A 56257-nucleotide genomic window follows, 5' to 3' on the forward strand; every position below is an offset into this window, starting at 1 on the left:
GCATAGGAGAACAGCACCCGCTTCGGCCGCGCCAGCAGCTTGCGCGTGCTGGTCGCGTAGAAGGCGCTCAGCCGATCGAAGCCGGCGTTGAAGCGCCGCGCGCCGATCGCCGCCATCCGCCGCCAGCCATTGGCCGGCAGATGCTCGTCCTTGGGCTTGAGCAGCCGGGCGGCGAGCGCAGGCGACAGGGTGAGCGACAGCACCAGCGAGATGATCGTCGCCGCCGAGATGGTGACGGCGAACTGGCGATAGAATTCGCCGGTCAGCCCGGTCAGGAACATCGTCGGCACGAACACCGCGCACAGCACCAGCACGATCGCGACCAGCGCGGTCGATACCTCGTCCATAGATCGGAAGCTGGCCTGCATCGGTGACAGGCCATGCTCCAGGTTACGCTCGACATTCTCGACCACGACGATCGCGTCGTCGACGACGATGCCGATGGCGAGGACCAGCCCGAACAGCGACAGGTTGTTGAGGGAATAGCCGAAGCCCGCCAGCACCGCGAAGGTGCCGATCAGTGAGACCGGGATCGCGATCACCGGGATCACCGCCGCGCGCCAGCTCTGCAGGAAGACCAGGATCACCAGCACCACCAGCACCACCGCCTCGAGCAGGGTGTGCTGCACCGCCTTGACCGACTCGCGGACGAACTCGGTGGGGTTGTAGATCACCTTGTAATCCAGCCCGCGCGGGAATTTGGCGGACATCGCTTTCAATTCCGCCTGCACCGCGTCGGCGGTGGCGAGCGCGTTGGAGCCCGGCCGCTGGAAGATCGCGATGCCGAGGGACGGCTGGCCGCTCAGATAGGTGTTGATGCCATAATCCTCGGCGCCCAGCTCGACCCGCGCGACGTCCTTCAGCCGGGTCAGGTGGCCCTGATCGTCGGCCTTGATGACGATATCGGCGAACTGCTGCGGGGTGGTCAGCCGCCCCTGGGTCTCGACGTTGAACTGGAAGGCGCTGCCGGTCGATTGCGGCGGCTGGCCGATGCCGCCGGCCGCGACCTGGACATTCTGGGCACGCAGCGCGGAAACGATCTCGCCCGCCGTCATGTTGCGCGCGGCGGCCAGGCCGGGATCGATCCAGATCCGCATCGCATAGTCGCGCGAACCGAACAGCCGCACCTCGCCGACGCCGTCGATCCGGGCCAGCCGGTCCTTCATCTGGGTCAGCGCATAATTGGAGATATAGCCGCGATCGAGCACATTGCCGGGCGACACCAGATTGGCGACCAGGATGAAGTCGGGGGAGGTCTTGCGGGTGACGACGCCTTGGCGGCGCACCTCCTCGGGCAGGCGCGGCTCGGCCAGCGCGACCCGGTTCTGCACCAGCACCTGTGCCTCGTCCAGGTCGGTGCCCAGCTTGAAGGTGACGGTGATCGTCAGCCGCCCGTCGCTGGTCGCCTGGCTCGACATGTAAAGCATGTCGTCGACCCCGTTGATCTCCTGCTCCAGCGGGGAAGCGACGGTGTCGGCGATCGTCTCGCCCGATGCGCCGGGATAGACCGCGTTCACCGTCACGGTCGGCGGCACCACCTCGGGATATTGCGCGACGGGCAGGCCGAAATAGGCCAGCGCGCCGACGATGGTTATCACCACCGCGATCACCGCGGCGAAGATCGGCCGGCGAATGAAGACATGGCTGAGGCGCATGGGCGTTGTCCCTGTTGAGCGATTTTCGAGGCGGATGGACCCATCCGCCGGCTCGGAAATCGCGGTAAAATCATGGCCGGCGCGAACGGGGCCCATCGCCCTCCCGCTATGGCAAGGGCGTCAGGCCGCCCACGCGGGCGGAAGTTCTCGATTCTCAAACCCTCGCCCTGCGGAGGCAGGGGCGGGGGGAAAAGTCAGTTCAGTTCACCGCGCAGCCGCGAAGGTCGCCTGCGACGCGGCGGGTGCCGATACCGACCGGACGGGGGCCGCGGCCGGCGCCGCCTCGATCCGTCCGGCGATCGTCTGCACCTTGGGCGCGGTGGCGGCGAACTGGACGCCCGATATCACCACCCGGTCCCGCGGCGTCAGCCCCGATCGAATGACGCGCAGGCCGCCGATCAGCGCGCCGGCCTCCACCGGCCGCGCCTCGACCGCGCCGTCCTTGCCCTTGATGACATAGACGATCTTGCGCGCCTGATCGGTCACCACCGCGCCGTCTGGCACCAGCAGCGCGTTGCGCGCGCCGCCGGCGGCAAGCCGCATATTGCCGAACAGGCCAGGGGTCAGGAAATAGTCGGGGTTGCGGATCACCGCGCGGCCCCGGATCGTCCCCGATCCGTCGTTCAGGGCATTGTCGGTGAAGTCCACCTTGCCCTTCCACTTGTAATCGGCTTCGTCCTGCAGGCGGATCTCGACATGGTCGCTGCCCGCCTTCTGGCGCCGCTGCTTCAGGTAAAGCGCCTCCGACCCGTCGAAGGCGAAATAGATCGGGTCGAGCGCGTTGATCGTGGTCAGCACGGTCGCGCTCGCCGCCGAATCGCCGGAGACGAGATTGCCGATATCGGCCCGCCGGTCGGAGACGCGGCCCGTGATCGGCGCGCGGACCTGGGTGAACTCGACATCGAGCCGGCGCGCCTGCACCTGCGCGCGGGCGGCGGCGACCGCCGCCTCGGCGGACTGGACGCGGGCCCTCAGCGAGTCGACCTCCTCCGCGCTCACCGCCTGGTCGGCGATCAGCCGGTTGGCGCGGGCCAGATCGGCGCGCGCCAGCGCCAGCGCCGTCACCGCGCTGGCGGCACGCGCGCGGGCCTCGGCAAGGGAGGCGGCGAAGGGGCGGGGGTCGATGGTGAACAGCAGCTGGCCCTTGTGGACGATCTGCCCGTCCTTGAAATGGATCGCGGTCAGCGCGCCCGAGACGCGCGGCCGAATCTCCACCGCCTGGCTCGCTTCGAACCGGCCGACATAATCGTCCCATTCGACGATCGATTTCTCGATCGGCTGGGCGACGGTCACGGTCGGCAGCGGCTGGGTATCGGCCTGCGCCTTGTCGCCGCCGATCAGGCCATAGGCGCCGAACAGCAGCAGCCCGGCGATGGGCAGCGCCGCATAGGCGGCACGCTTGCGGGTAAAGCGGGGCTGGGCTTCCGGCTGGCCGGAATCGAGCGGCTGAGCGGTATCCGCCTGGAGGTCGGAGAGGTACATGAGCTTATCCCTGCGTCAGCAAAATGTAACAGAACGGTACGTGGCTGACATGCAGGTACCGACCGGTCACATTTTTTGCAAGTGCGAAGCGCGGGGAGGCGATTGCAAAAATAACTATCAGGCTTGTTAGAAATGCAGCCGGAACCAGCTAAGGCATTATATTTACTGGCTAAAAATGCCGTCACCCCGGACTTGATCCGGGGTCCCGCTTCTTTCCCACACATCTGCGAAGAAGCGGGACCCCGGGTCCAGCCCGGGGTGACGATGCCTGAATTGGAGCCCTCCCACACGCGGGGGAGGGGAAACAGGCTATTTCGCCAGTTCGGCCTCGATCGCGCTGGTGATGATCGCGTCGTCGGGCGCGATGTCGGGCGCGAAGCGGCCGGCGACAGTCCCGTCCTTGGCGATCAGGAATTTCTCGAAATTCCAGGTCACCTCGTCCTCGCGGCCGGTGTCGATGCCATAGCCGGCCAGCTTCTTCTTGAAGCTGTCGTCCTTGTAGGTCTTGGTCGGCTTCTCGGCGGTCAGCTTCTGGTAGAGCGGATGCTGGTCGTCGCCCTTCACCGAGATTTTCGAGAACATCGGAAAATCGACGCCGAAATTGGTGGTGCAGAACTCGGTGATCTCGGCATCGCTGCCCGGCTCCTGCGCGCCGAAATTGTTCGCCGGGAAGCCCAGCACGGCGAAGCCCCGATCCTTGTACCGGTTATGCACCGCCTCCAGCGCCGCATATTGGGGCGTCAGCCCGCACTTCGACGCGACGTTGACGGCAAGCAGCACCTTGCCCGCATGATCGCCGAGCGTGGCGTCCTGCCCGGTGATGGTCTTGAGCGGTACGGTCTGGATCGCGGTGGCCATGGTCGACTCTCCTTGGGTGTGACCTGGTTCCTATCCGATCCGGAAGGGGGCTTGGCAAGGGGAGGGTGGCGTCGTGCTTGCCGGTCCTGCGTGAGGGGATGGCTGTTAGGTCGTGAACCCATAAAAGGTTGAGCGGACGCGGGCATCCCATTAGCTCTGAGCGCATGGGCAAGCGTAGCGGCGTCATTGATCATGAGGAAGGTTTGGCCAAGCTGAGCCTGGTCGAACTGGATGCGGAGATCGACCGTTGCCGGACGCGGCTTAAGATCGCGCCGACAAGCCAGCTCCGTAAGTCGTTTGAAAGCCGGATTCACTGGCTTGAGCGGTATCGCGCCAAGCACCATTCTGACTGAGGTGCGCAAATCGCTTTCACTGCCGGTCGAATTACGGTGTCATGTCTGGACGGCGCTCCTCGTCAAGGGTTTTGAAGGGATGCGTTGAACGGGTGCGGTCATGTCTTCGGCCTGTTGAGTGCGGTGGTTGCCGCTGGCCCTGATGATTGTCCGCTGAAGGTGGCGTGCCGCTATCACCGTATCGCGCTCGAAGCGCTGCCAGTTTACCGGGCTGTGCAGCCTTGTTGTCCGCCTGTCACATCACCGCATGGGCACCCTTGAGCGAGCCGGGGAGGTCAGGCGGCGTAGCGCGCCTGCCGGGAGAGCAAGGCGAAGGCGATCCGCGCCAGCTTGTTGGCGATGGCGACCGCGACGAGCTTGAAGGGCTTGGTGGCGAGCAGTTTCCTCGCCCACAGCCGCAGCGGATCTTCGTGCCGGGCATGATGGTGGAGCACGGCATGAGCGCCGACGACGAGCAGCTTCCTGAGATAGACATTACCCATCTTGGTGATCCGGCCAAGCCGCTCCTTGCCCCCCGAGGATCGCTGGCGCGGGACGAGGCCCAGGAAGGCGGCGAACTCGCGGGGACCCGAGAACTGGCCCACGCCATCGGGGCCCAGCGTGGCGACGAACGCATTCGCGGTAAGCGAGCCGATGCCGGGAATGGACATCAGCAACCGTGCATCCGCGCTGCCACGCGCGGCTTCGAGGATCGCCTTGTCAGCTTCGGCGATGGCGGCATCAAGATGGCGGAGCTGCTCTACCAGCGGCAGCAGCGCCTGAACCACACAGGTCGGCACCTCGTCGTCGCCGGCCGCGACGAGCGCCGCGAGGGCGCGGGCGTTGCATGCCCCCTGCGCGGCAATGACGCCGGCCTCGGCGAGATGGCCGCGCAGGGCATTGAGCAATTGGGTCCGTTGGGCGACGATCAACTCGCGCACCTTGTGGCGCATCAGCACTGCCTGGTTCTCGATCGAGCGGACGGTCACGAAGCGCATCGACGGCCGCGTCACCGCCTCGCAGATCGCTTCGGCATCGGCGGCATCGTTCTTCTGGCGCCGGACATAGGGCTTCACATAAGCGGGGGGCATCAGCTTCACGTCGTGCCCCAGCGAAATCAGCGTGCGACCCCAATGATGGGCCGAGCCGCAAGCCTCCATGCCCACCCGGCACGGCGGCAGGCGCCGGAAGAAGTCCGCCACCTCGCGCCGCCTGAGCGAGCGGTTCAGCACCACCCGGCCCTCGGTATCGATGCAGTGAACCTGGAAAACATGCTTGGCCAGATCAAGGCCTACAACCGTGACAGTCGACAAATCGCTTGATAGCTTGCTCATGTGGATGGTGCTCCTTGGTGGACCTTCGACAGTCACACCGTGGAGAATGTCGCTATGCGACTCAAACCTCCCTCAGAGCGCCGTCCACACCATCACCGTAATTCCACCGTAATTCCTAATTGGAATGTTTTGGAATATTTGCGAATATCTTTTATTTCTTAAATAATATGGAAACTACTGCGGCTGTAATGACAGTGTAAAATGCTAAAAATAGGCCTCCTAATATGAAACATATGGTGCTTAAAGACGGGTATCTGTAATCTCGAAAAGTCATGGCAGATATTATAAAAAACCATCCTAAGATGATGCTTATCATTCTTAGTTTTTTATTTTCCTTACAAAGGAATTTTTCAGTATTATTAAGTTCTAACTTAGAAATATCTTTTTTAAAGAAAAACCTAAACCTATAGCTCACAGAATATGCGAGCAAAAATAGCGATATCGTATATAATATTATCGAGGAAGAAATATTCATTTCCAGAATCCGGTAGTGACGCCTAGTGAATTCACCGCACGACCTTGAAAGCCATTATGGCTGCGTCTTGCGCGGAAATTAGGGTGGCAATTTACTAGTCTCTCCCAGCTTGCGGCTTCGCTGCCGTGTCGCAAGTGTCCGGCCCATCCCTGCTTCCATCGCGATGTCACTTCAAGCGCCTGACGGGAGGGCCCCATCGCTTCACCGCGCATCGGGTTTCACGCCGGATGCGCACGGCACGTCGCTCGCGGTCCAGTCGAAATCATAGGTGGCCGGCACGCTCTCTCCGCTGCCCACGCCCGGTTCCTGACCCGTCGGGTCGTAGAATATCCAGCCCATGCTGTTGTCGAACGCCGCGATGCGCGCATTGTCGCGTTGCGCCGCCGCTGCGGAGATTTCCGGCTGCTCCACCCTCGATCCGCGCACCATGCGGATGGCTCCGTCGCGCAGTTCCCACGCCCGGTAATAATTGCGCCCGAACATGCGCGTGTCGAAGCCCGGCTTGGATGACCATTGCCGTGGCTGCGTCGCGCTCGGCAGCCTTACGGTGGTGACGGAGCAGTCATATTCCGGCTTGGCGTAGAAAGGGGCGTCCTTGTCCTGCCCCGGCCCGCGAACCCGGCGTTCCGGAGGATTGAAACCGCCTCCGGGAAGCGCGAAGGACCGGGCGCCATTTCCGTCATCGTCCCAGTTGACCATGCCGGTGCCGGTGATCGTCAGGATGCTCGCCCCGGATGTCTGGTCATAACGCCATGTGACGTCATCGATCGCCTGCCAGAGATCCCCGATCGCGCGCTGGCGGAACACCTCCAGCAGCTGGGCCGGCGTCACCGCGGAGAATTGCTCATGCTGCTGCAACCCTTCGAGGCCGCGCACGATCTTCGTCGATATGATCCGGGCCGGCGCGTCGAAGCCGGCGCGTGCATCGATTTCGAGCAGGCTGAGATCGTCCGGCGCGGTCGGCGGCTGCCACGCCAGCTTCTCGATCGTGCTGCCTCGCGCGGTCAGCGGCAGCACCCAGTTGAAGGGGAAGACCGGCCGGGCACTGGGCGGTGCGACCGGCGGCAGCGTACCATCCAGCCAATAGGTCGCGCCATCGATCCGCGCGCGCACCAGCACATGGTCGAAAAGCTGCGGGATCGGCAGGCGCTGGTCCAGCCCGTCATCATTGCCGCCCGAATTGACCAGCACGGGCTCCGCATCGATCCCCAGTTCGGCGAGCAGGGCCAGCAGCAAGGCGGTTTTCCCCTTGCAGTCGCCATAGCGGCGTTGCCAGCTTTCATCGGCCGAGGCCGGGATGAGGTTGCCGCCGTTGAGGCCGACATAGATGTAGCGCACATCCTGCTGCACCAGCCTGAGCGCGGCCGCCGCGCGGTCGATCGGGCGCGCATGGGCGGCGGCGATCCGCTTCGCCTCGATCTTGACCGGGGACGCGGGCGCGAGTGTCGCGGCTTTCGAATAGAGCGGCGCGAAATGGCGTGAAACGGCCGCCCAGTCCCTGAAATCGCTATATTCGACGACGCGCTGCCATTGATAGCGCATCGGCGCGTCCTTCGGTGGCGACAAAGCACCGGGATTGTCGAACCGGAAGTCGATACGGCGCTCGCCCTTCACCATGGTCGCGGTCATGTCCGGCGTCATCTTGATGTTGGGCTGCTGGCCCTGGTCCCAGCTCAGCCCCAGCCGATACCGCCCCGGCGCGGGCGCCGAAGTGAGCAGGAGAAGGCCGGACTCGTTGCGGCCGAGCGCCGGATCGTTGCCGAAGGTCGTCAGGGCCACTTCCAGTTCGTCGCCCACCCGCAGGTCGGGAACGCGCAGGACGGCCGTCAGGGTGCCGTCGAGCCGCGCGGCTTCCAGCTGGTCCTCGCGCCGCAATATCTCGAACGAGGCATTCTTCAGCACGTCGGTCGCCTGGCCCTCCCGCAGCACCCTAATCTCATGGACGATCGGCGCGCCGGCGGTCGGATTCCAGGCGATCGAGAGGTTGCCCACCTGCAGGGTGTTGGAATGGAGTATCTTGATCCGATAGCCGACATATTGCGCCAACCCCCGGTCGCCGAGGTGAATCTGCAGATCCTGCCGCCGCACGAATAGCGGTCCGCTCAGGGTCTCCGGCATGGCGATCGGTGGAGACGGCGTGACCCATGGCGGGGCGGGGCCGCGCTGGACCTGCGCCGGCTGTGCGCCCGCAGAGGCCGCGATGAGTGCCGACGCCAGAAGCAGTGATGAAATGCGCACGGCCATCCCCCGATCCGGCCATCCTCCGATCCGGCTCTCGCCATTGTGCCAGAAGCGATCCCGCGTTCAAGAGAGCCGGCGCCACCGGGTCGGGCGGACATATCGGTTTTGGACGATTCCCAGCGATGATCCCATGGCACCCTATGTTCCTTATTTGTTCCATCCCGGCGCCGTCCGTGCTACGCTGCCGGGTTGGCAATGAAAACGGGCGGTATGATCAACGAGCTTCTCATTTCACCTGGCACCTGCGGCGGGCGCGGCTGCCATCGGCGGGCATGGTCTTCCGGGCAAAAAAATAAAAAAACGAACATTCAACCCCATGCACCGGGATTATTGCGATTCAATCGCAATTTCGCGCGTGGATCGGGGCACCGTCGCCGCCCGACATTGACGGGACTCGGTCGCGTCTGCCAAGCGGGCGCCATGAAGAAACTGACCGGCCAGGACCGCAGCATCACCACCAAATGGCGGCCCGCCACCCAGGCGGTTCGCGGGGGCACCGCGCGTTCGCAATGGGGGGAGACGAGCGAGGCGATCTTCCTCACCTCGGGTTATGCCTATGATTGTGCGGGCGATGCCGCCGCGCGCTTCGCGGGCGAGCAGAAGGGGATGACCTATTCGCGCCTCCAGAACCCCACCGTGGAGATGCTGGAGGAGCGGATCGCGCTGATCGAGGGCGCCCCCGCCGCGCGCTGCATGGCCACCGGCATGGCGGCGATGACGGCGGCACTGCTCTGCCAGCTGTCCGTGGGCGATCATATCGTCGCGGCCAAGGCGGCGTTCGGGTCGTGCCGCTGGCTGGTGGACAGCCTGCTGCCGCGCTTCGGGATCGAGACGACCGTCGTCGACGGGCGCGACAATGATGCGTGGAAGGCGGCGATCCGCCCCAATACCAAGCTGTTCTTCTTCGAGACCCCGGCCAACCCCACGCTCGACATCGTCGATCTGGAGGCGGTGTGCGCGATCGCGAAGCAGGCGGGGCTGCTGACCGTGGTCGACAACGCCTTCGCCACCCCGGCCTTGCAGCGGCCGATGGAATATGGCGCGGACATCGTCGCCTATTCCGCGACCAAGATGATGGACGGGCAGGGCCGGGTGCTGGCCGGCGCGGTTTGCGGCAGCGAGGATTTCATCAACAACACGCTCCTCTCCTTCACCCGCAACACCGGGCCGACGCTCTCCGCCTTCAATGCCTGGGTGGTGCTGAAGGGGCTGGAGACGATGGACATGCGGGTCAAGCGGCAGAGCGAGAGCGCGCTGCAGGTCGCCCGCTTCCTCGACGGGCGGGTGCCGCGCGCGATCTATCCGGCGCTGCCCAGCCACCCGCAACACGAACTGGCCGTGAAGCAGATGCCCGACGGCGGCGGCACCGTCGTCGCGATCTATCTGGACGGCGGGCGTGCCCAGGCCCATGGTCTGCTCGATGCGCTGGAACTGGTCGACATTTCGAACAATCTGGGCGACTCTCGCTCGCTGATGACGCACCCGGCCTCCACCACCCATGCCGGGCTGACCGCCGAGGTGCGCGCGGATATGGGAGTAGAGGAAGGCATGTTGCGGCTCAGCGTGGGTCTGGAAGACCCGCTCGACCTGATCGAGGATTTCGACCGCGCGCTGAGGGCCGTGGGCCTGTGATCATGAAGGCGCTCTTCCCGCATGTCGCCCAGACGCGCGGCGTCGTAGTGCGGGTCGCGGTGTCCTTCATGCCCGAACAGTCGGAGCCGGCGCGCGGCCGCTGGTTCTGGTCCTATCATATCCGGATCGAGAATGAGGGGCACCAGGCCGTCCAACTGCTCACCCGCCACTGGCTGATCACCGACGGGCGCGGCGTGAAGCACGACGTGCGCGGCGAGGGCGTGGTCGGCGAGCAGCCGGTGGTCGAGCCGGGCCAGAGCTACGATTATGTCTCGGGCTGCCCGCTGCAGACCGCGACCGGATCGATGGAGGGCAGCTACCATATGGTCGCCGAGGACGGATCGACCTTCGAGGCGGCCATCCCGCGCTTCCCGCTGATCGGCCCGGCGGTCGCGATCTGATATGAAGCGGACGCATCTTCCCCTGAACGGCCTGCGCGTGCTCGACGCGGCGGCCCGGCATTTGTCCTTCACCCGCGCGGCGGACGAGCTGGCGGTGACGCCGGCGGCGGTCGGCCAGCAGATCCGCGCGCTGGAGGATACGCTGGGCGTGGTGCTGTTCCGACGCACCGCCAAGGGCCTGGAATTGACGCCCGAGGGCGAGGCGGGGCTCGACGCGCTGCGCGCCGGCTTCCTCCAGTTCGAGGAGGCGGTCCGCGCGATGCAGGCCGGTCAGTCCTCCAAGACGCTGACCATCGCCGCGCCGCGCGACTTCACCGCCAAGTGGCTGGCCCCGCGCCTCGCCGATTTCGGCCGCGACGATCCGGAGCTTCGCTTCGTGCTGCTCTCGTCGGACGAGGGGCTCGATTTCACCCAGGCCAATCTCGATCTCGCCATCTGCTACGCCGATGGCCCCGGCGAGCATGAGGGGGTGAGGCTGGCCGAGGGCGCGATCGTCAGGGTCGGGCTTGCCGATGGCGCGCCGATCGGCTGGCCGGGCGCGCCGGCCACCGACAAGGACGCCGGGCTGATGGTCGCCGATGCCGGGCTCGCGATCGATGCGGCGGCGGCGGGCTTCGGTACCGCGCATGTCCCCGCCCTGCTGGTCGAGCGGGACATAGTGGAGGGGCGGGTGCGCGCCCATGGCGATCCGGTGCCGAGCCCCAAGGCCTATTGGCTGGTCGCGCCGACCCCGCAATGGCGCCAGAAGAAGGTCAAGGCGCTGGTCGCCACATTGACCGCGATCTAGATTTTCCAAAGGGTTATCCCCTTCATCAATGGATAAGAGGCGGGCATGGCGACTTTCCTTCTGGTTCCGGGGGCGTTGCATCCCGCCTGGTGCTGGCATCGGGTGGTGCCGCTGCTGGAGGCGGCGGGCCATGAGGCGATCGCGATCGACCTGCCGGGGACCGGCGAGGACCGCTCGATCGACCCGCGCGACGCGACGCTGGCGATATGGGCGGACCATGTCGCCGGGCAGGTCCGCCGGGCGGCCAGGCCGGTGCTGCTCGTGGGGCATAGCCGGGGCGGGCTGGTGATCAGCGAGGCGGCCGAGCGGGTGCCCGACGCGCTCGCCGGGCTGATCTACGTCACCGCGGTGCTCCCGGTGCCCGGCAAGCCGTTGCGGGAGACGAGCGAGGCCGATCCTGGCATGGTGCCCGACATCGCCGATGGCTGCATGACCTTCGCCGCCGACATCGCCATCCGCCATTTCTACAACCGCTGCTCGGCCGAGGATGCTGCGGCGATGATCGATCGCCTCTTCCCCGAGCCGCTCGGGCCGGTAGGTACCCCATCGGGCATCACTGCCGAGCGGTGGGGGCGGGTGCCGCGCGCCTTCATCGAATGCAGCGACGACAGAGCGCTGAGCCTCGACTATCAGCGGCGCATGCAGGCTGCCGCGCCCTGCGATCCGGTGATCACGCTCGACGCCGATCACTCGCCCTTCCTGTGCGCGCCCGCGGCGCTGGCCGATGCGATGCTGCAAATAGCGGAGCGCCTCGCGCCGGCCTGATTTTTCCGGCTCCAGCTACGTCGACTGAAGGTTTCCTTCCGGCTTTTGGGGTTGCCTTGCGCGCCGCACAGGCAGACGCTCCCGGATCCCCTCAGCCAGACTCATGCGAGTCGACCGAGCAGCAGGAGGAGATCGACATGAAAGGACATGGCAACGGCACCAGAGCCGTCGCGCTCGTCGGACCGGCGGGCGCGGGCAAGACCAGCTTGGCGGAAAGCCTGTTATTCGCGGCCGGCGCGATCCCCCGATTGGGCGCGGTATCGGCCGGCAGCAGCGTCGGCGACGCCAGCCCCGAAGCGCGGGCACGCGGCGGATCGACCGAGCTGAACCTCATGAACTTCGGCTGGATGGGCGATCGCTTCGCGCTGATCGACGCACCCGGCTCGACGGGCTTCGCCGCCGATGCGGAGCGCGCGCTGAGCGTCGCCGATCTCGCCATCGTCGTCGTCGATCCCGATCCGGCGCGCGCGGCGCTGGTCGAACCGACCCTGCGCCAGCTGGAGGCGATGCGCCTGCCGCACGCGCTGTTCGTCAACAAGATCGATCAGGCGCGCGGCCATATCCAGGACCTGCTCGAAGCACTCCAGCCGGAGAGTGAGGCGGCGCTGGTGGCGCGGCAGATACCGATCCGCGCCGGCGAGAAGATCGACGGCTTCGTCGATCTCGCGCTCGAACGCGCCTATCATTACCGGCCGGGCCAGCCGTCCGAACCGATCCCGCTCGCCGCGGATCTGCGTGACGTCGAGGCGTCGGCGCGCTTCCACATGCTCGAGCAGCTTGCCGACCATGACGATGTGCTGCTGGAGCAACTGCTGACCGACGAGGTGCCGAGCCTCGACACCATCTTCGGCGATATCGCGCGCGAGACCGCGGCGGGGCTGATCGTGCCGGTGCTGTTCGGCTCCGCGATCAACGGCTTCGGTGTCAGGCGGCTGCTCAAGATGCTGCGCCACGATACGCCCGATCCGGCGCTCACCGCCGAACGCCTGGGCATCGAGGGGCCGGCTGCGCAGATCTTCAAGGTCTCGCACGGCAGCTCGGTGGGGCGGCTGGCGCTGGCGCGGCTGTTCGGCGGGCCGCTTGCCGAGGGCGCGGACCTGCGCGGCTGCGATGGCCGCGCCACCCGGGCCGGATCGCTGTTCGCGGTGCAGGGCGCCAATACCGCCAAGATCGCGGGTGGCCAGGCCGGCGATATCGTCGGCATCGCCAAGATCGACGCGCTCCAGGCGGGCGATCGGGTCGGCACCAACGGCAAGGCGCCCGCCGCCGCGCCGGCCGCCGACCCGCCGGTCTGCAACTGCGCGGTCGCGATCGGGGTCAGCGACCACAAGGACGAGGTGCGTCTGTCAGGCGCGCTCAACCGGCTGGTCGAGGAGGACCCCGGCCTCCACTGGGGCACCGACGAGGCGACCCGCCAGACCCTGCTGCACGGTCTGAACGACGAGCATCTGAACACCGCTTTGGCGCGCCTCAAGCGGCGTTACGGCGTCGCGGTGTCGGTGCAGAAGCCGTCGGTCGCCTATAAGGAGACGATCCGCAAACCCGTACGCCAGCACGGCCGGCACAAGAAGCAGTCGGGCGGCCACGGCCAGTTCGGCGACGTGATCATCGAGATCCGCCCGCTGGAGCGCGGCGAGGGCTTCCGCTTCGAGGACCGCATCACCGGCGGGGCGATCCCGCGCCAGTGGATACCGGCGGTCGAGGCGGGGGTGCGCGATGCGATGGCGCAGGGCCCGCACGGCTTTCCTGTGGTCGATGTGGCGGTGACGCTGGTCGACGGCTCCTATCACAGCGTCGACAGTTCCGAGCTGGCCTTCCGCACGGCGGGGCGGATCGCGATGGCGGAGGCGCTGGCCGGGGCCGCGCCCTACCTGCTGGAGCCGGTGTCGCACGTCACCATTTGGGCGCCGGGCAGTGCCGTCTCGCGCATCACCTCTGCGGTGTCGAGTCGGCGCGGCCAGATGCTGGGCGTCACCCCGCGCGAGGGCTGGTCGCGCTGGGACGTGATCGAACTGCTGCTGCCCGAAGGCGAACTGCACGGTCTGGAGGCCGAGCTGCGCTCGCTGAGCCAGGGGCTTGCCAGCTATGAGGCGCATTTCGACCATCTTGCCGAGGTGACGGCAAAGCTCGCCGGCACCATCGCGCAGCGCACACCCGAGATGGCCTGACCGCCGAGTGACGCCGGCATTGCGCAAAAGCGATGTTGGCGGCATTCGTCCCCGCATGGCGGGCGGGCAACCGGCCGTTCGTCGCAGTTGGGGAATGGACAGATGGTAGTGCGATCGGCTCTTGCCCGGATGGGGAAGGGCAGGGGCGGTGCGGCGGACATGGAGAGCGGCCGGGCGCTGCAGACGGCGCGGGGCGCGGCCTCACGGCTGCCGCGCGTCGCGTTCCTGTTCAATGCCCAGGCGCACCAGATCCTGCATGGCATCACCACCGCCGAGGCACTGGCCGTGGGCTGGCAGGTACAGGTCGACATCCTTTCCGCCTCGTCGGGCCATCTCGATCTCGCCCGTTCGCTTGTCCTGCTGGAAAACCGTGCCCGGCTGGGCTTCGAGCGGATCGGATCGCCGCTGCTTCACCGCAGCGCGGACCTGCTGCGTAGTGCGGTGCCGCCCAAGCTGCTGACCCTGTTCGCGTCCCGCAAGTGCCTGAACGGCTATGACGCGATCGCACTGCCCGAGCGGACCTCCACCATCATGCGCCGCTTCGGGGTGAAGCACCCCCGCCTGATCCATGTCGATCACGGCGCCGGGGATCGGGCGGCGGGCTTCGACCCGCGCATCGCCCTGTTCGATTTCGCCCTGGTCGCCGGCGAGAAGCAGCGGCGGCGGATGCTGGCCGAAGGACTGATCCGCCCCGGCGCGCACGCCACGGTCGGCTATCCCAAGTTCGAGGCGGCGGATCGGCTGCGCGATCCGGATTGGTATCCCTTCGCGGAACGGCGGCCGGTCGTCCTCTACAATCCCCACTTCTCGCCCAGTCTCGGCTCCTGGCCGCGCGACGGTGTCGCCATCGTCGATGCGATCGCCCGCGACGGCCGGTTCAACCTGATCGTCGCGCCGCACATCCGCATGTGCGACAGCCACCGCAACCGCATGCTCGTCGAGGCGGCGCTGAAGCCCTATGACGGGCTGCCGAATGTCCATATCGACCTGGGCAGCCGCCGTTCGATCGACATGAGCTACACGATGCTCGCCGACATCTATGTGGGCGATGTCAGCAGCCAGGTTTACGAGTTTCTGCGGACGCCTAAGCCCGTGCTGTTCGTGGACAGCCATGCGCGGGCATGGCGGGACGATCCGGATTTCGCGCACTGGCATTTCGGCCCCGTCATCGAGGATGGGACTGGGGTGATTGCGGGCATCGAGGACGCGCTGGCCAGCCATGATCGCTATGCGGAGGTGCAGCGCCGGGCCTTCGCGGACACCTTCGACCTGCGCGAAGGCGAAAGCCATTCGGTCCGCGCCGCCGCCGCCATCGCGGATTTCCTGGGGCTCGAGGCGCGCTGATCGGCCGGCAGGGGCTGCCACGGCGGCAACCCCTGGGCGTCTTCATTATGTCAGTACCGGGTCGCCCAGTCGGCGGGATAGGGCGGAGCCCAGGCCGGGCCGGCGACCCAGGTGGTGCCGCGCGGCGAGAATGTCTCCTCGATCGTGCCGATCCGCTTCATCGCGTCGGCCGTCGCCGCCTGCTGGCATGAGGGGGCGACGCTAGATCCGGTGTCGCTCTCGCCAAGCTTGTCGCACAGGTAGCGGGCGGTCAGCTTGATCCGGTGGCGGATCTCGGCGCGGCCCGCTGCCGTGCTGAGATCGAGGTCGCGATAGCTGATCGACTGGGAGAGGCTCTGGGTGCTGTCGGGCACCTTGCCATAGCGGCCGGTGACGACCAGTTCTTCTTCGACAGGCTGCGCCGACAGAGGGGCGGAGAGCCCGATCAGCGCGGCGCCAGCGGCAAGCCACAAGGCTTTCGGGAAATGTTTCTTCATCATTGTCGCATCCTTCCTGACAGGCCGGCCGACAAAGCATCCCCCCGGCATGGCCGGCGCCCTGAAACGATCCTCGCGGCAAAGCTGTTCCGAAATGCCGATGCCTGTGCTGTCGATCACCCCGTCGCCAGCCGGCCGGGTGGATAATGGCCGAGTCACCATGAGGATGACGGCCATAAAAATCCTGTTGCCAATGTTTTCCGCGCTTCTGTTCGCCGCAGCTCCGGCGACCGGTGCGCGCGCGGTCGATTGCTCGACGGCCACTGGCGGGCTGGAACGCCAGATTTGCGGCGATCCGGTGATGATCGACTATGACCGGCGCATTGCGGCTGCCTATGGCCGCGCGCTCGCCATCTGGGACGGCGCGATCGCGCCCTATGTGCGGCGCGACCAGCAGCGATGGATGGTCGGATTCCAGACGATCGAGCGGCTCGACGGCGCGATCGAGACCCAGTGCGTCCTTAGCGACAATGACTGCGTGCGCGACGAGATGCGCCGCCGGGTCGAGGATGTCGAGAGCGGCGCCTATGTCCATTCGGGCGTCTATCGCTCGCCGAGCGGGATGAAGTTGCTGCTCCATCCGGGCCTCGCCGCAGGCTATCGGGTCCGCGTCTATGATCCGGCGCGCGCGGCGAAGGTGAATCTGCTTACCGCCGCCGACGCGCGCGCGGCGCTCCGGGAGGGCACGGATGAGATGATCTCGGCGATGGGCGACGCCAATGGCCTGCCGCTGCCCGCCACGGACGGCTGCGTGCTGCGCCTGCTGCCGCAGCCCCTGGCGATACGGGTCGTCCAGACCGGTGCCTGTCGGGGCCAGGCCTTCGACGGAGTGTACAGCCGCCTGCTCGACGAGACGCTGCAGAGTTACGAACTGGAGCTGCACTGAGTAGGGAAGGGGGCGGGAGCGAAGCCTATTCGCTCAGCATCCGATCGACGCGGTTGGCGAGGTCCTCGATGGCGAATGGCTTGGTGAGCACCGCCATCCCATGCTCGACATGGCCATGGTTCAATACGGCATTCTCGGCATAGCCGGTGATGAACAATATCTTCAGCCCCGGCCGCAGCTTGCGGGCCGCTTCGGCGACCTGGCGGCCGTTGAGCCCGCCCGGAAGGCCGACATCGGTGATCAGCAGGTCCACCCGATCGGTACTTTCGAGCAGCTTCAGGCCCGCCTTACCGTCCTCGGCTTCCAGGCAGGCATAGCCGAGGTCCCCGAGCGCGTCGGCCACCAGCATCCGCACCGTCGGCTCATCGTCGATCACCAGCACGGTTTCGCCGGCATGGGCCTGGGTGGATGGGCCGGACGGGCGCCCCTCGCGTTCCTCGGCCTCGCCGAAATGGCGTGGCAGGTAGATGCATACCATCGTGCCGTGGCCTACCTCCGAATAGATTCGGACATGGCCGTTGGACTGGCGGGCGAAGCCATAGACCATCGAGAGGCCGAGGCCAGTGCCTTCGCCGATCGGCTTGGTGGTGAAGAAGGGATCGAACACGCGATCGAGGATGTCGCGGTCGATGCCGGTGCCGGTGTCGCTGACGCAGACCGTGACATATTGGCCGGGCTCCAGCCCGCGTTCGCGCGCGGTGCGTTCGTCCATCCATTTGTTGCCCGTCTCAATGGTGATCCGGCCGCCATCAGGCATCGCGTCGCGCGCGTTTATGCACAGGTTGAGGATCGCATTCTCGAGCTGGTTGGCGTCGACCAGGCTGAGCCAGAGCCCGGCCGCGGCGATCGTCTCGACCTGTATCCCGGGTCCCACGGTCCGGCGCACCAGTTCGACGAGATCGGGCAACAGACGATTGATGACGGTCGGCGTCGGCGCCAGCGTCTGCCGCCGGGCAAATGCGAGCAGCCGGTGGGTGAGCGAAGCGGCACGGCGCGCAGCGCCCTGGCCGGCGATCAGATATTTCTCGATCTCGGCGCTGCGGCCTTGCGCCAGCCGCACCCCGATCATCTCATAAGCACCGGAAATACCTGCCAGTAAATTATTGAAATCATGGGCCAGGCCGCCGGTGAGCTGGCCCACGGCCTCCATTTTCTGGGCCTGCCGCAGCGCCTCTTCCGCCTCACGCAGCCTTTCCTGCTCACGCAGCCTTTCGGTCACGTCATAGACGAACTGATAGGCGCCGATCTGACTGCCGTCGGTATTGCGCAGAATGCCGAAGCGCATCTCATAATGGCGCCGCTCACGATCCTCGTCGCCGAACTCGGCGACCTCTACGAACTCCTCCCCGTCGATCGCGCGCTGCCAGACGGCGCGGACCAACGCCTGCGCCCGGGGATTATGGGCGAGCGTCTCGAGCATGTTATCGCCCGCGCGGGGGCGGATGCCGTAGATGCGCTCGAACTCGTCCGCGGAGGCACGGTTCACCGCCAGCCAGTTGAACGCCATGTCCGAGACCTGGATGAAGGCGTTGGTTCCCTCGACGATGTCGGCCAGGATCTTGCGCTCCGCCAGTGCGGCAGCGACGCGCGCCTCCAGCGTGCGGTTGAGCTCGCGCAGCTCGATCTCGGCATTGCGCCGTGCGGTGATATCCTGGAACAGCACCGCGACCTGCCGCCGTTCGGGAGGGTCGAGCCGGAACGCGGCGAGGCTGAGGTAACGGCCGGTTTCGATCAGTTCCTGCTCAAAGCGGATCGGTTCGCCCGTCCGCAGCACCTCGCCGTAGCGCTTCAGCCAGTCCTCGGCCTCTGCGCCGACGAGTTCGCGCAGCCGCTTGCCGACGACATCAGGAATGCCGGCGTTGGCGGTGTAGGCGGCATTGGCCTCGACATGGACATAATCGCTCAGCGGCCCATGCGGCCCGTCGATGAATTCGATGACGCAGAAACCTTCGTCCATCGTATCGAACAGGGTGCGATAATGTCGTTCGCTCTCCTGAGCGGCCTGGCGATGCGCGACCGACTGGGTAACGTCGCGGACGAGGAAGCAGGTCCCGATGATATCGCCTTCGTCGTCGCGCAGGGCCGAAGCGGAAAGGTTGACCCAGCGCTGGGTCCCTTCCCCGTCGGCGGGGAAGAGGATCGGCCGGGCCTCCTTCACCACCGTATCCCCGGCTAGCAGCCGATCGAGCGGCATCTCGCCCGCGATCTCGGGAAAAGCCATATCGATCGGTGTGCCAAGCGCTGCGGGATGGCGCGGGCCGAGCATCTGGCGGGCATGTTCGTTATAGACGACCGATCGCTCGGGCCCCCAGGCGATCAGCACGCCCAGCGGCATGCCGAGCGCCATTGAGACATGGGCGCGCAGCGCAGCCGGCCAGTTCGCGGGTGGGCCGAGCGGGGAAGCGGACCAATCGGCGGTGGTGATCGCATCGGCCATGGCACCGCCGCCCCGCAGGAAGCCGATGGCGTCCCCGGTTGAGCCTGCCTTCACGCCCTGTTCCATTCCCGCCATTCCATCCCCTGAACAGGCGCGCAACGCACGACGACCAATTTGGATCAATATTTCGGTCGCGTCCCCGAATTTCTTCCCGGGCGGCGACGGGCGTGCTTTCGACGAACGCCATGCCGCATCGACGATCACCATATCCGCCGGTTGAGCCAGGCTGGCTGCCGGTCCACCATCGCGCAACTCATACGGGGATAAGGGAGGAAAGACCGATGCGCTTCAGCAGGATATTGTTCTCGGCACTGGCCGGGACGGCGCTGTTCAGCGTGACGATGCCGGCGATGGCCGGGGGCGGCTGGCTGAGCAAGGCGGTGTCGGCGCCCGGCCGCCCCGCCGATGCGGCCAGGCTCGATGCCGGGCGCAAGCCGGTCGAGGTGCTCGGCTTCCTGGGCCTCAAGCCCGGCATGGCCGCCGCCGATATCATGACCGGATCGGGCTATTGGGCCGAGATCCTGGCCAATGCGGTGGGGGCCAAGGGCAAGGTCACCGCGTTCGAGCCCGCGCAATTCTACAACGATCCCGAAGAGCAGAAAGTGTGGAAGGCGCTGACCGAACGCCGCCCAGACATCGATTTCGTGCGCTATCCGTTCGAAGGCTGGTCGGCCGGCGGGCGTCACTTCGATTTCGCGATCATCAACCTCAACTATCACGACCTCTATTGGGAATCGGCCAAATATGGCATTCCGCGCAGCGATCCGCAGGCTTTCCTGAAAGAGCTGCATACGGCGATGAAGCCGGGCGGCGTAGTCGGTATCATCGATCATGTCGCCAATCCCGGCGGCGATACCCGCGCGGTGGTGGATAAGCTCCATCGGATCGATCCGGCGGTGATCAAGGCCGACTTCAAGGCCGCCGGCTTCACGCTGGAGGCGGAAAGCCCGCTGCTCGCCAATCCGGCCGACGATCACAGCAAGCTGGTGTTCGCCCCGGACATCCGCGGCAAGACTGACCGTGTCCTCTACCGCTTCCGCAAGGTGAAATAAGCGTCGGCGGGCGGTTGGCTCCCCGGATCGGACAGGGCAAGATGCCCTTCCGAAACCGGGGAGCACCGCATGTCGATCTCGCTTTATCACGCAACCGTTCCAACCTTCCTGCAGATCACGGGGGCGGTCTCTGGCCTGCTCGACAGGGCCGAGGCCTTCTGTGCCGAAAAGGGCCTCGATCCGTCCGAGCTGATCGAGGCGCGGCTGGCGCCCGACATGCGTCCCTTTGCCTTTCAGGTGCGCTGGGTGGCGATGCACGGCTTCGGCGCGATCGAGAGCGTCCGCAACGGCGGCTTCGTGCCCGACATGACGCCGCCGCCATCCGACTTTGCTGGGCTGCGCGCCAGGCTGGCCGATGCAATCAGGGGGTTGGAGACAGTCGGCTACAGCGAACTGGACGCCTATATCGGCAAGCCGGTGACTATCACCCTGCGCGACGGCGCCCTGACCTTCGATGCCGAGGATTATCTCCTGTCCTTCGCCCAGCCCAATTTCTTTTTCCACGCGACGACGGTCTACGACATCCTGCGCTGGAAAGGGCTGGAGATCGGCAAGCGCAATTTCCTCGGCAAGCTGCGCTTTGCCGAGGATTGACGGACCGGCTGCCGCAACCGGGCTGCGCGCGGCGGCGTAACTTGGACATCGGCGTATCAGGGAGGCGCGCATGGGGATTTGGATCGCGATCGGCGTTGTGGCGCTGCTGCTGGTTTGGCTGATCGCCATCTATAACCGGCTGGTGCGGCTGCGCGCGCTAGTGCGCGAAGGGTGGAGCGGGATCACCGTCCAGCTGCGTCGCCGGGCCGACCTGATTCCGAATCTGGTCTCGACCGTCGAAGGCTATGCCGCGCATGAGCGCGGGCTGCTCGAGGCGGTGACGCAGGCGCGCGGCGCCGCCTCCGCCGCCAAGGGCGTCGACGCGACGGCGCAGGCCGACGCGCAGATGAGCGGGATGATCGGCCGGCTGTTCGCGGTGGCGGAGGGCTATCCCGAACTGAAGGCCGACGCCAATTTCCGCCAGCTGCAGGACGAGCTTTCGGGCATCGAGGGCGAGCTGGCGGGCGCGCGGCGCTATTACAATGCCACCGTCCGCGACCTCAACAGTTCGATTCAGTCCTTCCCCAATATCCTCGTCGCCGGCCCGATGGGATTCCGCGAGGAGGAAAGCTATGCCGACGATGTCGCCGCGCTCCAGGCCGCGCCCAAAGTGAGCTTCGGCGGCGGGCGCTGATCATGCGCGTCCTGTTCGCCTGCTGGCTCGCGCTCGTCGCCTGGGCGCTGCCGGCACATGCGCAGGCGATCGAAGACCCGGCGGCGGTGGCGGCAGCCTATGAGAAAGCGCGGGGGCAGGAGCGCATCCTGGCTTATTCGAGCGACGTCCATGTCGCGCGGGACGGCGAACTCGACGTCACCGAGACGATCCGGCTCGTTTCCCTGGCGGACCAGATCAAGCGAGGCATCTATCGCGATTTCCCGACCAGCTACGACAATCGCTACGGTCAGCGGACACGCGTGAGCTTCGATCTCGTCTCGGTCAGCCGAGACGGCAAGCCGGAGCCCTATGCGCTTGAAGACCTCAGCAACGGCGTACGAATCCGGATCGGCGATGCCGACACGCTGCTGCCGCCCGGCGAGCATGTCTATGCGATCCGCTACCGGACGCGGCGCCAGATCGTCTATCTCGCGGACAAGGACGAGGTGTACTGGAACGCGACCGGCACCGGCTGGGCCTTCCCGATCGACATGGCCGAGGCGCGGATCACGCTGCCCGGCGCGACGAGCTTCGGCGATCGCGCGGTCTATACCGGCCCGCAAGGATCGACCGCCGGAAATGCCGCGGTTGTTGAGGAACGGCCCGGCTTCATCCATTTCCGTACCACCGCGCCCCTCGATGCCTATAGCGGCCTCACCGTCGCCGCCGCCTTCCCTAAGGGTGTGCTCGAGCCGCCGACCCAGGCGCAGAAGCTGACATGGTGGCTGCAGGATTGGGGACCGTTCGCGGCCGGCGTGGCGCTGCTGGGTCTGCTGCTACTCTATTTCTTCTACGCCTGGCTGAGGGTGGGGCGGGGGCCGCGCCCGGGAACGCTGGTGCCGGCTTTCTCGCCGCCGGACAATCTCTCACCCGCCGCCTGCCGCTATATCGACCGGATGGGCGCCGACAATCGCGGCTTCACCGCCGCGATCGTCGACCTGGCGGTGCGCGGCCATATCGGCATCACCAAGAGTGGTGGCGGCTGGCTTTCGAGCGGGACCACGGTGCTCGACCGGCGCGAGGGCGGCAAGCCGATCCCGGCGCCCGAGCTGGCGATGCGCGATACGCTGCTGCCCGGTGTCGGCTCCCGCATCGAGCTGAAGCAGGACAATCACGCTACCTTGCAGAGTGCCAGTTCGAAGCTGAACAAGGGACTTGCGGCGGCCTATCAGGCCGCGATGTTCCGCACCAACAGGAGCTGGGCCGCCTTCGGCCTGCTCGGCATTCCGGCGGCGGTGCTGGCGGTCGTGGTGGTGACGTTCCTCGTCCATGCCGGGCACATGGCCGAGGAGGTCATGATCGTGCCGCTGATCGGGCTCGGCGCGGTGGTGCTCGCTTTCCTGCTGCATCGGCTGACCCTGGGCTCGGGCTGTCTGAAAGTGCTCGCCTGGGTCGGCATCGCGCTTTGCATCGTCGCGATCCTGTTCAGCGGCTTCATCGCACTGGCGCTGGCGATCGAGCAGGGGGCCTGGTCGCCGCTGCTGCCGCTGCTGGCCTTGCCCTTCGCGATCACCGCCTTCCGCTGGATCGCCGCGCCGACCATCGAGGGACGCCGGATGATGGACCGGATCGATGGATTCAAACATTATCTCGGCATCACCGAGGAGGATCGGCTGGACGCGCTCCACCCGCCCGAAAAGACTCCCGTACTGTTCGAGCGCTATCTGCCTTACGCCATCGCGCTCGACGTCGAGAATCGCTGGGCGGACAAATTCGCAGGCGTACTGGCGGCGGCGGTGGCGGCGGGCACGGCGGCGCACACCGCCAGCTGGTATTCGGGCGACGGCAACTGGTGGGACGATCCCGGCGGTTTCACGAAAAGCGTCGGCTCCTCGCTCGCCAGTACGGTGGCCTCGGCATCGTCCTCGCCGAGCAGCAGCAGCGGCGGATCGTCGGGTGGTGGTTCCTCCGGCGGCGGGGGAGGCGGCGGCGGGGGCGGCGGCTGGTGATGCGAAAAGGGCGCCGGTTTCCCGACGCCCTTTCGTTCATTCAGCGGCGATCCCAGCGATCGTGATCGTGGTTCCGGTGGCGCTTATACCAGCCCTTGTGCCGGCCGCGATCCCAGTGGCGGCGATCGTAGCGGTCATGGCGGTCATAGCGATACGGATAGCCATAGCGGCCATAGTCGTAGCTATAGCCATAGGGGCTGCCATAATAGCCACGCCCGCTGGAAATGCTGATGCCGAAGCTGGTCTGGGCCGAGGCGACGGCCGGGACGGCGGTGGCGGCGAGGGCCGCGACGCCGATAAGCACGGTCTTGATACGCATCTTACTCTCCTATGCCAGTTCTGGCGTTGTCGCCTTTCCTAGCAAGGAGGGGCTGAGGCGGGCCTGAACGCCCCTGTAAGCTGGGGTTCAGGGCCTGCCGACGGACATATATTCGAAGCCTGCGGCGCGCATTTGCTCGGGCCGGTAGATGTTGCGCAGGTCGACGATCGTGGGGGATTTGAGGAGGCGCCTGACGCGGTCGAGGTCGAGGGCGCGGAACTCGTTCCATTCGGTGACGAGGACGAGGGCGTCGGCGCCGTCCATCGCGGCATAGGCATCCTCGGCGAAGTCGACATTGTCGAGGAGGGCTTCGGCCTGCCTGCGGCCTTCGGGATCGAAGGCGCTGATGCGGGCGCCATTGTCCTGGAGGACGCGGACGATGTCGATGGCGGGGCTGTCGCGCATGTCGTCGGTGTTGGGCTTGAAGGTGAGGCCGAGCAGGGCGATCTTCTTGTCCTGGACCGAGCCTCCGGCGGCGGCGATGACCCGGCGGCCCATCGATCGCTTGCGCTGCGCATTGACGTCGACCGTGGCCTTCACGATCTGCATCGGGCTCTCATAGTCCTCGGCGGTCTTGAGCAGGGCGGTGGTGTCCTTGGGGAAGCAGGAGCCGCCATAGCCGGGGCCGGCGTGGAGGAACTTGCTGCCGATGCGGTTGTCCATGCCGATGCCCCTGGCGACCGCTTGCACGTTGGCGCCGGTCTTCTCGCACAGGTCGGCGATCTCGTTGATGAAGGTGATCTTGACCGCCAGGAAGGCGTTGGCGGCATATTTGATCAGTTCGGACGTCTCGCAGTCGACGAACAGGATCGGCACCTCGCGTAGCGAGAGGGGCCGGTAGATGTCCTTGAGCACCTGCTGCGCGCTCTCGCTGGCGGTGCCGCAGACGACCCGGTCGGGGCGCATGAAATCCTCGATCGCCGAGCCCTCGCGCAGGAACTCGGGATTGGAGGCGACCTCGATGGCAAGGTCGGGCCGGGCCTTGGACACGATCGCTGCCACCTGCTTGGCGGTGCCGACCGGGACGGTCGACTTGGTGACCATGACGCATGGTTTGGTCAGCGCCTCGGCGGCCTGCTGGGCGGCGGCGAAGACATAGGAGAGATCGGCATGGCCGTCGCCACGCCGGCTGGGGGTGCCGACCGCGATGAACACCGCATCGGCATCCTTCACCCCCTCCTTGATGTCGCTGGTGAAGCTCAGACGCCCCGAACGGCTGTTCCGCCGCACCAGATCGTCCAGACCCGGCTCGTAGATCGGGATCTCGCCGCCCTTCAGCTTCGCGATCGTCGCCTCGTTGATGTCGACGCAGGTTACGTCATGCCCGAACTCGGAGAAGCACGCCCCCGATACCAGACCGACATAACCCGTGCCGATGATCGCCAATCGCATAGATAGTCCCTTATTCCCTTAAACCGCGCGGCCAGGATTCGACCCTTGTCACCCCAGGCTTGACCCGGGATCCCGCTTTCTTGATCGGCGCGCGAAAAGAAGCGGGACCCCGGGTCAAGCCCGGGGTGACGGTGAAAAGCGTAGCGCTATCTCATCATTTCAGTCGATTGTTACGACACTATATCGCCGCCCGTTACTCGACCGTCACGGACTTGGCCAGATTGCGCGGCTGATCGACATCGGTGCCCTTGGCGACCGCGACATGATAGGCGAGCAGTTGGACCGGGATCGCATAGACGATCGGCGCGATCAGCGGGTGGACCTTGGGCATGGTGATCGTCGCCATGCAGCCTTCGCCGGCCGCCTGGATGCCGTCATAGTCCGATATGAGCACCACCTTGCCGCCGCGCGCCTGCACCTCCTGCATGTTCGAGACGGTCTTCTCGAACAGCGGGCCGGTGGGGGCGATCACGATCACCGGCACTTTGTCGTCGATAAGCGCGATCGGCCCGTGCTTCATCTCGCCGGCGGCATAGCCCTCGGCATGGATATAGCTGATCTCCTTGAGCTTCAGCGCGCCTTCGAGCGCCAGCGGATAATCGGTGCCGCGCCCCAGATAGAGGACGTCGCGCGCCACCGCGATCGCACCCGACATCGCCTCGATCGCCGAATCATAGGCCAGCGCCCCGTTGATCGCGGCCGGCGCCTCCGACAGGTGGCGGACGATCTCCTTCTCCTCGCGCCGGTCTAGCCGGCCCTTGGCGCGCGCCAGGTTCGCGGCGAGCGCGGCGAGCACCGCAAGCTGGCAGGTGAAGGCTTTCGTGGACGCGACGCCGATCTCGGGGCCGGCATGGGTCGGCAGCAGCAGATCGGCCTCGCGCGCCATGGTCGAGGTGGGGACATTGACCACCACCGCGATCTTTTGCCCTTCCGAACGGGCATGACGCAGCGCCGCCAGCGTGTCGGCGGTCTCGCCCGATTGGCTGATGAACAAAGCGAGGCCGCCTTCCTCCATCACCGGCGCGCGGTAGCGGAACTCCGAGGCGACATCGAGATCGACCGGCACGCGGGCGAACTGCTCGAACCAGTATTTGCCGACCATGCCCGCATAGAAGCTGGTGCCGCAGGCGACGATCGTCACCCGGCGGATCGCACTCAGATCGAAATCGGGGATGGGGAGGGAGACCTCCTCCTCCAGCCGGCGGACATAGGATTTGAGCGTCTGGGCGACGACGATCGGCTGCTCGTAGATCTCCTTGAGCATGAAATGGCGATGGTTGCCCTTGTCGATCGTAAGGTTCGACGCGCCCGAATGGACCACCGCGCGTTCGACGGGATTGTCGTCGCGATCGTATATCTGGGTCTTCTCGCGGGTGATGACGACCCAGTCGCCCTCGTCGAGATAGCTGATCTTCTGGGTGAGCGGCGCCAGCGCCAGCGCGTCCGAGCCCAGATAGGTCTCGCCATTCTCACCATAGCCGACCACCAAGGGCGAACCGAGCCGGGCGCCGATCAGCAGGTCCGGATTCTGGCGGAACAGGATCGCCAACGCGAAGGCGCCGTGCAGCCGCTTGAGATTGATCCGAACCGCCTCCACCGGGTCCATGCCCGCTTCGACATCGGCCGAGATCAGATGGGCGACCACCTCGGTATCGGTCTGGCTCTCGAAGGTGCGGCCCCTGGCGATCAGCTCGTCGCGCAGCGGCTTGAAATTCTCGATGATGCCGTTGTGGACCAGCGCCACCTCTCCGGTCGCGTGGGGGTGGGCATTGTCCTGGGTGGGGGCCCCGTGCGTGGCCCAGCGGGTGTGGGCGATGCCGATCACGCCGGGCAGGGGATCGGCGGCCAGCTTCTTCGCGAGATTGTCCAGCTTGCCCTCGGCGCGACGGCGATCGAGCATGCCATCATGGATGGTGCAGATGCCTGCCGAGTCATAGCCGCGATATTCGAGCCGTCTCAGGCCGGCGACCAGCCGTTCCGAGACATCCTCGCTGCCAACAATGCCGATAATGCCACACATCGACTAAGCCCCACCCGACTGCGAACGACCGCTCCTGCTCAAAGCATTATTAATCGCGGCTGACAATGAATAGGACGTCAACCCGCCTTCTTCGCGGCTTTCTTGATTTTCATCGCTTCGCGGAAGCGCGTGGCCCAGCCCGCGCGGGCCTGCTGCTGGCCGCGCGCGACTGCCAGCGCCTCTGCCTCGACGTCGCGGGTGATGGTCGAGCCGGCGCCGACGATCGCACCGTCACCGATCGTCACCGGGGCGACCAGAGCGCTGTTCGATCCGATGAAGGCGCCCTCACCGATGACGGTGCGATATTTGAGGAAGCCGTCATAATTGCAGGTGATCGTGCCCGCGCCGATATTGGCCTTCGCGCCGACATCGGCATCGCCGACATAGGAGAGGTGATTGGCCTTGGCGCCCTTGCCGAAACGGGCGTTCTTGACCTCGACGAAATTGCCGATCTTCGCGGCTTCGCCGATATCGGTGCCGGGACGCAGCCGGGCATAGGGGCCGATCTCGGCGCCCTGACGGATCGTCGCTCCCTCGATATGGCTGAAGCCGTGGATGGTAGCGCCGTCCTCGACCACCGCCCTGGGCCCGAAGAAGACATTGGGTTCGATCATCACGTCGCGGCCGACCTGCGTGTCGTGCGCGAACCACACCGTCTCGGGGGCGATCAGGGTGGCGCCGTCGACCATCGCGGCGAGGCGGCGGCGCTGCTGCCAGTCGGCCTCGACCGCCGCCAGCTCGGCGCGGCTGTTGACCCCGGCGACCTCCCACGGCTCGGCCTCGATCACGGCGGACATCCGACCGTCCGCGCGTGCGATCATAACGATGTCTGGGAGATAATATTCGCGTGCGGCATTGTCGTTGCCGACTCGGGCGAGCAGCGGCCAGAGATCGGCGGCGCGCACCGCCATCAGCCCCGAATTGCACAGGTCGATGGCGCGTTCGGAGGCCGACGCATCCTTATATTCGACCATCCTGTCGATCCGGCCCTCGGCATTGGCGAGGATGCGGCCATAAGCGAGCGGATCGGCCGGGCGGAAGCCGAGCACCACGGCGACGGGCTTGTCCCCGGCGTGGAGCCGATCGAGCATGTGGCGCATCGTATCGGGGCGGACCAGCGGCACGTCTCCATAGAGGATCAGCACGTCGCCGTCGAAGCCGGCCAGCGCCGCCTCGCCCTGCTGGACGGCGTGGGCGGTGCCGAGCTGCGGCTCCTGGGTCGCGACGCCGACGCCGAGCGGGGCGACGAAAGCCTCGACCTGCTCGCGCCCGGCGCCGGTGACGACGACCTTGCGGGCGGCGCCCAGGGCATCGACCGAGGCGATCAGATGGCCCAGCATCGGCCGGCCCGCAATCGGGTGCAGCACCTTGTGGAGATCGGATTTCATGCGGGTGCCCTTGCCGGCGGCAAGGATCAGGGCGGCGAAGGGACGGCTGCTCATGACCGGGGTCTGTGCCACGAAGCGCTTGCCTTTTCCATATCGCCCGGGCGATGGAGCGCGCCATGCCTGCTGATTTTCCCTTCGACGTCGTCGCCTTCGATCTGGACGGCACCCTGGCCGACACCGCGCCCGACCTCACCGCCGCGCTGAACCACGCGCTGGGCGTGCTGGGCCGCCCGCCGGTGCCGGCCGGGGATGTCCGCCACATGGTCGGCCATGGCGCCCGCGCGCTGCTCCAGAAGGGGCTGGCGGCGACCGGCGAGATGACCGAGGCGCTGGTCGATCAGGGATTCCCGATCTTCATCGACTATTATCTCGACCATATCGCCGACGGTTCGACGATCTTTCCGGGGCTGAACGAGGCGCTCGACCGGCTGTCGGCGCGCGGCGTCAAGCTCGCGGTCTGCACCAACAAGCAGGAGAAGCTCGCGCTCCGCTGCCTTGACGAGCTCGGTTGGGGCAGCCGCTTCGACGCCGTGATCGGCGGCGACACGCTTCCCGTGCGTAAGCCCGATCCCGCTCCACTGTTCGAGGCGATCGCCCGCTGCGGCGGAGGCAGGGCGGCCTATGTCGGCGATTCGATCACCGACACCGACACCGGCCGCAACGCCAACATCCCGACCGTGGCGGTGAGCTTCGGCTTCTCCGACCGCCCCGTCGAGCAGCTCGATGCGACCGCCCTGATCGACCATTTCGACGACCTGATCCCGACGCTCGAACGGCTGGGCGAGGATGAGAGCTGGCTGAGTTGCCCGATCTGCGGCTCGAATAAATTCGTTCCGCGTTTGCAGCGAGGCTATGTCCATTGCGAGGCGTGCGGGTCGAACGAGCGCGCCCGGCTGCTTTGGATGATGCTCGGCAAGCACGGGCTGCTGATGCCCGGCAAGCGCGTTCTCCATTTTGCTCCCGAACGTTCGACCGCCGAGCGCTTCCATGCTTTGTGGGGCGACGGCTATGAAGCCGTGGATATCGATCCGGCACTTTATGAGTTCGCGCCCAATATCCGGAAGATCGATCTGGTTCGCGATGCAGCGCGCCTACCATCGGATCATTATGACGCGATCATTCATTCACATGTGATGGAGCATATTCCCTGCAACATCACCGCCATCCTCTATCATCTCCATCGAGCCCTGAAGCCTGATGGCAAGCAAGTCTGCTGCATCCCGGTAATCAGGGGCGGATGTTGGTCGGAGGATCTGGGTCCTTTAACGCATCAGGAAGCCGTCGCGCGCTTCGGACAGGAGGATCATGTGCGGACCTTCGGCGCGGACGATATCCAGCTCACCCTCGGCATGATTTTCGCGCTACCCGATCCCTACGACCTGACCACCGAGTTCGACGTGGCGACACTAATCCGCAACAATATACCGCGGATCAACTGGCGCGGCTGGTCCCCCAATTCGGTGTTGGTACTGGAAAAGAGCGACCTGTTGCTGCGGTCCTGACTGCAGCAAGCGAGCGGGACGGATCATCGCTGCCCCTAGGATTTGGAGGCGAGCGCGACTGCATAATGGGTCCGGCCCATCCGTGCCAGTTCGTCGTCGAGCAAGAGCAGAGCGTCGAGGAGCGGGACGTCTTGCTCGTCGTCAAAATTCGTCAGAACATCGCTGAGCGCCAGGTGATAGACGACACCCCCGGTAAGGAGTATCTGCGCGCCGGGAAACACACGCTTTAGCGACGGCAGAATCCGGGCACTGTCCGCCGCTTCGGACGGGTCTGTCCTGAGCATCGCGTCGATCGATGGCCTGGTAAGCTGACGGCTAAGCGGTCCGGCGCCGGGACGCGGCGAGAGGAGAAAGCGCTCCGGCAACAACTCCCTTACGCGCGATGCTGTTTGCAGATCCTCGTCGGACCATTGAAACCTGGAGGCCCCGACAAAGTCGTCCATGACGAACCAACCGCCGGGGCTTAGAACCCTGTGGCTCCATTCCACGGCATGATCGACGTCTATCATATGATGGAGAGCATTGTTCCAGTAGACGAGGTCGAACGGTTCTTCGAAGCTGCTCTGGAATGCATCGCCGATGTGGATGGTAACGCGGTCGGTGACGCCGAAATCGGCGGCCTTGCGGTTGATCTGCTCGCGTCGATGCTCGCCGATCTCGCACAGGTCGAAGTGCTGCACGATGCCGGCCCGTAATAGCCGCATCTCCTTGCCGCCAGTGCCGCATCCGATCGATACCGCCTGGCGGAAACCTTCCGCCGGCATCACGCGCCTGATCCGCTCGTTGAAGCCCCCATGCGGCTGGTCAAGCTCCTTGCCGCAAACGATCCGGTTGATGTGGCGATGGATGCGCTCATGGTGCCACCAGCGCGTGCGATCAGTCTCGCGCTTAACGGACCAGTATTGCGCGGCGGTAGATATCTCGTCGTTCATCGGTTTCGATCCTCGAACCACAGCTTCACCGCCGTCCTCGGCCGCAGGGTCAGCCGGCTCACCGGTTCCGGCTTCCGGATATCCGGATAACGCAGCCGGAAGGCGCGGACGATGCTGGCGAGGATCAGCATACCCTCCTGCTGGGCGAAGCCAGCGCCGATGCAGATGCGGGGGCCCTTGCCGAACGGCATATAGGCGCGGCGGCAGGCTTCGGCCTCCTCCGGATCCTCGAAGCGTTCTGGCGCGAAGGCGTGGGGGCATTTCCAATTGTCGCGGTGGCGCTGGATCAGCCAGGGCGAGATGACGATCATCGCGCCCTTCTTGAGCAGCTTGTCGCGCATCGTCGTCGGCTGGGTCACCTCGCGGACGAAGAAGCTGACCGGGGGGTAGAGGCGCAGGGTCTCCCGAAACAGGTTGCGGACGCCGTTGAGGCTGCGCAGATGCTCGAAGCCGATCGGGGCGCCTCCGGTCTCCTTCTCCACCTCGGCGACCAGCGCGTCCTGGAGATGGGGGCATTCGGCGAGCAGGTAGAGCGCCCATGTCATCGCCGAGGCGGCGGTTTCGTGGCCCGCCAGGAAGATGGTGGAGACCTGCTCCATGATCTTGGCATAGCTGAACGGCTCCCCCGTGCGCGGGTGGCGCGCTTCGAGCAGCGACTGGAGGATGTCGTCCCTGCATGCCCCGGTGCCTTCGTGCCAAGCGGTGTAGCGCGCCTTCACGATCGGCCCGAACACGGCGTGGATAGCGGCGGCCGCCTTGCCGGCGCGGCGGCGGTAGCCGAGCAGCGGTAGCGCGTAGAGCTTCAGCATCGCCGCCGGCTGGACGTTCTTCTGGTAACGATGGAAGGCGTGGTAGATCTGCTCGGCACCCTCCGCGTCGAGCTTCACCGAGAAGATCGTCCGGTAGATGATGTCGGCCGCGACATGGGTCATCAGTGGATCGACCTCGATCGGCTTCGACCGGTCCATGGCCCGGATCGTCGCGAGCAGATCGACCACCGCCGCTTCCATCGCCGGGAAGACGCGCTTGAGATTGGTGTGCGCGAAGGCCGGATTGACCATCTCGCGCTGCTCTTCCCAATCCTGGCCGTTGGCCGAGAATACGCTGTTGCCGATCAGCGGATCGAGCAGGTCGTTGAGGAAGCGGTGCTTGGGGAAGGCCTTTTCGCGATCGTCCATCACCCGGTCGACCACCGACAGATCGTTGGCGATGTAGAAATCGAGCCGGGGCAGGTGAATCTCGCCCATCTGCATGCCGTAGCTGCGGTCGAACAGGGTATGGATCCAGCTGTTCCAGCCGGTCAGGAAGCGCTTGAACAGCGACGCCTTGCTCTTGTGCGGGACCGGATAGGGCGGGGTGAAAAGGCCATCTTCAGACATTGTTCTCGGCCTTGAACGCTTCGATCGATTTGGCAAGGGGCCGCGCGCCGGAACTGATCGCGACATAGTCGAGCGGCGATATCCGATCAAAGGTCTTCAGATAGTCGAAATGGGTCTCGTACTTGTTGCGGCGGCGCGCCTGATAGCTGGCGGGATCGCAATATCTGAACCAGCGCGGGCTGGTCTGGAACAGGCGGGCGCTGCGCGGGGCCCCGCCGATGCACGGGTCGATCCCGGCGATACAGGCGCCATCGGTGATCGAATTGACGTCGAGCCAGCGGAAATCGCCCGCGCCCACCTTGTCGAGCAGCGCGCGGAAATAGCGGCTGTCGCGCCGGGCGCCGATCAAAGGGATCGACGAGCCGAGCGTCACCAGGCTGAACCGGTCGGGCAGGGTGCCGCCGCACGCCTCCAGCAGCCGGGCCATGACCGGCATCGCCAGGATCGATCCGTTGCTATGGGTGACGAAGAGAATCTCGTCCCGGTCTTCGGCGAAGCTGGCGCGGATCGCCTCGGCGAACTCGGCCATCCGCGCGTCGACATCGGCGGGCATGCCGCGCGCCAGCTTGTCATTGAAGATGATGAAGCGCAGCAGCCAGAAGCCCTGGATCTTCTTGACCACCCCCATGGCGATGCCGATGCCCGCCATCGCCGAAGCGAGCAGTCCCCAGCCCCAGCCGAGCAAGGCGATCAGCGGGATAGCGAGCAGCAGTCCGAACAGGATAGGAAGCAGGATTGTCGATATTCCAGGGTAATAGAAGGCGATCTTCACGCCCCATGGGAATTTGTGGACGATCGACCAGTCGACCCGCCGGGTGAAATTGCCATAGGCGCGCAGCGAATGGCCGAGCAGCCCGACCGGGTTCTTGACCCAATGCGCGCGCACGACATCGTCCCAGTTGAGGAAGACATAGTCGGTCTCGGCATCCGCCTCCCTATCGCGGACCGTCCAGGCCGCCGAGCGCGGCGGCTCGCGGCGGCGGTCGCCTACTTCGATCGTGCGTCCGGTGGTGGCACCGAAGATCGCTGCCTGCTCGGTATAGAGCTGCTGGTAGAAGCGGGCACCGCGCGGATCGAAACCGCTGAGATAGAAGATTTTCCGCTTGAACGCCGGCATCGCGCCTGTTTACTCGCCCCATGGCTGACAAAGAGCGTCAGTATTGCCTTTTCATGGACGGGACCAAGCATAATCGCAATGCGGGGTGCCGGGCACACGACAATGCCTATGGCATATATGGCGGCGGCACCGAGCGCGACCGCCGCGCCGCCGACCTCGCCTTCTATCGCCATATGCGGGACAACCGGGACCCGCTGGCGCTGGTCGTGCTGTTCTTCGTGACCTTTTACGGGTGGTTCTTCTTCAACTATCATGGCCGCCCCTGGCGCGGGCAGCTGAGCCGGAAGCTGTTTCCCAATTATTGAACCGCGATGTGGGGCGGCGCTGGTACAGGGGGGAGGGGCCATGCTGTCGGAATATGCCGCGATCTATCGTCGGGTCTTCGCCTTTGTCCGGGCGATGCCTCTGATCGCCGCCGTGCCGCTGATCGTGCAGCTGGCACAGGCGCTGCTGGCGCATGGCGGGTTTGTGCCGGTCGATAGGATCGAGACCGCGTTGCTCCTCTTCAGGCTTCTCAACACGCTCGCCATGCTGGTGGTGATGGTCCATGCGCTGCGCTGGTGGCGTTTCCAGGGTGACCGGCGCCGGGTCCGGCGAATGGGCTTGCGGGTGCTGGTCGGGGTGGTCGTCATGATGACGATCCAACTGACCGATGAATATCTGTTCGTATCCGCCGGGCATCTGGCCGCCCATCTGCTGGGATATGGGCGCGCCTGGCTGGTGCCGGGGGCGGTGCTGCTGTGGATGCTCGTGTCGATACCGCTCTATCCATGGTATGTGGCGTTGATCACCGATGACCATGAACTGACCTTTCGAGAAGCGGTGCGGCGCATCCGCGCCAAATGGGTGGCGTGTTTCCTGCTGGTGCTGAGCGCGCTGGCGCCCTTGCTGATAATCGGAACGACTGTCCGCTCGCTGCGAATGAGCCTGCCCTATGCCAGCCCCTGGCAGCGCCCGCTTGAAGTCGTTGCGATGTTTCTGGTGCCGATGCTGATCATGGTCACCGCTTCGGCCTATCTGGCCGTCTATCGGATCGCCTATCGGGGCAACCTACCCGTCGATTGAAGCGTTCCCCCCTTGAAACCCTTGAAAGGAGAGGCTTTATGCGGATTCCCCACAATACGCTGGTGCTCGTCGCGGACGGCCGCAAATCGCTGTTCCTGCGCAATGAGGGGGACGACGACTATCTCAATCTCGTCGTCGAGGACCAGCATGCGCAGGCGGGCCTGAAGGATCGCGACCTGAAATCGGATGGTCCCGGGCAGGCCATGTCGCAGGGCGGCAGCGGCCGGCACAGCACGATGGAGGAAACCGACTTCCATCAGCAGGAAGAGGACCGCTTCGCCGCGGACACCGCCGCCCTGCTGGCGCGGCGGGCCCAACAGCAGGGCTGTGAGCGGCTGATCATCGTTGCACCGCCGCGCACCTTGGGAGAGTTGCGCCAGCATTATGACAAGGCGGTGGAGGCGAAGATCGTCGCCGAGGTCGACAAGGACCTGGTCAACCACCCGATCGAGAAGCTGGAAGGCGTGCTGAAGGCCCTGTAGCGGCGCCGGTCGCGTCTCGGCGACTACCCCGATCAGGCTTCCGTGTCGCCCTCGCCACCGTCTGCCAGGTCGTCGCCCACGACCGCACCGTCGTCGGGCGCGGTGTTGGGCGAGCCGTCGGTGAGGTCGGCTTCGGCCTCTTCCTCGCTCTCCTCGATCCGCGCGGCGCCGACGACATGCTCGTCCTTGGCGACGTCGAACAGGCGGACGCCGGCAGAGTTGCGGCCGATCACGCGGGTGTCGCCGACCGACAGGCGGATCAGCTTGGCCTGATCGGTGACCAGCATCAGCTGCTCGCCATTATGCGCGGGGAAGCTGGCGACGACCGGGCCGTTACGCTCGAGATTGTCGATATTGCCGATGCCCTGGCCGCCGCGGCCGGTGCGCCGATATTCATAGGCTGAGCTGCGCTTGCCATAGCCGTTTGCGCAGACGGTGAGGATGAACTCCTCCGCCGCAGCGAACTCGGCCATGCGCTCCGCCGGAAGGGTCGGCTCGACATCGTCGCGCTCCTTCCAGGGGGCGGCGCGCAGATAGGCGTCGCGTTCCTCGGTGGTCGCCGCGAAGCCCTTAAGGATCGAGAGCGAGATGACTTCGTCGCCGCCCTTCAGGGTGATGCCGCGCACGCCGGTCGAGGTGCGGCTCTGGAACTCGCGCACGTCGGTCGAGGCGAAGCGGATCGCCCGTCCGCCGCGCGTGGCGAGCAGCACGTCGTCGTCCTCGGTGAGCAGTGCCACGCCGATCAGCCGGTCGGTGGCGTCCTCGTCGAAGCGCATCGCGAATTTGCCGTTGGTCGGAACATTGGCGAAGGCGTCCATCGCGTTGCGACGGACATTGCCGTGCGCGGTCGCGAACACGACGTGCAGCGCGCCCCAGCTTTCCTCGTCCTCGGGCAGTGGCAGGACGGTGGTGATCTTCTCGCCGTCGGCCAGCGGCAGCAGGTTGATCATCGGCCGGCCGCGCGCCTGCGGGGCGCCCTCGGGCAGGCGCCACACCTTCTTGCGATAGACCTTGCCATGGTTCGAGAAGAACAGCACCGGCGTATGGGTGCTCGTCACGAACAGCTCGGTGACGGCGTCCTCATCCTTGGTGGCCATGCCCGAGCGGCCCTTGCCGCCGCGTCGCTGGGCACGGAAGGCTTCCAGCGGGGTGCGCTTGATATAGCCGCCATGGGTGACGGTGACGACCATCTCGAGCCGCTCGATCAGGTCCTCGTCGTCGATATCGTCGCCGGCGGGGGCGATCTCGGTGCGGCGCGGGGTCGCGAATTCGAGCAGGATCGCGTCGAATTCCTCGACCATCACCTGGTAGAGGCGGACGCGGTTGCCGAGGATCTCCAACAGTTCGGCGATCGACGAAGCGAGCTCAGCCAGCTCCTCGCCGATCTCGTCGCGGCCAAGCGCGGTCAGCCGGTGGAGGCGCAGGTCGAGGATCGCGCGGACCTGAACCTCGGTGAGCTGGTAGGTCGGCGAGTCCCCGATATTGTCGACCGCCTCGACCAGCTTGATGTAGCTCTCGATCTCCTGGCGCGGCCATTCGCGGGAGAGCAGCGCAGCGCGCGCTTCAGCCGGGCTCGCCGAACCCCGGATGATCTTCACCACCTCGTCGAGATTGGTCACCGCGATCACGAGGCCGAGCAGCAGATGGGCCCGCTCGCGCGCCTTGTTCAGCTCGAACTTCGAGCGGCGGGTGATGACTTCCTCGCGGAACTTGACGAAGCTCTCGACGATGTCGCGGATGTTGAGCGTTTCGGGCCGTCCGCCGCGTATGGCGAGCATGTTGGCCGGGAAGCTCGTCTGCGCCGGGGTGTGGCGCCACAGCTGGTTGAGCACGACATCCGGCGTGGCGTCGCGTTTCAGGTCCATGACGATGCGGACGCCGTGGCGGTTTGATTCGTCGCGGATGTCGGCGATGCCTTCGATCCGCTTTTCCTTGGCGGCCTCGGCGATCTTCTCGACCAGGCCCGACTTGCCGACCTGATAGGGAATCTCGGTCAGCACGATCGAACGCCGGTCACCCCGGCCTTCCTCCACCTCGTAGCGCGAGCGCATCATGATCGAGCCGCGGCCGGTATGATAGGCCTGGCGCACGCCGTGCTGGCCAAGGATCTGCGCGCCGGTCGGGAAATCGGGGCCCGGGACGATCTGAATAAGCTCGTCGATCGTGATCGCCGGGTTCTCGATATAGGCCTTGCAGGCGTTGATCACCTCGCCAAGATTGTGCGGCGGGATGTTGGTCGCCATGCCGACGGCGATGCCGCCCGCGCCGTTGACCAGGATGTTCGGAAAGCGCGCCGGCAGAACCTGGGGCTCGTCGCGCGAGCCATCATAGTTGGGCGTGAAGTTGACGGTGTCCTTCTCGAGATCGTCGAGCAGGGTCATCGCCACCTTGGCGAGGCGTGCTTCGGTGTAGCGCATCGACGCGGGCGGATCGGGATCCATCGAGCCGAAATTGCCTTGGCCGTCGATCAGCGGCACCCGCATCGCCCAATCCTGGGCGAGGCGCGCGAGCGCGTCGTAAATCGAAGAGTCGCCGTGGGGGTGATAATTGCCCATGACGTCGCCGACGATCTTGGCCGACTTGCGATAGGGACGACCAGGGACGAAGCCGCCTTCCTGGCAGGCGTAAAGGATCCGGCGGTGGACCGGCTTCAGGCCGTCGCGCACGTCCGGAAGGGCGCGCGACACGATCACCGACATTGCATAGTCGAGATAGCTCGACTTCATCTCGTCTTCGATCGAGATGGGGGAAATATCGCTGTTTTCGATGGGCGGCGGTGCGCTGGCCAAAGTCTTTGGGTCCGTGTTCGTTTGAGCTGTCAGGCCCCGGAACGGGGCAAGCCAGAAGCTCCTAACGAAGGACGATGGCTATGGCTAGTCCAATGCTTTCACCGGCGGCAGGGGCGCGGGTCGGAGGCTCAGGTGCCCGCCCAGCCAAAGCCCAGAACGATGAGGAAGCCGATGATGACGAGGATGAGGCCCCAGCCGAGGATATAGCGGGTCATGTGGGGCGTCGCGCCGGCCCGCGCTTCGTCGGTGCTCAGCTCGACACCGTTGCCCTTGTCCCGATCGGTCGGGTGCGTCTCGCTGTTCATGGTGCTAACTCCCGTCTATCCTGCCGCATCAACGGGCCGGACGGGGGGAGGTTCCTTACGGTACCGGTCCGGTGTCAGCGCGACCGGACGAATCGCCAGCTATTTTCGTCGGACCCTTCGGGCGTGAAGGCATAGCCATCGCTGTCGAAGCCCTTCAGCGCCTCGGGTTCGGTGATGCGGTGTTCGCACATCCAGCGCGCCATCATCCCGCGTGCCCGCTTCGCGCCGAAGCTGTTGAACATCAGGCCGTTGGGTCCGTCCTCCCGGAAGTCGATGGTGACGATCCGCACGCCCTTGGGCGGGGCCTGCTCGACCGCGTGCCAATATTCCTTGCTGGCGCAGTTGATGATCACGTCGGATCCGTCGGCGATGAGATCGGCCGCGAGCGCGTCGGATATCTTACTGCCCCAGAGCTGGTAGAGGTTCTTTTTCCGGCCCGGCGCCCAGCGTGTTCCCATCTCCAGCCGGTAGGGCCGGATCAGGTCGAGCGGGCGGAGCAGGCCGTAGAGGCCGGAGAGGATGCGGACATGGTCCTGCGCGAAGCCGATCGCGGGCTCGTCCAGGGTCTTCGCCTCCAGGCCGACATAGACGTCGCCTGAAAAGGCATAGAGGGCGGGACGCTCCTCCTGCGTCGCGAAGCCGGCATAGCGCTCGGCGTTTAGCGCGGCGAGCTTGTCTGAGATGCTCATAAGCTTCGAGAGCTTCTTCGCCCCGAGCTTCGATGCCGCCTGTGCGGTCGCCAGCGCCTCCTCGGCGAAGCGCGGGCGGGTCGCCGTCACGTCGGGCAGGGGGCTCGCATAATCGAGCGATTTGGCGGGGGAGAGCAGCAGGAGCATGAAGCCGCCCTAACGGTGCTCCGTCCGGGGATCAACCGGCGCCGGTTCAATCACCATTCAGCGAACCGTGCCTAGATGGCGACGAGTGACGCCGGATCGTTTCGCCATGCTTGTGCGAGCGCGTGGGAGCGATTAGTCAACCCGGCGTGTTTTACGGGCGGCCGCCCCCTTTCGGCCGCTATCCAGGAGGCCTGAAGCATGAATTCCACGTCCCGTTATGCGCTGCTCACCGCGCTTGGCCTTGCCGTCGCGGCGGTCGCGCCGGGCGCCCCCGCCTTCGCCGCCAAGAAGGAGGAGAAGCCCTCAAAGCCGGCGCTGAAGATCGGCAATGAGATCCGCAAGCCGCTGGGCGAGGCCGATGCCGCGATCAAGAAGAAGGACGTGGCCGCCGCCGAGGCCGCCCTGGCGACCGCGCGCGGGCTGGCCAAGACTCCGGACGAGCAGTTCGTCGTTGCCCAGTACAGCCTCAATGCGGCTCAGGTGAGTGGCGACCAGGCCAAGCTGTCGGCTGCGCTCGACGCGCTGATCACGGCCGGCGAGGCATCGGGCCAGCTCGCCGACGACCAGCGTTCGCAATATTACTGGTTCCAGGGCCAATTCGCCTATCAGGCGAAGAACTACACCAAGGCCGAGGCCTCGCTGCAGCGCGCCATCGCGGCGGGCACCCCGCATGCCGATGCCTATGCCATCCTGGCCGACGCGCAGTCGCGCAACGGCAAGCCGGGCGAGGCCGTCGCCACCCTGCAGAAGGTGATTGACGCCAAGGCCGCCGCCGGCGAGGCGATCCCCTCCGAATGGTATGGCCGGGGCGCTGATATCGCCTCGCGCGCCAAGCTGCCGAACGAGTTCGTGCGTCTGACCACCGCCTGGCTCAGTGCCTATCCGGTCAAGCAGAACTGGCATGACTCGCTGTTCATCTATCGCCAGCTCGGCGGGCTTTCGGGTGACGTCGATCTCGACATGATGCGCCTTGCCCGCGCTGCCGGTGCCCTGCCGCTGTCGGCCGCGTCGAACTATATCGACTATGCGCTGGCGGTGTATCTGAAGTTCCCGAACGAGGCGGTCGACGTCCTCAACGAGGGTATCGCGGCGGGCAAGCTCAATGCCTCGAGCAGTCAGAACACCCGCGAGATCATCTCCCTGTCGCAGCCGAAGATCGCCGCCGACAAGGCCTCGATCCCCGCCGCGATCACCGCGGCCAACGGCGCGAAGAGCAGCTTCAAGTCGGTGATGACCACGGCCGATCTGCTCTACGGCTACAAGGATTATGCGAAGGCCGCCGAGTTCTACAAGCTGGCCCTCACCAAGCCGGGCGCCGATGCGGGCCAGGCCAATTTCCGCCTGGGCCTCGCGCTGGCGCTGGCCGGGGACAAGGCCGGCGCCAAGGCGGCGTTCGACGCGGTCACCAGCGGCGCCTATGCCCCGCTGGCGGCGTACGCGAAGGTGTGGGCGGAAAAGCCCGCCACCGCGTAAGGATGGGGGTATAAAGGAAAGGGCCCCGGTCGCCTTTTGCGGCCGGGGCCCTTTCTTATTGCTGCCCGCCAGCGCGGGAATGGCGGGTAGTGGCAGGACCAGTCGGATATCAGACCCCGTCGACAGGTATCCCGGCGATATCCTTGGAGGTACGGATCGTCAGCGAGGTCTTGACGCTGGCGACGTTCGGCGCGGTCGTCAGCTGCGACGTCAGGAACTGCTGGAAGGCCTGCAGATCGTGGGCGACGATCTTCAGGATGAAGTCGATCTCGCCGTTGAGCATATGGCATTCGCGCACTTCGGGGAGGGCGGCGACGTGCGCCTCGAACTGGCGGAGATCCTCTTCGGCCTGGCTGCGCAGCGAAACCAGCGCGAACACCGTGATGCCATAGCCGAGAGCGGCGGCATTGAGCCGGGCGTGGTAGCTTTCGATCACCCCGGCTTCCTCGAGCGCGCGGACGCGGCGCAGGCAGGGCGGGGCGGTCAGGCCGGCCTTGCGGGCGAGATCGACATTGGTCATCCGCCCGTCCTCCTGCAGCTCGTGCAGGATGGTGCGATCGATTTGATCAAGGGACGGACCAGCCATGGAGAAACCTTTCAAAAACTCACGGCCTTCGTAGAATAAAGTTTCGGAAGAGTGCAATTAAAATAGCGGTGCGCTATGGGATGAAACGGTCTTTCCGCTCGCCCGGATGCGTTCTAATATCGCGGACGGGGGGAATGGTTGGAGGACCGTTCACAGACCCCCGAGTGGAGGCGGGCCTTTGCGTTTCGATGACATGCTGGCCACATTGCTTGCGCAGCCGGCGCCGACGCCCGAGGCGCGCGCGGTGCTGTGGCGCCAGGTGGTCGATGTACTCGCGCAGGGGCGGGGGCATCGGGTCGACGATCCGCTGGTCGACGCGCCCCGCGCGGTCGACGCCTATAATTTCCTGCGCTCCGTCCGTCCCGAAATCCCCGTCGATCTGCGGCTCGCCGCCGGCCGGGGCCTCGCCGGCCGGCGCGTGCCTTCCGAACTGGTGCTGCTGTTCGCCGAGGATCTGCCGCATATCGCCGCACCGATGCTGGGCCATGTCATCCTCGGCAACCGGCAATGGCTGGACCTGCTGCCGCGCCTGACGCCCAGCGCGCGCAACCTGCTGCGCAATCGCCGCGACCTGGGCTATGAGGTCGAGAAGGCGCTGGAAGGCTTCGGGCCCAGCGATTTCCTGATCCCTGGGCCGGTCGAGACGGCGGAGGCCAGCCTGGCGCCCCTCGCCGCGCCGATCGAGGATCTCGTCGCCGAGGCGCAGGCGCCCGAGGCCACTGTCGCACCGGTCACCACCACCCCGCCCATGGTGGAGCCCGAGCAAGCGCCGCCGTCGGCGGCGACCGATCCGATTCTCCCCGCCGGTATCGGCCTGCCCGGCGAAACCCAGATCCGCGATCTCCTGTCCCGGATCGAGACATTCCGGAACCGCTATCCCGCCAATGGTGAGGCGGAGGCCGGCGCCGCCGTCAGCCGTGTCGAGAATTTCCGGTTCGAGACCGGGGTCGACGGGGTGATCTGCTGGGTGCAGGGCGTACCGCGGGGGCCGGTGATCGGGGAAACGATCGCCGTCGCCGCGCACCAGACCGATCATGGCGTCGATGGCCATGCGGCCGGCGCCTATCGCAGCCGCACGCCGTTTCGCGATGCGCGGCTTACCATCGCGGGGCAGGGGCCCGCGTCCGGCGAATGGCGCATCTCGGCGGTGCCCTTCTTCGATCCCAAGGACGGCCGTTTCAGCGGCTATCGCGGGACGGCGCGGCGCCCGCGCGCCGATGAGAGCGCCATCGCCATGACCGGCGAAGCGCGGGCGCCGCGCAACCAGGGGATCAACGATTCGCTGCGCCACCTCGTCCATGAACTGCGCACGCCGCTCAACGCGATCATCGGCTTTTCGGAGATGATCGAGGGCCAGGTGCGGGGGCCCGCCGCCGCCGCCTATCGCAGCCGCGCGCAGGATATCCTCGACCAGAGCAAGAAGCTGATGAGCGCGGTCGAGGATCTCGACATCGTCGCCTCGGCCCGCCCCGCCGAGGCCATGGCGCCCCCCGCGCCGGTGGATGCCGCGGCGATCCTGACGCGCCTCCACACCAATTTCGAGGCGGCGGCCAAGGAACATGCCAGCGGTCTGGCCTTCCGGATCGACGAGACGCTGCCGCCGGTCGCGGTCGATGCGCCGACGGTGGAGCGGATGCTGTCACGCCTGCTCGCCGCGACGATTGCGATGGCGGTCGAGGGGGAGAGGATCAGCGTCGACCTGCAGCGCGACCCCCGCCGGTCGACCCATCTTCTGCTTACTCTGCTGCGTCCGCGCGCGCTCGACGGGCGCGACGAGAAGATGCTGCTCGATCCGGGCTATAATCCCGACGGCAATTGGCCCGATGCGCCGGTACTCGGCCTCGGTTTCGCGCTGCGGCTGGTCCGCAACCTTGCCATCGCCAGCGGCGGGATGCTGGAAATCGACGCGACCCGCTTCTACCTGAGCCTGCCGATCAGCCAGGGCAGGGCCGAGCAGGACGCGGGCTGACCGCGATCACCCGCTTGCCGCCCGAAAAGGTCTCCGCTATCGCCAGCCGTGCTGGTTGGGGCCTGTAGCTCAACGGTTAGAGCTGGCCGCTCATAACGGCTAGGTTGCGGGTTCGAGTCCTGCCGGGCCCACCAGCATTTTCGCGGCTTGTCGATCAGCCGTCGGCATCGCCAGCCGTACCGGATCGCTGGCGGTGCCGTAGCGAAATTCATAGAGAATTAACCACCTTCGGTCACAGCTTCATGCCGAAACTGCGGCAAGGGCCTGAACGTGAAAGAAATTGCCAATTTCGTTCCGGCGGCTGCTGCCGATGATGGTGATGCGGTCGCGACAGCCCTTGCGTGGCTCGAAGTCGGCGGTGTCGAGAGTGTGGAGGCGGCCTTTTCGCTGATGCGCCGCCAGGGGATCGCGCTCGACGGGCCGGAGGGGCAGGCGGTTCTCGTCGAGATAGTTTTCCAGATGCTTGAAGCGCTGGAGCAGGACCTGTCCAATCCGGATATCTGTATCCTGGCCCTGCGCTTCGAAAGGGACGCTGCCCAAGCCGCGCTCGAATTGCTGTCGGCGGCCAATTTTGCCGACGGCGCGCGGGATCTGGGTGTCCTTGGCGACGCCATGGTGTTGATTTTCGCCGCATTGCAGGCGGCAACAGGCGATCGGGCGGACGCCATGGAAATCCTGCAGCATTCGGCATTCGCGCGTCCGGGGCGGGCCTTCCAATGGGCCGCCGCGCAGCTTCAGCTGCTGATGCAGGAGGACAGTCGCGGCGTCATGCAGCGTCTCTTCGAAATGACGCTGGACGGTCTCGATCATCCCGAAATCTGGCCGGCACTCGGTGCCGTGACGGCGCACTTCCCCGACCTGATCGATGCAATCGCACCGTTGCTGGAGGATGAGCTTGGTTTCTACACCGAGTTCTGGGGCGTGATCCACGCGCTTTGCGTGGCGGCGAGCGGGGAGCCTGCGCGAGGCTGGGCCCTGCTGGCGCCGCTCGCGACGGCGCACAGCCAGTCGACGATGACGCAGGGGGCCTGTTTCCACATTCAGTCGCTGCTCGATCCCGGTAATCCGATCTACGATCTGGAATCGCGCTTTTGCACGCTGCCGTTCGATGTGTTCGAGGTGCTCGACGGCAAGACCCATCTGTGCTGCGCGAGCTGGCTTCCGGAATCGGCGGGCAACCTGGCCGAACAGTCCTGGGAGGCTGTCTGGAATTCGGATAGCGCGCAGAGCATCCGGACCAGCATTCTCGACGGAAGCTTTCGCCACTGCAACAAGACGGCCTGCCCGAAGATCGCGGGCGGCACGCTGCCGCAGAAGGCGGAGCTGGCCTCGGAAGCCGAGCGCTGGCGCGACATCATCGGCAATTTCCGGACGCGCAGCGAAACGCCCCCGCAGCGGATCAATCTGGCCTATGACCAGACCTGCAATCTGTCCTGCCCCAGCTGCAGGACGGGCAAGGTCGCGGCGGACTCCGCGACACGGGCCCGGTTCGACAGGTTGCAGGACGAGCAGATCCTCCCGCTGTTGCGGCATGCCAGGCTTGTCCTCGTCACCGGCTCCGGCGATCCCTTTGCCAGCAAGAATTTCCGTAATCTGCTCGATCGGCTCGGGCCCGAGGATTATCCCGACCTGCGGTTTCAGATCATGACCAACGGCATGTTGTTCACGCCGCGCGAGTGGACGCGCTTCCCCTCGCTCCATGGCCGGGTCGCCTATCTGCGGATCAGCCTCGACGCCGCCACCGGCCCGACGCACGAATTGCTTCGCCGTGGCGCGCGCTGGAAGACCATGGAAGAGAATCTGGCCTTTGCCCGGGACCTGCGCGCTGCAGGGGCGATCGACAGGCTGGAATTCTCCTTCACTGTCCAGACCGAGAATTATCGGGAAATGGGCATGCTGGTCGATATGGCTCATAGCTACGGCGCCGATCACATAGCCTTTGGCCGCCTGACCAACTGGGGTACTTTCTCGGCGGAGGAATATGCGGCCAAGGCGGTTTTCAGCACCTCACACCCTCAGCATGGCGATTTCATCGAAGCCATGCAGGATGGGCGACTGCGCGACAGGATTGCCGGCCTGAACGACCTCGGCCAGTTCGTGCGATCATCACGCGCCTGAGGCAAGTGTAAGCCCCGGCCGCCCGAGGCAGTCGTCTCACGCGCGATGCCGATCGGAAACAGGAGCGGCGGTGCGCGTTGGGGGGTGTGATCCCAGCACTTCCGGAGGACGCGATGGACGATCCCGAATGGACCGATGCCGATCTGGCCCTGCTTCAAAGCCTGGACGCGGCCGGCACCCCGATCGAGCAGATCGCCCGGCGGCTTGGGCGTGATCCCCAGGCGATCGAGGCGCATCTGCCGATCGCCCGGGCGCGCAAGGGCGTCATTCCAGTGCCCGAGCCGCGCGCGTCGGCCCCCAGATGGAACGGCCCCGACGAGGAGGGGGATGTCGGCCCCCCTTCCGGCCGCGACGAGGCCGATCCGTCGGCATGGGTCCATATCGGCAAGAGCTGAGGGGGCGAAGCGGTGCCGCCTTACGGCCTTGCCGCCGGTCGCGACCGACGGGATCGGGCCTGCCTCATCGTCCTGTCCCCACCAGGCAAGGCCGGCCCGCCAGGATTCCGTCCTGCCTGTGAAGCGCGTCACTCCGCGAATCGTCAAAAAATGTGAACGCTGTGTTGCCGGATAGGATGTACTGATCGGTACCTCTTCCTATCTATAAAGCGATGGCGGCGATCACGACAGGCGCGGTGGCCGGCAAGGAGCAAGACGATGGCGTATCTGCAATCCGAGCTGCCGCCCTCGACGGCCCCGGCGAAGCCGCTTGCGGTGCATGGCGTCTCGCCAGCCCCGATCGCGATACCGGCCCCTGCCGCGCGCTGGCCGGCCCGGATCGCAGCGCGCTTCGGCGCGGTGCTTGCGGCGATGCTGGCGCTGTTCTTCGTCGGTCAGGCGGCGGCCCGCGCCACCGAGTCCCTCGCCATCGGCATCATCGCCGCCGATCTGGTCTTCCTGCTTGTCGTCGCCGGCTGGTCGACGGTAGCTGTCAGCAGCCTGCGCCGCTGAGAGAGGGGAGCCACGGGCCTCTTCGCGCGTAATGCGGGACGATGGCCTTCGCCCGCACCTCACACCGCCTCTTCCTCACCGTCTTCATCGCGGCGCTGGGCCTCGCCTTCTACAGCTGGGCGAAGGGGCACCCGCAGGATCTGCCCTGGACGCCGCTGTCGCTGGGTGAGCAGGCGGGGCGCTTCACCAACTTCAAGATTGCTGGGCTGCACGGCGATTTCCGTTCCTGCCGTCGGCTGCTCGACGATGGCGCGGAGGCGTATGCGGTGCTGCCACCGGCCCGGGCGGAGGGCGGGGCCTGCGGCTATGACGATGGCGTCCGGCTCGAAAGTTCGCCGGGCTTCGGCTATGCGCCGCGCGCCGAGGTTTCCTGTCCGGTGGCGATCGGGCTGTTCCTCTGGGAGCGCCAGGTGGTGCAGCCCGCGGCGCTTCGGCATTTCGGCAGGCCCGTCACACGGGTCGACAGCTTCGGCAGCTATGCGTGCCGCCCGATCCGCGGAGGCCGCGAGGGGCGGTGGAGCGAACATGCCCGGGCCAATGCGATCGATATCGCCGGTTTCCGCCTGTCCGGCGGCCGGCGGATCAGCGTCGCCGGGGACTGGAGGCGCGATGGTGCCGAGGCCGCATTCCTGCGCGAGGTGCGCAACGGGGCCTGCCGCATGTTCGCGACGGTGCTTTCGCCTGACTATAATGCGGCGCACCGCGACCATCTGCACCTCGACCAGGCAGCGCGGGGCGGGTGGAGCTATTGCCGTTGAGCAACAGGCTGCGCGCCCCGCAGCCACCCTGTGGTAGCATCGCGTAATCTTCTGGACATGGTCGGGCAAAGATGATGTGCTGTGGCCACAACATAATTCGGAGGGGATCGCTCGGCAGTTTTTGGGGAACTGGCGTGGTCGATCTTGCACGTATCGATTGGTTCAAGGCGAGCATCCTCCCGCATGAGCGGGCCTTGCGCGCATGCCTGCGCCGGGCATCCACGGCAGGGGGCGACATCGACGATATCGTCTCCGAAGCGCTCGTCCGCGCCTATGGGACCGAGGATTGGGTGCGCATCGGCGATGGACGCCATTATCTTTTCCGCATCGCCCGCAACGTTCTGATCGATCATGCGCGGCGCAACGCGCTGGTCGCCTTCGACAGCCTCGATGATGCCGGCGACGGCGAAGCCGACCATCGTACAGAGGCCGCTATCTCGGCGCGCGACGAATTGCGCCAGGTCCAGCGCGCGATCGAGGCTATGCCGCCGCAATGTCGCCGTGTATTCGTGCTGCGCCGGGTGCATGAGCGCTCGATCGGGGAGATCGCGGCCGAGATGGGGCTGTCGATCTCCACGGTCGAGAAGCATCTCGGCAAGGCGGTGGCCCTGCTCGCGCGGGTGATCGCCGAGATCGAGGAGGGAAGCTTTGGGCGAGGTGGAGAGCCCGCGCAGCGTGGAGGAGGGCCGGCTGGCCCGGGCGGCGCATTTCTTTGCCCGGCAGCTCGATGACCGGTCGGCGGAGTTGCGCGCCGAACTCGACGCATGGCTCGGCGCCGATCCCCGCAATGCCATCGCATTCGCGCGCGCAGGGGCGGCGTGGGAGAGGGCTGCCGGGGTGGGCGCCATGGCGCCGTCACCAGTGCAGGACGAGAACCGGCGGGACATGGCTGGTGCATCGCAACAGGGCCAGGACCAGCAATAGGCAGGGCTGAGCAGGGTTGCGCCACCGGATCGCTGATACCGCCGACATCCCCGCTATCGCCGCGCTGATGGAGCGGGCGATCGCCGAGCTCCAGCAAGGGTTCCTCTCCCCCGCCCAGATCGCCGCGAGCCGCGCGCATATGGGGCTCGATACCCAGCTGATCCGCGACGGCAGCTATTTTCTTGTCGAGATCGATGGCCTGCTCGCGGGCTGTGGCGGCTGGAGCGCCCGGGCGACGCTGTTCGGCGGTGACGCGAGCGCGGGGCGCGATGCCGCGATGCTCGATCCCGCGCGCGATGCGGCGCGCATCAGGGCGATGTACACCGATCCGGCCTTCGCGCGGCGAGGCGTGGGACGGCGGATCATCGCCCTGTGCGAGGCCGCGGCCGCCGCTGCCGGGTTCGGGCGCACCGAAATGGCGGCGACGCTGGCGGGTTTGCCGCTGTACGAGGCGTGCGGCTACGGCGTGGTTGAGCGGTTCGAGGCAGTGGCGCCGGATGGCGTGCCAGTACCCCTCGTGCGGATGGAAAAGCCCCTGCACCGACATAGCCGGTAGCCACGACCGGATTGCGAAAGACCGGCCGATCAGGCCTTGGCCGGCCTGGCCGGCTTCGGCGACGTCTCGGGCTCGGGATAGGGCATCACCATCGTGCCGTCGGGGGCTGCGGTGAAGGTGGTCTGGGTCGGATAAGCGAACTGGATGCCTTCTGCGGCGAAGGTTTCGAGGATGGTGATGCAGACTTCGTGGCGGGCCCGGTTGAAGACCTCAGCGTCCTCGGCGAGCACGTCGAACATCAGTTCATAGTCTAGCGAGGACGCGCCGAAATTGATCATGGAGCAGTGCAGGAACACCGCCTTGTCCTGCCGGGTCACGATCCCCTTGACGATGTCGGGGATGCGTCGGCACGTCTCGGGGGGGGTCTGGTAGGTCACGCCCAGCATCAGCGTCGCGCGCCGGCGCATCGTGTGCGTGAGGTTGTGCAACTCCTTGTTGAGCAGGTTGGTGTTGGAGATGATCACCTCTTCCCCGGTTACTGAGCGGAGACGGGTCGTCTTCAGGCCGATCGCCTCCACCGTGCCGGTCGTCGTCTTGTCCCAGTTGACGGTGTCGCCGCGCCGAAAGGGGCGGTCGAAGATGATCGCCAGGCTTGCGAACAGATCGGAGAATATGCCCTGCGCCGCGAGGCCGATCGCGATGCCGCCGATGCCGAGGCTGGCGACGAGGCCGGTGATGTTGACGCCGACATTGTCGAGGATCGCCAGTGTCGCCACGATGAAGCAGACTGCGGTGACGAGCAGGCGGATGATCCCGATCGCCGAACCCAGCGTCGAGTAGCCGCTCTCTTCGTCGTCGCCGGCGCGATGTTCGACGATGCCGATTACCAGCTCGCGTACCCAGATCGCGGCCTGGATCGCGGCGGCGACGGTGAACAGGAAGCGCACCGTATCGGCGACCACCGCCGGGGGGGCCGCGTAGCCGCTCACGATCTTCGACGCGAGCATGACGATGAAGAACAGGTTGGTGCGGGCGATCGCACGGCCGACGATGCGCGGCCAGTGGCCGAGATGCTGGCGCCGGCACAGCCGCGTCCCCAGCATGCGCAGGCCGTAGAGGATCGCCACGATCACCGCGCCCGCGGCGCCCGCGATCGCGATGCTCAGATAATGGTTCGCTATCCAGACGAGCACCTGTTCCCAGAAAAGCTCGATGTCGGCGACCGACTGGAAAAGGGCTTGGTCTTCGGAGGTGGCGGCGTTACCCGTCTTAGACATTCAATAGTCCATCATTATTTGCCGGACGTGGTGCCCCAACGAGGTTGAGTGCGGCGGTGTTCCCCGGCACGGGCAAAGCCGCGTGTGGGTTCGGGATCGGGTTCCGGCTCGGATTCGGCCGCCGCCGCTTCGGCCGCGGCTTCGGCTTCGATCGCGGCTTTGGCCTCGGCGGCCTCGATATCGCGGCGTCGGCGACGGAAGGGGTTCCACACCTTCTTCTTCACATAGGTCTGGACATAGCGGTCGAACGCAATCTCCACCGCGATGATGAAATAGATATAGGGCTGGAAGGCGATGCCGACGAAGGAGCAGCCCAGCATGAAGATCAGATGGGCATGCTGGAGCGCCGCAGCCAGCGGCGCCACCCAGGCATTGGGACCTTCCTCCTTCTTGTAGGCGCGTCGCACGATCTCCATGCGGAAGATGCCGACGAGGTGGACGATCAGGAACAGCGCGAGCCCGGGATAGCCCTGCTCGCCGAGCATTTCGAAATAGGCGTTGTGGAACGACCGGCCTTGATCGTAGCCGACCACTTTCACGACCGTGCCGTCGGCGGTCTTGTAGCTCATGTCAATTTCGAGCTTGTTGCCGATATAGGCGTTAAAACCCCCACCGAACGGGTGGCTGCCGGCATAGTTGATCGTCCATTTCCACACCGCCAGCCGGGTGGAGGCCGATGCGTCGGCCTGGTAGCCCTGGATGGTGTCCATCCGCTCGGTATAGCTTTTCGGCAAGAAGGGGACGCCGGCGGCGACGATCCCGACCATGATTCCCAGATAGAGCATCCGCCGCTTCGCCGCGCGCAGCTCCAGCAGCGCCATCAGCACGATGCAGAGCAGGCCGGTGCGGGTCTGGGTGCCGATCGGGATCAGCAGGCACGCGAAGGCGAGTGCATACCAATAGACCCTGGCGAAGATCGACGGCGGCACCAGCGTCGAATATTTCGCCATGTAGAGGATCAGTGGGATCGAGCAGATCGCGAAGGCCGAGATGGTGCTGCTTTCGTACATGCCCGAATTGTTGGCGACCATCAGGTTAAGCGTGCCATAGCCGCCGCCGCCGGCCAGCGTCTTGGCGCCGCCGACCACCGCGATGGATGACAGGCAGAGCAGCATGAACAGCAGCACGCCCTCGATCCGGGCGCGGGTGAAGAGCGTCATCGGCAGGAAGATCGAAAAGACCAGCGCCTTCCACACCCAGTCCCATTTCTCCATCGCGGCGTCGGGATGGTCGGCGGTCAGGGTGGTATATCCGCATAGCAGCAACAGAAGGATCAGCACGACCTGACGCGGAGATGGCTTGGCCAGGCTCTTGTCGTCGTTCATCGCCCAGCCGAGGAAGGCCGCGATGAACACGATCAATGACACCGGGATCGAACTCAGCAGATAATAGGACAGGCGCTGTGGCGAGACGATATCGACGTAGATATAGGCGCAGACAAACAGGAAAGGCCGCCGGAACCCCGCGAGCAGCAGGGATACCAGGAAGCCGATCAGGAAGAGGTCACGCACGGTTCGAGCCTGGCCGTGCTTCGCCGGTTTCGACTCCGGCGCGTCTGGGTTGCTGTTCCTGCTTCTTGGGCAGGACAGGCTTGAAGTGGCGGCCCGAGCCGATCGGCTCCTCGTTCAGATCGGGATGCTGCAGCATTCGGATCGCCACGAAGCCCAGCAGGAAATGGGCCAGGAGCAGCGAAAGCGTGTCGATCATAGCTGGCGTTCCGACCCGATTCCGGTTGACATTCCCGGCCTCTTCATGCGCGTTTCGCGCCACATGAAGATCCTCCATATCCTCGATCATAGCCTGCCCATCCACAGCGGCTATACTTTTCGTACTCGGGCGATCCTCAAGGCGCAGATTTCGATGGGCTGGGAGGTGCTCGGCGTCACCGGCCCGCGTTACAATGATCCGCTGCCCGACCCGGCCGAGGAGGAGGGGCTGCGCTTCCGCCGCACGCCCAAGGTTGCGCCCGCGCGCGCGCCGATCGGGGAATGGCGCGAGGTGAGGGCGCTCGAAAAGCGCATCGGCGAGGTCGCCGCGGAGTTCCGCCCCGATATCCTCCATGCCCATTCGCCCGCGCTGACGGGGCTGGCGGGACTCAGGGCTGCCAGACGGTTGAAGCTGCCCTTCCTCTATGAGATCCGCGCCTTCTGGGAGGATGCGGCGGTCGGCAACGGCACAGGGCGCGAGGGATCGGCGATGTACCGGCTGACCCGCATGCTCGAGACCCATGTCGTGCGCGGCGCCGATGCGGTGGCGGTGATCTGCGAGGGGCTTCGCTCGGATCTTGTCGCGCGCGGCATCGCGGCGGACAAGATCATGGTTTCGCCCAATGGCGTGGACCTCGACCTGTTCGGCGATCCGCCACCGCCCGACGAGGCGCTGATCGACCAACTCGGCCTGCGGGGTGCCGAGGTGATCGGCTTCATCGGCTCCTTCTATGATTATGAGGGGCTCGACGACCTGATCGCGGCGATGCCGCTGCTGGTGGCGAAGCGTCCTCGGGCGGCGCTGCTGTTGGTCGGCGGCGGGCCGATGGAAGCCGCCCTGCGCGCCCAGGCAGCGGCCTCGCCGGTGGCAGAGCGGATATGCTTCGTCGGCCGGGTGCCGCACCAGGAGGTCGAGCGCTACTACAGCCTGACCGATATCCTCGCCTATCCCCGCAAGTCGATGCGGCTGACGGATCTGGTTACCCCGCTGAAGCCGCTGGAAGCCATGGCGCAGCGCCGGCTGGTTGCGGCGTCGGACGTCGGCGGGCATCGCGAACTGATCGAGGACGGTGTCACCGGCACGCTGTTCGCACCGGACGCCCCCGGCGCGCTGGCGTCGTCGCTGGCGGCCCTGCTGGAGGATCGCGTCCATTGGGACGAGCGGCGCGCCACGGCCCGCGCCTTCGTGGAACGAGATCGCAATTGGGGCGTCAATGTCGCGCGCTATCGGCCGGTCTATGAAAGGCTGGCAAAACAGGGAAGGCGTTGAAATTTCTTTGCCTTAGGGCAAGCTTCTTCGACGGAAAGTAACGGAATCCCAATTTTGCCTTATTATTGGGCGATAAAGAAACATATGGGCGTTCCAATGGTGCTGACGAAAAGCAAGAGGCGGTCGAGCCTGGTGATGGGGCTGCTGCTGGCGATGCTCCTGGGCGTGGCGGCGGCGTTCTTCGTCCTTGCCATGCCGATCCGCATGCTGGAGACGGTGACGACCCTAACCCGGCTGTCCAAGCTGATGGTCCAGGCGGAGCCGCCGATCTCGCCCAATGATCGCACCCTGCTCGCGGTGCTCGCTGGGATCGTCACCGCCGGGATCGGCTGGGTGCTGGTCGACTGGCTGCTGTTCGGCCGTGCGGGCATGAGCAGGCTGATCCGCACCCGTGAAGACGATTATGAGGATGAGGACGAGGATGCCTATCGTCCGACCGATCCGCTCGACCTGGTGGTACCCGGCGCCGCGCGCGCGAACGATTGGTCGCAGGCGCCTTCGGGCGATGCGCGCCGGCCGCTTTCGGCGCGAACCGACATCGGCGAACCCGCGCCCTTTGCTCCGCCATCGCCGTTCGGTGCGCCGTCGCCGGTGCCGGGGCTCAACCAGCCACTGCCGCCGCTCGGTCAGATCCTGCCCGGCGCCGGGGTTTCGGCGCCGCCGCTCCAGCCGCATGTACCGCCGCTGGCCCAGCCCATCGCGCCGCCCGATCCCTTCGCCGCGCCGCCGGCCGTACCGGCCTGGACGGTTCCGGCGGCCGAGGGCGCGCCGCCGCTCAACGCCAATTTCGATCTGCCCGATCGCCCGGTCTCCTTCGATGCGGCTCCAGTAGCGGCCGCGCCGGCGGCGGTCTCCTCCGGCATGCCGAGCTGGTTGCCCGCGCCGGGTTCGCGCCCCGACGATCCCGCCGTCTTCGATGTGCCGCTAGCCGCCGAATTGCCGGCGGCAGCACCGGGCGAGCCGGTACCGATGCCGGCACCAGCATCGGTACCGGCACCTCGGGCGGCCGATCCCTTCGGCGCGGCGCCTGCAGAGCCGCCGCCTCTTCAGCCGCCGCCGCTCCAGCCGCTCGCGTCCGATCCGCCCCCGCTGATCCTTGCACAGCCGGCGCCGCCGCTGCCGATCCCGCAGGCCGAGCCGCCATCCTTCGCGACGCCTGCGGCCGCACCCGCCGTTCCTCCCGTTGCTCCGGCTCCGCCTCCGCAACCGCAGCAGCCAGTCTTCGCACCCGAGCCGCCACAACAGCCCTTCTTCGCGCCGCCCACGCCGCCTCGAGCGCCAGCGCCGGCAGCAGCAACGCCGGCTCCGGCCCCGGCGCGCCCCGCGGCGGCACCGGGTTTCGACCGCGCACAGCTGGAGGATCTGCTCGGCCGGCTGGAGAGCAAGGTCCACAGCCGCCGGGCTGCCGCTGCTGCGGCCGCTTCCGCCGCTGCGCCTCCGGTCGCGCCGGCTTTTGCGCAGGCGCCGGTTCCGCAAGCCCGGTTCGCACAGCCGCCCGGCGCGATGGATCCCATCCCTCTGCAGCGGGCCGAACTGCCCTCCGGATTTGCCGCACCGCCGCCGCAGGGGCAGCCAATCCCCGCGGCAGCCTATGATATGCCCGTGGCGCAGCCGTCACCGGCTTTCAACCTGGGCATCCAGCCCCAGGCGCAGCCGTCCGCTCCGCCGCCCGTTGCCGCACCGGCTCCGGCCATCTCCCCCGTGGCGTTGCCGCGCATCGACGAGGCGCGGAAGGAGGAGATGCTCGATCAGCCGCTCCACGTGACGCTGGACCTGCTGCGCGACATGGTGCGGCGCTAAGGATCAGAAGCTTCCCACCGGCATCCGTCATGCCTCGATCGTCAGGGCCTCCAGGGTCAGGACGGCATGTTCACCCTCATGATCGACCGCCGAGAGACGGATATCGGCGACGATGTGGCCTGGGATGACGAAGTCGGGGACGGCCAGCGCTTGCCGCAGCCTGTCGAGCGCGCCATCGAGCCTACCGCCTGACAGCCCGAGGCGGATGTGATGGCGTGCCCCATCGAACAACAGGCTCTGCCAGGCGCGGCTTTCTCCGCGCTCGATCCGCAGCGTGGCGGGTGGGTCACAGCATTGCCGCAGCACCCCCGTGATCGCCTTCACCGGATCGCTCATCGCGCGGCCCGCGCGGTGCGGATATAGGCGGTCACCCGTTCGACGGTGCTGTCTCGCGGCAGGCGCCCCCGCCGCAGCGTTCCGACGAAACCGGGATCGCCCATCGCGTCTCGTCCGAAGCGGGAGGGGGTGATGCCGCTTTCGGCCAGGTAACGTTCGATCATCGACAGCAGATGCATGTGGCGGGCTCCTCGCGACTCATTTGTTCGTATTATGTTCCAAGTCATTTCCTACTTGTCTAGGAAAAATCCTATCGGTAATGGAGGATCATGGCCGATGATGTCCGAACCGCGCTGGATGCGCTGATCCGCGAGCGCGGAGAGGATTACAGCGCTGTGTCGCGGCTGCTCGGCCGCAACCCGGCCTATATCCAGCAGTTCATCAAGCGCGGCACGCCCCGACGCCTGTCCGAGGAGGATCGGCTAAGGCTGGCCGCCTATTTCCGCGTCTCCGAGGACCGGCTCGGCGGTCGTGCGGGCGCGGGAACGCCGCCGGACATGTCCGCGCTGGTAGCGGTGCCCCGGATCGACATCGGCGCTTCGGCGGGGGCGGGCGGTCTCGCCGAGATCGAGGAGCGCGGTCGTCCCATCGGCTTTGACGAGAAATGGCTGCGCGACCTTGGCGCGCGCCGGACCGACAGCCTGTCGATCATCAGCGTCGCCGGCGATTCGATGGAGCCGACCCTATGCGATGGGGACGATATCCTGGTCGATCGCGAGGCGGTGGCGGTCAGGGCCGGTGCCATCCATGTGCTGCGGCTCGATGGCATGCTGATGGTCAAGCGCATCATCCGGGACGGCGGGCGGCTGCTGATCCGCAGCGACAACCCCGCTTATCCCGATATCGCCGACTATGATCCTGCCTTGCTGGCGATCATCGGCCGTGTCCTGTGGTGCGGCCGGAAGCTCTGAACCAGCATCGAGACCAGGAAATGCCGGTTTCAGCCTCGCCTGCGGTCGACCAGAAAGAGCGCGAGCGCGAGGGCCACGCCCAACCCGATGCCGGACAGCACGCCGATCGACGGCTGGCCGAAATGGTTGCCGATCACGGCTCCGGCGATGATCGTGAAGGCGACGATCGCCCCGCCCGCGCGCGAGGCGCCACCCTTTTGCTGTTCCATGGCGCCCCCATGCCATGGCCGAGCGTCCGGCGCCAGCGCTTGTCCCGCCTGTGCCATGGCGGGACGATCGGTCCCGCAACGGGACTTGGTGAACGGCGCGGCTACCAACCATCTGGCTGCACCAGCGGGTTTTTCTGGTCCTGGCACGGGGCTTGAGTGTAGGACGCGCAACCGCAGCAGGGGGCTCGCTTGGAAGAGATTTTCTACATCGCCGATCGCAGCAGCATCGACCAGGCGCAGGACCTGCTGAGCCAATATGGCCTGATGGCGATCGACGAGGCCGCCGCGCGCAGCCGCCACTATCGCGAGCTCGGCAATGCGATTCGCTTCTGCGAGTGGCGCCAGATCGAGCGTTTCCTGTCGGTGCTGACCCAGGATGTGGCGATAGGCACCGTCCACTGATCTTTCGATAAGGTCGTTTCGGCGCC

54 protein-coding genes and 1 tRNA gene (1 of these 55 cut by a window edge) are annotated in these 56257 nt (G+C 66.1%); 30 read left to right on the forward strand and 25 right to left on the reverse strand.

The genetic code is table 11. The annotated features are described in order from the left end of the window. From CMV14_RS10520 to CMV14_RS10530, 3 genes are all read right to left on the reverse strand, one after another. Positions 1-1655, reverse strand: the 5' portion of a protein-coding gene (locus tag CMV14_RS10520; RefSeq protein WP_066965022.1) for an efflux RND transporter permease subunit. The gene continues 1522 nt to the left of window position 1, outside the view; 1655 of the gene's 3177 nt are visible here — the first part of the coding sequence; its start codon is at positions 1653-1655; the stop codon falls past the left edge of the window. A gap of 204 nt (positions 1656-1859) precedes the next feature. Then, on the reverse strand, positions 1860-3137 hold the full coding sequence (locus CMV14_RS10525; RefSeq protein WP_066965024.1) for an efflux RND transporter periplasmic adaptor subunit: 1278 nt from the start codon (positions 3135-3137) through the stop codon (positions 1860-1862). Positions 3138-3446: 309 nt separating this feature from the next. Then, complete coding sequence (locus tag CMV14_RS10530) at positions 3447-3995, reverse strand: glutathione peroxidase (RefSeq protein ID WP_066965027.1); 549 nt, start codon at positions 3993-3995, stop codon at positions 3447-3449. A 164-nt stretch (positions 3996-4159) separates the two neighbouring features. On the opposite strand from CMV14_RS10530, the gene CMV14_RS10535 reads away from it, so the two are divergent. Beyond that, the gene (locus CMV14_RS10535) at positions 4160-4348 is read left to right on the forward strand and encodes a hypothetical protein (protein WP_066965032.1); all 189 of its coding nucleotides are present in this window, start codon (positions 4160-4162) and stop codon (positions 4346-4348) included. Positions 4349-4623: 275 nt separating this feature from the next. Here the strand turns inward: CMV14_RS10535 and CMV14_RS10540 are convergent, their stop codons facing one another. Together CMV14_RS10540 and CMV14_RS10545 are read right to left on the reverse strand one after the other, a co-directional pair. Next, on the reverse strand, positions 4624-5640 hold the full coding sequence (locus CMV14_RS10540) for an IS110 family RNA-guided transposase (RefSeq protein ID WP_096367840.1): 1017 nt from the start codon (positions 5638-5640) through the stop codon (positions 4624-4626). A 697-nt stretch (positions 5641-6337) separates the two neighbouring features. After that, positions 6338-8380, reverse strand: a complete 2043-nt coding sequence (locus CMV14_RS10545) for a DUF3857 domain-containing protein (RefSeq protein WP_238147255.1) — start codon at positions 8378-8380, stop codon at positions 6338-6340. Between the two features lie 417 nt (positions 8381-8797). Between CMV14_RS10545 and metZ the strand changes: the two genes are divergently transcribed. From metZ to CMV14_RS10575, 6 genes are all read left to right on the forward strand, one after another. After that, positions 8798-10009 carry an O-succinylhomoserine sulfhydrylase gene (gene metZ / locus CMV14_RS10550; RefSeq protein ID WP_066969935.1) on the forward strand — a complete coding sequence of 404 codons (1212 nt, stop codon included), beginning with the start codon at positions 8798-8800 and terminating at the stop codon, positions 10007-10009. A 2-nt stretch (positions 10010-10011) separates the two neighbouring features. After that, complete coding sequence (gene apaG / locus CMV14_RS10555; RefSeq protein ID WP_066969937.1) at positions 10012-10410, forward strand: Co2+/Mg2+ efflux facilitator ApaG/CorD; 399 nt, start codon at positions 10012-10014, stop codon at positions 10408-10410. 1 nt (position 10411) lies between these two features. Continuing rightward, positions 10412-11197 carry a LysR family transcriptional regulator gene (locus CMV14_RS10560; protein WP_066969939.1) on the forward strand — a complete coding sequence of 262 codons (786 nt, stop codon included), beginning with the start codon at positions 10412-10414 and terminating at the stop codon, positions 11195-11197. Between the two features lie 45 nt (positions 11198-11242). Then, on the forward strand, positions 11243-11962 hold the full coding sequence (locus CMV14_RS10565; protein WP_066969941.1) for an alpha/beta fold hydrolase: 720 nt from the start codon (positions 11243-11245) through the stop codon (positions 11960-11962). 137 nt (positions 11963-12099) lie between these two features. Next, positions 12100-14130, forward strand: a complete 2031-nt coding sequence (locus CMV14_RS10570; protein WP_066969943.1) for an elongation factor G — start codon at positions 12100-12102, stop codon at positions 14128-14130. A 102-nt stretch (positions 14131-14232) separates the two neighbouring features. Next, on the forward strand, positions 14233-15474 hold the full coding sequence (locus CMV14_RS10575) for a CDP-glycerol glycerophosphotransferase family protein (RefSeq protein WP_139114823.1): 1242 nt from the start codon (positions 14233-14235) through the stop codon (positions 15472-15474). A gap of 50 nt (positions 15475-15524) precedes the next feature. On the opposite strand, the gene CMV14_RS10580 is transcribed toward CMV14_RS10575, so the two are convergent. Beyond that, positions 15525-15953 carry a UrcA family protein gene (locus CMV14_RS10580; protein ID WP_238147256.1) on the reverse strand — a complete coding sequence of 143 codons (429 nt, stop codon included), beginning with the start codon at positions 15951-15953 and terminating at the stop codon, positions 15525-15527. Positions 15954-16143: 190 nt separating this feature from the next. On the opposite strand from CMV14_RS10580, the gene CMV14_RS10585 reads away from it, so the two are divergent. Next, complete coding sequence (locus CMV14_RS10585; RefSeq protein ID WP_066969948.1) at positions 16144-16836, forward strand: lysozyme inhibitor LprI family protein; 693 nt, start codon at positions 16144-16146, stop codon at positions 16834-16836. A gap of 25 nt (positions 16837-16861) precedes the next feature. On the opposite strand, the gene CMV14_RS10590 is transcribed toward CMV14_RS10585, so the two are convergent. After that, positions 16862-19327, reverse strand: a complete 2466-nt coding sequence (locus tag CMV14_RS10590; RefSeq protein WP_238147257.1) for a PAS domain-containing protein — start codon at positions 19325-19327, stop codon at positions 16862-16864. 227 nt (positions 19328-19554) lie between these two features. Between CMV14_RS10590 and CMV14_RS10595 the strand changes: the two genes are divergently transcribed. From CMV14_RS10595 to CMV14_RS10610, 4 genes are all read left to right on the forward strand, one after another. Continuing rightward, positions 19555-20325 carry a class I SAM-dependent methyltransferase gene (locus tag CMV14_RS10595; protein WP_066969950.1) on the forward strand — a complete coding sequence of 257 codons (771 nt, stop codon included), beginning with the start codon at positions 19555-19557 and terminating at the stop codon, positions 20323-20325. 69 nt (positions 20326-20394) lie between these two features. Continuing rightward, positions 20395-20919, forward strand: a complete 525-nt coding sequence (locus CMV14_RS10600) for a DUF1993 domain-containing protein (protein ID WP_066969951.1) — start codon at positions 20395-20397, stop codon at positions 20917-20919. Between the two features lie 70 nt (positions 20920-20989). Further along, the gene (locus CMV14_RS10605) at positions 20990-21553 is read left to right on the forward strand and encodes a LemA family protein (protein WP_066969952.1); all 564 of its coding nucleotides are present in this window, start codon (positions 20990-20992) and stop codon (positions 21551-21553) included. A gap of 2 nt (positions 21554-21555) precedes the next feature. Continuing rightward, positions 21556-23523: a DUF2207 domain-containing protein gene (locus CMV14_RS10610; RefSeq protein WP_066969955.1), complete on the forward strand. Its 1968-nt coding sequence runs from the start codon at positions 21556-21558 to the stop codon at positions 23521-23523. 40 nt (positions 23524-23563) lie between these two features. Here the strand turns inward: CMV14_RS10610 and CMV14_RS10615 are convergent, their stop codons facing one another. The 4 genes from CMV14_RS10615 to glmU all read right to left on the reverse strand — a co-directional run bounded on the left by CMV14_RS10615 (position 23564) and on the right by glmU (position 28696). Next, on the reverse strand, positions 23564-23842 hold the full coding sequence (locus CMV14_RS10615; protein ID WP_066969957.1) for a hypothetical protein: 279 nt from the start codon (positions 23840-23842) through the stop codon (positions 23564-23566). 87 nt (positions 23843-23929) lie between these two features. After that, positions 23930-25234, reverse strand: coding sequence for a UDP-glucose dehydrogenase family protein (locus CMV14_RS10620; protein WP_096367715.1), 1305 nt, complete (start codon positions 25232-25234; stop codon positions 23930-23932). Between the two features lie 193 nt (positions 25235-25427). Continuing rightward, a complete protein-coding gene (glmS, locus tag CMV14_RS10625) occupies positions 25428-27254 on the reverse strand; it encodes a glutamine--fructose-6-phosphate transaminase (isomerizing) (protein ID WP_066958880.1) in 1827 nt (608 codons plus the stop codon). Between the two features lie 77 nt (positions 27255-27331). Next, positions 27332-28696 carry a bifunctional UDP-N-acetylglucosamine diphosphorylase/glucosamine-1-phosphate N-acetyltransferase GlmU gene (gene glmU / locus CMV14_RS10630; protein WP_066958881.1) on the reverse strand — a complete coding sequence of 455 codons (1365 nt, stop codon included), beginning with the start codon at positions 28694-28696 and terminating at the stop codon, positions 27332-27334. A 62-nt stretch (positions 28697-28758) separates the two neighbouring features. On the opposite strand from glmU, the gene CMV14_RS27495 reads away from it, so the two are divergent. Then, the gene (locus CMV14_RS27495) at positions 28759-30144 is read left to right on the forward strand and encodes an HAD-IA family hydrolase (protein ID WP_331251141.1); all 1386 of its coding nucleotides are present in this window, start codon (positions 28759-28761) and stop codon (positions 30142-30144) included. Positions 30145-30179: 35 nt separating this feature from the next. Here CMV14_RS27495 and CMV14_RS10640 read toward each other — a convergent pair whose 3' ends face one another. Genes CMV14_RS10640 through CMV14_RS10650 form a run of 3 tightly spaced genes read right to left on the reverse strand, consistent with a single transcriptional unit; the run spans position 30180 to position 33572 of the window. Further along, positions 30180-31076, reverse strand: a complete 897-nt coding sequence (locus CMV14_RS10640) for a class I SAM-dependent methyltransferase (protein WP_066958882.1) — start codon at positions 31074-31076, stop codon at positions 30180-30182. Beyond that, entirely contained in the window at positions 31073-32455 is a 1383-nt protein-coding gene (locus tag CMV14_RS10645) for a cytochrome P450 (protein ID WP_066958883.1), read from the reverse strand. The genes CMV14_RS10640 and CMV14_RS10645 overlap by 4 nt, the downstream gene beginning before the upstream one ends. Further along, on the reverse strand, positions 32448-33572 hold the full coding sequence (locus CMV14_RS10650; RefSeq protein WP_066958884.1) for a hypothetical protein: 1125 nt from the start codon (positions 33570-33572) through the stop codon (positions 32448-32450). The genes CMV14_RS10645 and CMV14_RS10650 overlap by 8 nt, the downstream gene beginning before the upstream one ends. A 53-nt stretch (positions 33573-33625) precedes the next feature. Here CMV14_RS10650 and CMV14_RS10655 point away from each other — a divergent pair, with 53 nt between their 5' ends. Genes CMV14_RS10655 through CMV14_RS10665 form a run of 3 tightly spaced genes read left to right on the forward strand, consistent with a single transcriptional unit; the run spans position 33626 to position 35119 of the window. Beyond that, positions 33626-33877, forward strand: coding sequence for a hypothetical protein (locus CMV14_RS10655; protein WP_238147258.1), 252 nt, complete (start codon positions 33626-33628; stop codon positions 33875-33877). A 40-nt stretch (positions 33878-33917) separates the two neighbouring features. Beyond that, complete coding sequence (locus CMV14_RS10660) at positions 33918-34637, forward strand: hypothetical protein (protein ID WP_066958886.1); 720 nt, start codon at positions 33918-33920, stop codon at positions 34635-34637. Between the two features lie 38 nt (positions 34638-34675). Continuing rightward, on the forward strand, positions 34676-35119 hold the full coding sequence (locus tag CMV14_RS10665) for a baeRF12 domain-containing protein (protein WP_066958887.1): 444 nt from the start codon (positions 34676-34678) through the stop codon (positions 35117-35119). Positions 35120-35151: 32 nt separating this feature from the next. On the opposite strand, the gene gyrA is transcribed toward CMV14_RS10665, so the two are convergent. From gyrA to yaaA, 3 genes are all read right to left on the reverse strand, one after another. Further along, on the reverse strand, positions 35152-37845 hold the full coding sequence (gene gyrA / locus CMV14_RS10670) for a DNA gyrase subunit A (RefSeq protein ID WP_238147259.1): 2694 nt from the start codon (positions 37843-37845) through the stop codon (positions 35152-35154). Positions 37846-38036: 191 nt separating this feature from the next. Then, positions 38037-38213, reverse strand: coding sequence for a hypothetical protein (locus CMV14_RS26715; RefSeq protein ID WP_176488927.1), 177 nt, complete (start codon positions 38211-38213; stop codon positions 38037-38039). A gap of 74 nt (positions 38214-38287) precedes the next feature. Next, positions 38288-39049, reverse strand: a complete 762-nt coding sequence (gene yaaA, locus CMV14_RS10675) for a peroxide stress protein YaaA (RefSeq protein ID WP_066958889.1) — start codon at positions 39047-39049, stop codon at positions 38288-38290. A 198-nt stretch (positions 39050-39247) separates the two neighbouring features. On the opposite strand from yaaA, the gene CMV14_RS10680 reads away from it, so the two are divergent. Beyond that, on the forward strand, positions 39248-40522 hold the full coding sequence (locus tag CMV14_RS10680) for a tetratricopeptide repeat protein (protein ID WP_066958890.1): 1275 nt from the start codon (positions 39248-39250) through the stop codon (positions 40520-40522). Between the two features lie 109 nt (positions 40523-40631). On the opposite strand, the gene CMV14_RS10685 is transcribed toward CMV14_RS10680, so the two are convergent. Continuing rightward, complete coding sequence (locus tag CMV14_RS10685; protein ID WP_066958891.1) at positions 40632-41108, reverse strand: Lrp/AsnC family transcriptional regulator; 477 nt, start codon at positions 41106-41108, stop codon at positions 40632-40634. Between the two features lie 178 nt (positions 41109-41286). On the opposite strand from CMV14_RS10685, the gene CMV14_RS10690 reads away from it, so the two are divergent. Both CMV14_RS10690 and CMV14_RS10695 read left to right on the forward strand, forming a co-directional pair. Then, on the forward strand, positions 41287-43077 hold the full coding sequence (locus tag CMV14_RS10690) for a sensor histidine kinase (protein ID WP_066958892.1): 1791 nt from the start codon (positions 41287-41289) through the stop codon (positions 43075-43077). Positions 43078-43135: 58 nt separating this feature from the next. Continuing rightward, positions 43136-43211 (forward strand) — tRNA-Ile (locus CMV14_RS10695). A 106-nt stretch (positions 43212-43317) separates the two neighbouring features. Here the strand turns inward: CMV14_RS10695 and CMV14_RS27135 are convergent. Next, complete coding sequence (locus CMV14_RS27135; RefSeq protein WP_238147260.1) at positions 43318-43887, reverse strand: hypothetical protein; 570 nt, start codon at positions 43885-43887, stop codon at positions 43318-43320. On the opposite strand from CMV14_RS27135, the gene CMV14_RS10700 reads away from it, so the two are divergent. From CMV14_RS10700 to CMV14_RS10730, 7 genes are all read left to right on the forward strand, one after another. Then, entirely contained in the window at positions 43846-45195 is a 1350-nt protein-coding gene (locus CMV14_RS10700) for a radical SAM/SPASM domain-containing protein (protein ID WP_238147261.1), read from the forward strand. The two genes, CMV14_RS27135 and CMV14_RS10700, sit on opposite strands and share 42 nt — an antisense overlap. A gap of 113 nt (positions 45196-45308) precedes the next feature. Continuing rightward, positions 45309-45590 carry an RNA polymerase sigma factor sigma-70 region 4 domain-containing protein gene (locus CMV14_RS10705; protein WP_066958894.1) on the forward strand — a complete coding sequence of 94 codons (282 nt, stop codon included), beginning with the start codon at positions 45309-45311 and terminating at the stop codon, positions 45588-45590. A gap of 258 nt (positions 45591-45848) precedes the next feature. Next, entirely contained in the window at positions 45849-46142 is a 294-nt protein-coding gene (locus CMV14_RS10710) for a hypothetical protein (RefSeq protein ID WP_066958895.1), read from the forward strand. A gap of 41 nt (positions 46143-46183) precedes the next feature. Beyond that, positions 46184-46900 (forward strand): extensin-like domain-containing protein, encoded by a 717-nt coding sequence (locus CMV14_RS10715; protein WP_066958896.1) that lies wholly within the window; start codon positions 46184-46186, stop codon positions 46898-46900. A 134-nt stretch (positions 46901-47034) separates the two neighbouring features. Beyond that, complete coding sequence (locus tag CMV14_RS10720; RefSeq protein WP_066958897.1) at positions 47035-47631, forward strand: RNA polymerase sigma factor; 597 nt, start codon at positions 47035-47037, stop codon at positions 47629-47631. Continuing rightward, positions 47576-47824 (forward strand): DUF4880 domain-containing protein, encoded by a 249-nt coding sequence (locus CMV14_RS27575; protein ID WP_066958898.1) that lies wholly within the window; start codon positions 47576-47578, stop codon positions 47822-47824. Before CMV14_RS10720 ends, CMV14_RS27575 begins: the two co-directional genes overlap by 56 nt. Before the next feature lie 67 nt (positions 47825-47891). Beyond that, positions 47892-48380, forward strand: a complete 489-nt coding sequence (locus CMV14_RS10730) for a GNAT family N-acetyltransferase (protein ID WP_083215662.1) — start codon at positions 47892-47894, stop codon at positions 48378-48380. 29 nt (positions 48381-48409) lie between these two features. Here the strand turns inward: CMV14_RS10730 and CMV14_RS10735 are convergent, their stop codons facing one another. Genes CMV14_RS10735 through CMV14_RS10745 form a run of 3 tightly spaced genes read right to left on the reverse strand, consistent with a single transcriptional unit; the run spans position 48410 to position 51304 of the window. Further along, the gene (locus tag CMV14_RS10735) at positions 48410-49597 is read right to left on the reverse strand and encodes a mechanosensitive ion channel family protein (protein WP_066958900.1); all 1188 of its coding nucleotides are present in this window, start codon (positions 49595-49597) and stop codon (positions 48410-48412) included. A gap of 14 nt (positions 49598-49611) precedes the next feature. Further along, entirely contained in the window at positions 49612-51108 is a 1497-nt protein-coding gene (locus CMV14_RS10740; protein ID WP_066958901.1) for a putative O-glycosylation ligase, exosortase A system-associated, read from the reverse strand. After that, positions 51101-51304, reverse strand: a complete 204-nt coding sequence (locus tag CMV14_RS10745) for a hypothetical protein (protein ID WP_066958902.1) — start codon at positions 51302-51304, stop codon at positions 51101-51103. Before CMV14_RS10745 ends, CMV14_RS10740 begins: the two co-directional genes overlap by 8 nt. A 63-nt stretch (positions 51305-51367) precedes the next feature. Between CMV14_RS10745 and CMV14_RS10750 the strand changes: the two genes are divergently transcribed. After that, the gene (locus CMV14_RS10750; RefSeq protein WP_066958903.1) at positions 51368-52573 is read left to right on the forward strand and encodes a TIGR04063 family PEP-CTERM/XrtA system glycosyltransferase; all 1206 of its coding nucleotides are present in this window, start codon (positions 51368-51370) and stop codon (positions 52571-52573) included. A 96-nt stretch (positions 52574-52669) separates the two neighbouring features. Beyond that, a complete protein-coding gene (locus CMV14_RS10755) occupies positions 52670-54373 on the forward strand; it encodes a hypothetical protein (protein WP_066958904.1) in 1704 nt (567 codons plus the stop codon). 27 nt (positions 54374-54400) lie between these two features. On the opposite strand, the gene CMV14_RS10760 is transcribed toward CMV14_RS10755, so the two are convergent. Together CMV14_RS10760 and CMV14_RS10765 are read right to left on the reverse strand one after the other, a co-directional pair. Further along, entirely contained in the window at positions 54401-54709 is a 309-nt protein-coding gene (locus tag CMV14_RS10760; RefSeq protein WP_066958905.1) for a hypothetical protein, read from the reverse strand. Beyond that, positions 54706-54888, reverse strand: coding sequence for a hypothetical protein (locus CMV14_RS10765; RefSeq protein ID WP_066958906.1), 183 nt, complete (start codon positions 54886-54888; stop codon positions 54706-54708). Before CMV14_RS10765 ends, CMV14_RS10760 begins: the two co-directional genes overlap by 4 nt. A gap of 90 nt (positions 54889-54978) precedes the next feature. Here CMV14_RS10765 and CMV14_RS10770 point away from each other — a divergent pair, with 90 nt between their 5' ends. Beyond that, complete coding sequence (locus tag CMV14_RS10770) at positions 54979-55620, forward strand: S24 family peptidase (RefSeq protein WP_066958907.1); 642 nt, start codon at positions 54979-54981, stop codon at positions 55618-55620. 29 nt (positions 55621-55649) lie between these two features. On the opposite strand, the gene CMV14_RS10775 is transcribed toward CMV14_RS10770, so the two are convergent. Beyond that, positions 55650-55829 carry a hypothetical protein gene (locus tag CMV14_RS10775; RefSeq protein ID WP_066958908.1) on the reverse strand — a complete coding sequence of 60 codons (180 nt, stop codon included), beginning with the start codon at positions 55827-55829 and terminating at the stop codon, positions 55650-55652. A 189-nt stretch (positions 55830-56018) separates the two neighbouring features. Between CMV14_RS10775 and CMV14_RS10780 the strand changes: the two genes are divergently transcribed. After that, complete coding sequence (locus CMV14_RS10780) at positions 56019-56231, forward strand: hypothetical protein (RefSeq protein WP_083215634.1); 213 nt, start codon at positions 56019-56021, stop codon at positions 56229-56231. Positions 56232-56257 lie beyond the last annotated feature (26 nt).

It is taken from the genome of Rhizorhabdus dicambivorans (assembly GCF_002355275.1).
Classification (GTDB): Bacteria; Pseudomonadota; Alphaproteobacteria; order Sphingomonadales; family Sphingomonadaceae; genus Rhizorhabdus; species Rhizorhabdus dicambivorans.

Coding starts and splice junctions, on each gene's coding strand:
- CMV14_RS10525 (WP_066965024.1), bottom strand. CDS start 3,137: ATGTACCTCTCCGACCTCCAGGCGGATACCGCTCAGCCGCTCGATTCC.
- CMV14_RS10530 (WP_066965027.1), bottom strand. CDS start 3,995: ATGGCCACCGCGATCCAGACCGTACCGCTCAAGACCATCACCGGGCAG.
- CMV14_RS10535 (WP_066965032.1), top strand. CDS start 4,160: ATGGGCAAGCGTAGCGGCGTCATTGATCATGAGGAAGGTTTGGCCAAG.
- CMV14_RS10545 (WP_238147255.1), bottom strand. CDS start 8,380: ATGGCCGTGCGCATTTCATCACTGCTTCTGGCGTCGGCACTCATCGCG.
- metZ (WP_066969935.1), top strand. CDS start 8,798: ATGAAGAAACTGACCGGCCAGGACCGCAGCATCACCACCAAATGGCGG.
- apaG (WP_066969937.1), top strand. CDS start 10,012: ATGAAGGCGCTCTTCCCGCATGTCGCCCAGACGCGCGGCGTCGTAGTG.
- CMV14_RS10560 (WP_066969939.1), top strand. CDS start 10,412: ATGAAGCGGACGCATCTTCCCCTGAACGGCCTGCGCGTGCTCGACGCG.
- CMV14_RS10565 (WP_066969941.1), top strand. CDS start 11,243: ATGGCGACTTTCCTTCTGGTTCCGGGGGCGTTGCATCCCGCCTGGTGC.
- CMV14_RS10570 (WP_066969943.1), top strand. CDS start 12,100: ATGAAAGGACATGGCAACGGCACCAGAGCCGTCGCGCTCGTCGGACCG.
- CMV14_RS10575 (WP_139114823.1), top strand. CDS start 14,233: ATGGTAGTGCGATCGGCTCTTGCCCGGATGGGGAAGGGCAGGGGCGGT.
- CMV14_RS10580 (WP_238147256.1), bottom strand. CDS start 15,953: ATGATGAAGAAACATTTCCCGAAAGCCTTGTGGCTTGCCGCTGGCGCC.
- CMV14_RS10585 (WP_066969948.1), top strand. CDS start 16,144: ATGTTTTCCGCGCTTCTGTTCGCCGCAGCTCCGGCGACCGGTGCGCGC.
- CMV14_RS10595 (WP_066969950.1), top strand. CDS start 19,555: ATGCGCTTCAGCAGGATATTGTTCTCGGCACTGGCCGGGACGGCGCTG.
- CMV14_RS10600 (WP_066969951.1), top strand. CDS start 20,395: ATGTCGATCTCGCTTTATCACGCAACCGTTCCAACCTTCCTGCAGATC.
- CMV14_RS10605 (WP_066969952.1), top strand. CDS start 20,990: ATGGGGATTTGGATCGCGATCGGCGTTGTGGCGCTGCTGCTGGTTTGG.
- CMV14_RS10610 (WP_066969955.1), top strand. CDS start 21,556: ATGCGCGTCCTGTTCGCCTGCTGGCTCGCGCTCGTCGCCTGGGCGCTG.
- CMV14_RS10615 (WP_066969957.1), bottom strand. CDS start 23,842: ATGCGTATCAAGACCGTGCTTATCGGCGTCGCGGCCCTCGCCGCCACC.
- CMV14_RS10620 (WP_096367715.1), bottom strand. CDS start 25,234: ATGCGATTGGCGATCATCGGCACGGGTTATGTCGGTCTGGTATCGGGG.
- glmS (WP_066958880.1), bottom strand. CDS start 27,254: ATGTGTGGCATTATCGGCATTGTTGGCAGCGAGGATGTCTCGGAACGG.
- glmU (WP_066958881.1), bottom strand. CDS start 28,696: ATGAGCAGCCGTCCCTTCGCCGCCCTGATCCTTGCCGCCGGCAAGGGC.
- CMV14_RS27495 (WP_331251141.1), top strand. CDS start 28,759: ATGCCTGCTGATTTTCCCTTCGACGTCGTCGCCTTCGATCTGGACGGC.
- CMV14_RS10640 (WP_066958882.1), bottom strand. CDS start 31,076: ATGAACGACGAGATATCTACCGCCGCGCAATACTGGTCCGTTAAGCGC.
- CMV14_RS10645 (WP_066958883.1), bottom strand. CDS start 32,455: ATGTCTGAAGATGGCCTTTTCACCCCGCCCTATCCGGTCCCGCACAAG.
- CMV14_RS10650 (WP_066958884.1), bottom strand. CDS start 33,572: ATGCCGGCGTTCAAGCGGAAAATCTTCTATCTCAGCGGTTTCGATCCG.
- CMV14_RS10655 (WP_238147258.1), top strand. CDS start 33,626: ATGGACGGGACCAAGCATAATCGCAATGCGGGGTGCCGGGCACACGAC.
- CMV14_RS10660 (WP_066958886.1), top strand. CDS start 33,918: ATGCTGTCGGAATATGCCGCGATCTATCGTCGGGTCTTCGCCTTTGTC.
- CMV14_RS10665 (WP_066958887.1), top strand. CDS start 34,676: ATGCGGATTCCCCACAATACGCTGGTGCTCGTCGCGGACGGCCGCAAA.
- gyrA (WP_238147259.1), bottom strand. CDS start 37,845: ATGAAGTCGAGCTATCTCGACTATGCAATGTCGGTGATCGTGTCGCGC.
- CMV14_RS26715 (WP_176488927.1), bottom strand. CDS start 38,213: ATGAACAGCGAGACGCACCCGACCGATCGGGACAAGGGCAACGGTGTC.
- yaaA (WP_066958889.1), bottom strand. CDS start 39,049: ATGCTCCTGCTGCTCTCCCCCGCCAAATCGCTCGATTATGCGAGCCCC.
- CMV14_RS10680 (WP_066958890.1), top strand. CDS start 39,248: ATGAATTCCACGTCCCGTTATGCGCTGCTCACCGCGCTTGGCCTTGCC.
- CMV14_RS10685 (WP_066958891.1), bottom strand. CDS start 41,108: ATGGCTGGTCCGTCCCTTGATCAAATCGATCGCACCATCCTGCACGAG.
- CMV14_RS10700 (WP_238147261.1), top strand. CDS start 43,846: ATGCAGCGTCTCTTCGAAATGACGCTGGACGGTCTCGATCATCCCGAA.
- CMV14_RS27135 (WP_238147260.1), bottom strand. CDS start 43,887: ATGATCGAGACCGTCCAGCGTCATTTCGAAGAGACGCTGCATGACGCC.
- CMV14_RS10705 (WP_066958894.1), top strand. CDS start 45,309: ATGGACGATCCCGAATGGACCGATGCCGATCTGGCCCTGCTTCAAAGC.
- CMV14_RS10710 (WP_066958895.1), top strand. CDS start 45,849: ATGGCGTATCTGCAATCCGAGCTGCCGCCCTCGACGGCCCCGGCGAAG.
- CMV14_RS10715 (WP_066958896.1), top strand. CDS start 46,184: ATGGCCTTCGCCCGCACCTCACACCGCCTCTTCCTCACCGTCTTCATC.
- CMV14_RS10730 (WP_083215662.1), top strand. CDS start 47,892: ATGGAGCGGGCGATCGCCGAGCTCCAGCAAGGGTTCCTCTCCCCCGCC.
- CMV14_RS10735 (WP_066958900.1), bottom strand. CDS start 49,597: ATGTCTAAGACGGGTAACGCCGCCACCTCCGAAGACCAAGCCCTTTTC.
- CMV14_RS10745 (WP_066958902.1), bottom strand. CDS start 51,304: ATGATCGACACGCTTTCGCTGCTCCTGGCCCATTTCCTGCTGGGCTTC.
- CMV14_RS10750 (WP_066958903.1), top strand. CDS start 51,368: ATGAAGATCCTCCATATCCTCGATCATAGCCTGCCCATCCACAGCGGC.
- CMV14_RS10755 (WP_066958904.1), top strand. CDS start 52,670: ATGGTGCTGACGAAAAGCAAGAGGCGGTCGAGCCTGGTGATGGGGCTG.
- CMV14_RS10760 (WP_066958905.1), bottom strand. CDS start 54,709: ATGAGCGATCCGGTGAAGGCGATCACGGGGGTGCTGCGGCAATGCTGT.
- CMV14_RS10765 (WP_066958906.1), bottom strand. CDS start 54,888: ATGCATCTGCTGTCGATGATCGAACGTTACCTGGCCGAAAGCGGCATC.
- CMV14_RS10770 (WP_066958907.1), top strand. CDS start 54,979: ATGGCCGATGATGTCCGAACCGCGCTGGATGCGCTGATCCGCGAGCGC.
- CMV14_RS10775 (WP_066958908.1), bottom strand. CDS start 55,829: ATGGAACAGCAAAAGGGTGGCGCCTCGCGCGCGGGCGGGGCGATCGTC.